Origin of the sequence: Caballeronia sp. SBC1, assembly GCF_011493005.1 — a bacterium.
Lineage (GTDB): Bacteria > Pseudomonadota > Gammaproteobacteria > Burkholderiales > Burkholderiaceae > Caballeronia.
In genome coordinates this window covers 1547841-1605511 of the sequence record NZ_CP049157.1, presented here as the reverse complement: position 1 = coordinate 1605511, position 57671 = coordinate 1547841, and the positions used below count along the sequence as shown (strand labels likewise).

Genomic DNA, 57671 nt, shown 5'->3' with positions numbered 1-57671 from the left:
CTACGGTGTCCGCACGCGCGGCCTGGGCCGTTACCTCGCTACCTTCGCCGAACCCACCTGGATCATGATCCCGCTCAATGTGATCGAGCAGATCACGCGGACTTTCTCGCTGGTCGTGCGTCTGTTCGGCAACGTGATGAGCGGCGTTTTCGTCGTCGGCATCGTGCTGTCGCTCGCGGGACTGCTGGTGCCTATTCCGCTGATGGCGCTGGACCTCCTGACCGGCGCGGTGCAGGCGTACATCTTCACGGTTCTCGCGATGGTATTCATTGGCGCCGCGCTAGCCGAAAACTCCACAAAAACTTCCAGCAAAGAGGCAGGCCAGCAATGAACAATCTGATCCAGGTAGTGAGCATTCTCGCAGCAGCGCTTGCGGTCTCGTTCGGCGCAATCGGACCCGCGCTCGGCGAAGGCCGCGCGGTTGCCGCCGCCATGGACGCGCTCGCGCGACAGCCGGAATCGGCGGGCACAATTTCGCGCACGCTGTTCGTCGGCTTGGCAATGATCGAGACCATGGCGATCTACTGCCTGGTGATCGCCCTGCTCGTGCTGTTCGCCAATCCGTTCGTGAAGTGAGCGCGCACTGATCATGCATATCGACTGGTGGACTCTCCTGCTGCAGACCGTCAACGCGCTGGTGCTCGTCTGGTTGCTGGCGCGCTTTCTGTTCCGGCCGGTGGCGAAGATCGTGGCGGAGCGCCAGCATGCAGCCGCGGCGCTGATGGCCGATGCCGCCGCAGCCAAAGCCGCAGCGCTCGACGAACAGCAAAAGGCCGCCGCGAACAGTGCTGAACTTGCCGCGCAACGCGCGCATCTGCTTGAAGCGGCAACGGCCGAAGCTGCGCAGCTCAAGACGTCGCTTGAGAACGCGGCACGCATCGAGACGGAACAGATGCACACGGCGGCGCAAACCGCGATCGACGCCAGCCGCCGCGAGGCCGCCGCGGCCGACTCCGATCGCGCGTCGCAATTCGCACTCGATATCACCGCGCGGCTGCTCGATCGCCTGCCCGCCGAGGCGCGGATCGCGGGCTTCATCGATGGACTGGCACGTGAGCTTGGCGCGCTGCCCGAGGCTACCCGGGCACAACTGACCGGCGACGGCGAAGAGGTCCACCTGATCGTGCCTCGCGCCCTCACCGACGATGAATTGGCAGCATGTCAAACCGCGTTTACGCACGCGCTCGGCCACCCGTTGAAGATTGAGGTCACAGTCGATCCCACCGTGATCGCGGGACTTGAACTGGAGGCGCCGCATGCACTCGTGCGCAACAGTTTTCGCCACGATCTCGCCGGCCTGAAAACGGAGCTCCTTAGCTCATGACACTCATCCGGTCCGAACTCGCTGCAGGAGACAACGACTGGCTCGCCAGCAGCCGCGCCGCTCTCGCCCGCGCTCAGTTTTCCTCGCAGGCTGAAACCGTCGGGCGCGTTGAACATGTGGCCGACGGCATCGCCTCCGTCTCGGGACTGCCCGATGTGCGCTTGAACGAACTGCTGCGCTTCGAGGGCGGCCGGCTCGGCTTTGCACTTACGCTGGACGCCGATGCTATCGGCGCGGTTCTGCTCGACGACGGCGATGCGATTTCCGCTGGTTCCCGCGTCACCGGAACGGGCCAAGTGGTGGAAGTGCCGGTCGGTCCCGGACTGCTCGGGCGCGTGGTCGATCCGCTCGGCAGGCCACTCGATAACGACGAGCCCGTGTCCGCCGAGATGCACTTGCCGATCGAGCGGCCGGCTCCCTCCATCATCGACCGGGATCTGGTCGCGCAGCCGGTTGCCACCGGTATCCTGCTGATCGACGCGTTGTTTGCCATCGGGCGCGGCCAGCGCGAGTTGATCATTGGCGACCGGGCGACCGGCAAGACCTCGATCGCCATCGACACGGTCGTGAATCAGAAGCACTCCGACATGATCTGCGTGTATGTGGCGATCGGTCAGCGTGCTACCGCCGTGCAGCGTGTAATCGACGCCGTGCGCCGCCACGGCGCCCCCGAGCGATGCGTATTCGTGGTCGCATCGGCGGCAGCTTCCCCGGGTTTGCAATGGATCGCGCCGTTCAGCGGTTTCTCCATCGCCGAGTATTTTCGTGACCGCGGGCAACATGCGCTCATCGTGATCGACGACCTGAGCAAGCATGCCGCGACGCATCGCGAACTTGCCCTGCTCACGCGCGAACCGCCCGGCCGCGAAGCGTATCCCGGCGATATCTTCTACCTGCATGCGCGGCTGCTGGAGCGCGCGGCGAAACTGTCCAAGGAATTGGGCGGCGGATCGCTCACCGCGTTGCCGGTCGCGGAGACAGACGCCGGCAATTTATCCGCTTACATTCCCACCAACCTGATCTCGATTACCGATGGGCAGATCATGCTCGACGCCGCGCTTTTCGCCGCCAATCAGCGCCCGGCCGTGGACGTCGGCCTGAGTGTGAGCCGGGTCGGCGGCAAAGCGCAATTGCCCGCGTTGCGCAAGGTATCAGGGCGTTTGCGGCTCGATTATTCGCAATTCCTTGAGCTTGAAATGTTCACGCGTTTTGGCGGCGCGATGGAGCCGAGAGTGAAGGCGCAAGTGGTACGCGGTGAGCGCATTCGCGCATTGATCACGCAGCCGCGTTTTATGCCACTGCGCCCCGTCGATGAAATCGCGCTCCTGGCCGCGCTCGCCGACGGCGTGTTTGACTCGCTGCCAGTCGGCTGCATCGCGACGGTTCGCACCCGTCTTGCAGCGCATCTGGATGCTCACGGCGGCCCTGCGGCGAGCGCTACGCTCGTTGTCACAGGGACGCTAGATGAAGCCACGCTGAGTGGACTAGTCACGGCCGTACGCGATCTCGCAGTACAAGTAAGCGCGGCACCTGAGGCTGAGGCCAAGCAGGAAACCAAACCCGAGGCCACTTCAACATGAGCAATAAACTCAGCGAAGTTCAGGCACGCATGAACGGCGTACACGGGCTTGAATCCGTGGTCGGTGCAATGCGTGGTATCGCTGCAGCACGCTCGCGTGAAGCGCGCAGCCGGCTGGACGGCATTCGGGCCTGCGCGCGGATAGTCAGCGCGGCGATTGGCGACGCGCTGCTGCTGATCGACGATCCGGCGTCGCAAGAAACCGCAAGCGCGGGCGGCAAGCGCGATATGGCCATGGTGATCGTCCTGTGCGCGCAACAGGGTTTTGTCGGCACGTTCAACGAGCATGTGATCGATACGGCGCTTGCATCGAGTACCGGGGCTGCGCGCGCTTCGTCAACGGAATACCTGCTGCTCGGCGACCGCGGGATCGTAGCGGCGACGGAACGCGGGCTGAACGTCGGCTGGTCCGCGCCCATGATCACCCATGCCGGCGAGGTGCCTGCACTCGCCGATCGCCTCACCGGTGTTTTGTTCCAGCGCCTGGTCGCCGGGCGGACGACCAGCGTGAGCGTGATCCACGCAACGCCGAACCCGACGGCCACCGTCCAGACCGTGGAGCAGACCCTGTTGCCGTTCGACTACGGGCGCTTCTCAGCTACGTCATTGGCTACGTCGTCGGCTGCGTCATCGGCGAATGCGCGTCGCAACCCGCCGCTCATTAACCTCGCGCCGCAGCGGCTGTTATCGCAGCTTGCGCAGGAATACATCTTCGCGCAGCTTTGCGAGGCCATCATGTTGTCGTTCGCCGCAGAAAACGAAGCACGCATGAGGGCGATGATCGCTGCACGCACGAACGTGCACGACAAGCTCGAAGCATTGACCGGCGACTTTCGCCGGCTGAGGCAAGAGGAGATTACGTCGGAGATCGTGGAGCTTTCCGCAGGAAGCATCGCCGCCGGCAGACCTTCACAAAAACCGCGTTCACGCAGCCGGCCCGGCTCCGCCCCCTCCTTCTGACAGCACTCAGCCATCATGGACGAACCATCCCAGGAATACGATGCAGAGGGCCGCGATCCGGTGATCGGCCCGACCAAACCCCATTTGCTCGGCGTGCTGGGGCCAGGCCTCATCACAGGCGCCTCCGACGACGACCCTAGCGGCATCGCTACCTACAGTCAGGTGGGCGCGGCCTTCGGCTATGGACTGTCGTGGACGCTGTTGTTCAGCTACCCGCTGATGGTCGCCATCCAGATGATCAGCGCCCGCATCGGGCGCACGACAGGACACGGCATAGCAGGTGTGCTGCGTCTGCACTACTCCACGTGGCTGCTGCAGTGGATCGTCGTGCTTCTGCTGATTGCGAATATCGTCAATCTGGGTGCGGACCTGGGTGCCATGGCCGATGCCCTTGCACTATTGCTGCCCGGTCCCAAGTGGCTCTACGTGCTGCTGTTCTCGGTGATCTGCGTCGCGATGCAGCTCTTGCTGCAATACTCCCGCTATGTGGCGGTGCTGAAGTGGTTCACGCTGTCGTTGTTTGCGTATTTCGCCGTGCTGGCGGTGGCCCACGTAAATTGGGGCCAACTCGCCAGCAACTTGTTCGTGCCGCGTCCGGTGTGGACATCGGCCTATCTCACTGCCGTCGTGGCAGTGTTCGGCACGACCATCAGCCCCTACCTTTTCTTCTGGCAATCCGGTGAGGAAGTCGAGGACATGCGCGTGCATCCGCGGCGACTCGATCTATTCGACTCACCCGAACAAGGTCCCAAGGCGCTGCGTCGTATTGAGGTCGACACGCTTGCCGGCATGGGATTGTCGAACCTGGTAGCGCTTGCCATCCTGGCGACCACGGCGGCGACCCTCCACGCGGGTGGTATTGTCGATATTGAAACGTCGGCGCAGGCGGCCCAGGCTCTGAGGCCCATAGCCGGCCCGTTCGCCGCGCTGTTTTTCACGGTCGGGCTGATCGGAACCGGCTTGCTGGCCGTGCCTGTTCTTGCCGGGTCGGCGGCGTATGCGATTGGTGAAGCGCGGGACTGGCCGGTGGGCTTCACCCGCAAAATGCAGGAAGCGAAGGCCTTTTACGCGACCATCGCAGTGGCTACGCTGATCGGCATGGTCATTAACTTCACATCGATCAACCCGATCAAGGCACTCTACTGGAGCGCGGTGCTCAACGGCGTAGTCGCCGTGCCGGTGATGTTCGTGATGATGAAAATAGTGTGCCGTCCGGACATCATGGGAAAGTTTGCGGCCAAGGGCTGGCTGCGGGGGCTGGGCTGGATGGCGACGGCGGTCATGCTGGTGATCTCGGTGGGCATGGTGGTTACCTCGATCTGACGTTGCGCCGCCGTGTCGCCGTGGGCGCGCGGATTGCTCATAGCCGCGAGCTGCTGGCTCGCGGTTAGCCCGTCGTTGGCCCCTTGTTAGCCACTTCCCGTCCCCCGCCGCATTGTCCTAAACTCATACAGCGACGCCCCTGAGCGACGCGACCAGGCAAACGCGATACCCGCCGTCGCGACGCCTCAGCTCAGACGAAAACCCGTTCCACTTTTCTTTTAGGGCTCACATGAAATTCAAGGACTATTACGAAGCCTTGGGAGTCGAGCGCACCGCGACACTGGCGGACATCAAGAAGGCGTACCGCAAGCTCGCTCACAAATATCATCCCGATGTCTCCGCCGAACCGGACAGCGAAGCGAAGTTCAAGGACGTCGCCGAAGCGTATGCCACGCTGAAAGACCCGGAAAAACGCGAAGCCTACGACAACCTCGGCAAACATCCGGCCGGCGAATCGTTCACGCCGCCCCCCGACTGGCAGCAACACTTCCATACGGGCGATGCCGGTCTCGAAGACGTCGACCTCGCGGATCTTTTTGCAGCCTTTGGCCGTGGTGGCAGCGGGGGTGGTCATCGCAGACAAAGCTTTCCGGTTCCCGGGCAGGACTATGAGATCGCCGCGCCGGTAACGCTTGAGCAGATCCATCGCGGAGACGAGATCGAACTGAGCGCCGAGCTTCCCGAGTACGACGCCAATGGCCTCGCACATCGCGTGCCGCGAACCTTTCGAATCACCATTCCCAAATCGGCGGCGAACGGCCAGCGGCTTCGGCTGGCCGGCAAGGGTGGCCCGGGCTTTAATGGTGGGCGGGCCGGCGACCTGTATGTGTCGCTCGTCTTGCAGCCGCATCCGCTCTACAGGCCCGATGGCCGCGACCTGTATATCGACCTGCCCCTCGCGCCTTGGGAGGCCGTGCTGGGGGCCAGCGTACACGTGCCCACCCTCGCCGGCACGGTGGAACTCAGCGTCAAACCGGGCACGACCGCCGGGCAAAAATTGCGGCTCGCCAAACGCGGACTGGCATCGGCCGATGGCAACATTGGGGCGCTGTATGCCGTGGTCAGGATAGAAGTGCCGAAGACGGTAGGCGCTCGTGAACACGAGTTGCTGCAACAACTGGCGGCGGCATCGAACTTCAACCCGCGCAAGCACTTCGCGTAAGGAGCAAAAGCCATGAGCACACCATTGAGCGAGTCGGTCTGGCTTAACGACGTGGACGTTTGCCAGGTTGAATATCTGGCGGAGGTGTCGGGGTTATCGATTGAGGAAATTGAAGACCTCATTGATACCGACGTGATCAAGCCGGTGGACACAGCCGCGCCCACGCGCGTGTTTCAGTTGCGTTATGTCGTGACCGTGAAGACTGCACGGCGGTTGCGCGATGACTTCGAACTCGACCGGCGAGGTCTTGCGCTGGCGTTGTCGCTACTGCAACGAATAGACGAACTGCAAGCGGAAATACACGCGACGAAGGCGCGGCTCGGACACCCTAGGGGAATCGCGTAGAGACGGCTCGTTATGGGGGTGAGTCCGGATCATGGCGGATAGCAAACGCTATCGGCCATGAATCAGGGGGAGCTCTCATGCCCCTTCTGCTAGGAGAAGTTCTTCGGATTCCCTGCCGTCGTCACTCGATTGGCTTGCGTAGTGTCAACAACGGCTATGGGCGCAGGTTCGCTCATCCACGCTTCGAGGAGCGTCGACGCCACCGCCAGAATCACCGGCCCAACGAACAAACCGACTATCCCGAACGCGAACATGCCGCCCAACACGCCGGCCAGGATCAATAGCATCGAGAGGTTCACCCCGCGCCTGATCAGAACCGGCCGCAGCAGACTATCGAGCATGGCAACCGCAACCGACCAGATCAGCAGCAGGATAGCGGCCACGGTTGCGTCATGCATGAAGAGCCACGCGACACCGCCGAGCAATGGCAGTAGCGGGCCGATCTGCGCCAGGCACAACATCAGCATTACCGCGGTGAGGATTCCGGCAGCAGGAACGCCAGCGATCCACAGACCGATCCCGCCCAGCGCGGACTGTGCCACCGCTGTTACGACAATCCCCAGCGCGACCGCGCGAATCGCCAGTCCCGCCAGCTTGACAGCTTCCGCCCCACGCTGAGCGGCAAGCCGGGTTGCGAAACGCGTGACGAAGCGGCCCGCTGCTTCACCCTGGCTGTAGAGAATGCCCGCGATAATGATTGTGACAAACATGTGAATCACGAACACGCCCACGGCTGCGGCGTGACCGAGCATCCAGCGCGCGACGATCGTCAAATACGGTTCAAGCTTCGCCAGCAAACCGCCCGGTCCGGCGTCGGACAAGGTCTGCCATTCATGCGCGACGCGCTGCCCGGCAAGCGGAATCTCGCCGACCCAGCTTGGCGGCGGCGGCAGTGCATAGCTGGGCAGGACCTTGATGGTTCCCATGATGTCGCCCGCGTGCAAGGCCAGCGTCGAAATTGCCTCGTAGAGCGGCAGCGCGATCACAAACAGCAGAATGATCAGCATCACCATGGTTGCTATCCATCGGCGATTGCCGACTCGGCGCTGCACCGCGAGCATCACGGGCCAGGTGGCAACCACGATAGTCGTCGCCCAAATAAGGCCCGGGATGAAAGGCCGCAGGATATAGAGGCTGCCGATTGTCAACGCGGACAGGATGACAATAACGAACAGAATGCGGGCAATATCGACTGGTTGACGCGGGGTCATTTCATTCATTTCGTGCTCCTGACAAGAATATCCTGGCTGTGCTTGAACGCGCGGGCCGAACACTCGAAAATCGGCTTCGGCCGCACGAGCCGCACAGCGAGCCCGATGCCTGACTTAGTTTACCGGTTATTGGTTTCCAGCAGTGTGTCTGGCCTGGACGCATGATGTTGGCGGCTTCCGCAAGAAGTCACCCCACATGCGCGGCGAAGCGACTTTGACAGGCTTTGCCCCGGAAGTCGATATGTCTCAGGAGGCGAATGCGGTCATGTTGTCAACTTCATTGCATGGGCCGCGACGTACGACGCGTTCGCATCACGTTATACAGGAAATGAGCAGGAAATGAGCACGCCACTCAGCGGTATCGTGAGCGTGTCGGTCGGGCCGATGCGTGCGGCTGACCCGCCGCCGCTGACTTCAGGCGTTATTGACCAGCGTTTCGAAGGATTCGCCGCCCGCCGTTTCTTGGTAGCTTGTTTCTCGGTTGCTTCTCGATAACGAGCCACAGTCGCTAATGGCCGGCATGCATCCTGGTGCGCGGCCACACCATTGGGTGGCCTTCTGCTTGTCCCACGCCTACGACTCAGCCTGGACCTGCGTGGCGCCCTTCACGTAGCCGTCAAATGGTCCAAAAACTTAAATATTTATTTCTATTGCCCTTCAAAGCCTCATTGTTCCGGTCGCGGCGAACCGCGTGTGCAGGCCGAACGCTGTCGCCAGGTTATGCGGCGTGTGGCCGCCGAACCTCAGCGCGTCGCGGTAATAGTCGCGCAGCAGATCGCGATAAGACGGGTGCGCACAGTGCTCGATAATCTGCAGCGCTCGCTCGCGCGGCGCGAGGCCCGTCAGATCGGCCAGCCCCATTTCTGTGACGATCACATCAACGTCATGCTCGTTGTGATCGCAATGCGGCACCATCGGCACGATGCTGGAGATCGCGCCGTTCTTCGCCACGGACTTGGTCGCGAAAATGGCATAGGCGGCATTGCGCGCGAAGTCTCCCGACCCGCCAATACCGTTCATCATGTGCGTGCCGCCCACATGGGTGGAATTCACGTTGCCGTAGATATCGACTTCGAGCGCCGTGTTGATCGCGATCAGGCCAAGCCGTCGGATTACTTCCGGATGATTGCTCACCTCCTGAGGGCGCAACACCAGCTTGTCCCGGTAGCGCGAGAGGTTATCGAAGACCTGCTGTTGACGGTCTTGAGACAACGTGATCGATGCGCCGGAGGCAAACGTCACCTTGCCCGAATCCATCAGTTCGAAGGTCGAATCCTGCAGCACCTCGGAATAGATCGTCAGCGCCTCGAAGGGGGAGCTTGCGAAGCCGGACAGTACCGCGTTGGCGATCGTCCCAATGCCGGCTTGCAACGGCGGCAGCGTTCGAGGCAGCCTCCCGCGCGACACTTCATGCTGGAAGAACTCGATCAGATGGCCCGCAATGCGCGCGGTGTCCTCGTCGGGTTTCTCGACCGTGGAGGGACTGTCCGGGGAGTTAGTCACAACGATCGCGGCAATCTTTCCGGGCGGCACATGAATAGACTGCGTGCCCACGCGGTCGTCAGGACGCACAATGGGCAGAGGCTCGCGCAGCGGCCTGTCAGCCGGCAGCCAGATGTCGTGCAAGCCCTCAAGCGCAGCGGGCTGCGCCAGATTGATTTCGACGATCACCTTCTGCGCGCAAGCGGCGAACGTCGCTGAATTGCCGATGGACGTAGTCGGGACAATGCCACCGGTTTCCGTGATTGCGACGGCCTCGATGATTGCGATGTCCATTGACCCGAGGCGATTCGTGCGAAGCAGTTCCACCGTCTCGGACAGATGCTGGTCGACGTACATCACTCGGCCCTCGTTGATCGCGCGGCGCAGTGTACTGTCGACCTGAAACGGCAGTCTTCGTGCAAGCACCCCGGCGTCGGTCAGGATCTTGTCGGTGTTGTGTCCGAGCGAAGCGCCGGTGACCAGCGTAATGCGCAACGGCTGACCCTCGCGTTGCGCGCGCCCGGCAAGTGCCGCAGGCACCGCCTTGGCGTCCCCGGCGCGCGTGAAACCGCTCATGCCGACCACCATGCCGTCATGAATCAACTTAGCCGCGTCGGCACTCGACATGGTTTTATTTAGCAGTGCTTTGCAACGAATGCGGTCTTCCACCATTTGAATGCTCCTCAGGACCGACGATCGCGGGCTGCGCTCGTTATGGTCAGATGTGCGGCGACGCGGGCACGTGCCAGGCCGCCGCCGCGCAGATCAGCTTCCGCCGAAGAAGAGTGAGCAGTAGCTGGCAGGTCCCACGCATTCGTCCGGCTTGCGCATTGCGTGAGGTACCTGAGGCGCTTCGCGAACTGCGGCACTAGCTGTATCGATTGCAACCGCTCGCTGATCCTGCTGCGCCGCTTGGCGGTTCGTCGCGCTCACCGGAGCCGGCTGTGCATACACCGTTGACAGGACAAACCACGAACCAGCCACCAGCGCACTCTTCAATAATTTCATTTCACTTTCCTCGTTTTATTACTTGCATGCAGCGATCAACTCGCCGCCGAGGGAAATATATGACTGCGTGATGGGTTGATTAAGGGGCCGTAGTGTAAGGCATCCTTCCTCATCCGCGGACAATCGACGCGCGGCTGTTCGCCACGGTGCGCGGACCACGCCGGTCAGCGGCGGTTGAACGGTGCATCGCGATCGAGCAACGCCGTGCGAATCGAATGCAACGACGCCACCATGCGCCGCACCTCGCGCTCGTGGCCATGCGCAACACATGACCCAAGGCTTTGTTGCGCCGCTTCGAGCGCGGATACCACGGCCCCAAGAGCCCGGATCCGATGTTGATCGGTTGGCGCGGTGAAGAGGAGTGAAACGGCCTGCCGGAAGGACTGCATGGCCAAGTGCCCGTGCCTGTGTTCACCAATCGAGATGCCTGATGCCGCGCTTGAAGCCACACTTGACGCCGCCTCACGCAGATCGATAACCGCCTGCCCTACTTCGAGTGTCACCAGCATCCATCTCAACGCGCGCCGATGTTCTCGCGACCTATCTGCAAGTAAGCCACGCAACTGGTACATCAAGTCGTGCGTGCTTGCGTGAAAGCGATGATTCAATCCAACGAGCCTTGCTTCGCATGCGCGCGCCACGTGCGCCCGCAGCTCGCGTTGAGTTCTTTCAACCAGCCATGCGGCATTGGGCGGACATACCAGCGCAAAGCAGAGCGACGCGGCCAGCAACGCGAGGACCACTGCAACGCCGTTATTCATCAGCGTCTCAGGGGCATAACTCATGACATTGTCCGGTCCGGCGAGCAAGCAAAAGAACACGAGAAAACCAGTCCCGAAGCCGCCAGCTTGCCGATGCGACGCCACGTAAGTGCCGAGTACGACGACCGGCGCGAGGACTGCGCATAGCAACGCGAAACCGTCGATGGCGGGATATGCATAACGTGTCAGCCCGCAGCCGACGACCACGGCGAGCGCCGCACCGGCAGCCATCTGCAGCGCGAGCCGGGAGGGCCGTGCAGAGGTCGCGCACAAACCGCAGGCCAGCGTGGCCGCAATCACGGCCATGCCGCCGCTGGGCCATGCTGTCGCAATCCAGAAACCGCCGATCAGCGCGACCGTCGTTGCAGTCCGCGCGAGGGAGGCGAGCACGACACTCACGTGGGTGCGCGCCATGTGCGGATAAGTTACACGGTCAGGCAGCGCGAGCGACTCGTTGTGTTTCCACGCAGCATGCGTGCGAGTGTATCGAGCGAAGTCATCGACGAAACGAAATAGTAGTTCGACGGCGGTATCGAAATCGGGCAGCAGCGTGGGAGCGTCTGATTCCATCCGTGCTCGTCCGAGGCGAAAGGTCTCCTGCGTACCCGCCTGAAAGCGCTGCAAGGCCCCGGCGAACTCGGCTTCGTGGTTAAAGCTGTCGTGCGTCCGCAAGAGAATCGCGAGTGCGTCGAGCGGCGTAGAGATGACGGTGACCAGCATGGCGCCGTCGCTCGCGAGCACACGCCTGAGCAACTGATGCAACGCATGCAGGCGCGCACAGGCATCGAGGAATTCGCTGTTGAGCCGCGCAAGACGACGGCTTTGCGCGCGCATGGCCGGCGTCTCATACGCGGCGTAGCGGAGCTGGGCATCGAGGGCAATCGTTTCATCCACCCACGCGCCAAAGCGCTGTTCGAACGCGCCTCGCCCAACGCCGCGGCCAAGCACGTTTGCCGCGAAAGCTTTAAAATCTTCATCCCGGCGACGCAAACCCGCCGCGAATACAGTACTCGCGCGCAAAGGCATGATGAGCGCGCTGATCGCGCCCGAACAGAGTATGCCGAGCGTGACTTCGGCTGCGCGGTTCAACGAGGCGAGCAACAAGCCGTTCGGATCGGTCACGGCCGGTATGCCGATCAGCGCCGCCGTGTACCCTGCCAGCACGAAGCCGTACCACCGAAAGTGACGAACCCTCACAGCCAGCGCCGTACAGACGGCAACCCATCCAGTCAGCCCGGCCATGTAGGCCTCTGGCTGCTGCACAAACACACTTCCGAGCACCAGCGCGGCGACCGCGCCCAGCAGCGTGCCGAACAACCGGTACACGCTTTTTGCGAGCACCATGCCCGCCAGCGGTTGCATGAGCACGACGGCGGTAGTCATCGCAACACGGGGCTGCGGCAACTGAAGCAGCATGGCGAGGCCCATCGCGCTCGCTACGGCCATGAATGTTTTCAGCAGATGCAGCCAGGTGGGCGCAGCGGTTGCAAGCCAGTCACGGGCGGCATCTTTCACCCGATCCAACGCGCTCTCGGGCACCTCTTCATCGTTCATGAACCAGCAACTTTCCTCAGGCCAGCGTTTGGCGCGTGCAACTCGGGCGTTCTTCATGCAATCACGCGAACCGCCATGCGAAGGCGCCGATTGTATGGAGCTAACGTCGCCGGATTAAGCCGCCTTGCCACAACCCGCTTCTCTGGATTTCGCAACAATGCCTGCGTGCCGCGGGCAGACAATTCGGCCTTCTTTGCTAACACAAGGTTCTGATGGATACGCTACAAAACATGCGCGTCTTTGCGCGCGTGGTTGAATCGGGCAGCTTCACGGCAGCCGCGATCAGCATGAATTCAAGCACCGGCGCGATGTCACGCGCCGTCTCCGAACTTGAAGAACATCTGCGCACGCGCCTCATGACGCGTTCCACCCGCAAGCTTTCGCTCACGACAGCGGGCGAGCGTTATCTGAAACGATGCCTGCAGATCCTCGCAGACATAGACGGTGCCGAAGAAGAGGCAAGCTGCGCGCACGAACATCCGTCAGGGACGTTGCGCATGTTCAGCTTCGCAAGCATTGGACAGCATTACGTGCTGCCCGCGATTGCGCAGTACCGGCAGCAGTATCCGGATGTCTCGGTCGACCTGACGCTGTCGCAACGCATGCCTGATTTGTTCGAGGGAACCAGCGACGTGGCGATTATCTCGGCGGCGTCGCTGCCGGACTCCGAGATGGTCTCGCAGCCGCTTGGCGCCACCTTCAGCATCCTGTGCGCATCGCCCGAGTATGTGCGTTTGCAGGGGATGCCCGAGCGTCCTGCTGATCTCGCGCGGCATCAGTGCCTGACGCTGAATACGCCCGCGTTTCCGGCCAATGAGTGGACACTCGACGGTCCCGACGGCGTTCAGACCATGAACATCAGCGGCCCGGTGCAGGTCAATATTGCGGAGTCGCTTGCGGTCGCGATCCGTGAAGGACTGGGCATCGGCATGCTGCCGCTATACGCGGCGGTCGACGGCTTGCGCAATGGCTCGCTGGTCCGCATCCTGGACCAGCATATTTTGCAGAAGACGAATATCTATGCGCTTTACGCATCACGCCGTTTTGTCGATGCAAAGACGCGGACCTGGATTGATTTCCTGCGCACTTACCTGCCCGCGATGATCGCCCGTGACGAGGTGGTGCTCGCCGATGTCGCTCATGGCACGCCGCTTCAGGTCAACAAGACTTTCCCACTCGTTTCATAACAATGCCTTCCAGGCAGAGGTCTTAATCTTAAAGGTGTGCTTACCTAGACTAGCGTCACCGGTTGCGAACAAGACTGCTCGCACCGGACCAAGACCTAAACGAGAGGTAAGTCATCATGAAGTCCCTGATTCAAGCCGTTATTGCTGTTGCCGTGCTTTCCGCTCCTATTGCATCGTTCGCTCAGTCGAACGCGCCGGTCACCCGTGCGCAGGTTCGCGCGGAGCTGGCCCAGCTCGCACAAGTCGGGTATCACCCGGGTGATGGCGATAACGCGCGTTATCCCGCGGACATCCAGGCTGCGGAAGCACGCGTTGCTGCTCAAGACAGCGCGGCGACCGGCTACGGCGGCAGCACAAACGGGACGTCGGCTTCGGGCCGCCCCGACGTATCGGCGGCTGACTGGAACGCGATGTACACCCGTTAATCAAGTCAGCCAGTCTGTCAATGGTTTGCGATGGGCGCCCAAACTCATCGCCCAAACTCACACAAGCGGTTCCCGCGCCCCAATGCGCTGGAACCGCGGCTGAATGAACCGTGGTCGTGATCGGACGCATCAAGCCTCAGCGGTCGACACCTTGTTCCGGCCCGTCGCCTTGGCGTTGTACAGGGCCTCGTCGGCAGCTTTGATCACCGTCGTCAGATCGTCGTCCATCTGCGGTTCACGGCTCACCGCGCCAATACTGGCCGTCACGCATCCATACTCGCTGCCCGCATGCTCAATATGGCACGCGCAAATAGCGGAGCGGATCTTCTCCGCGATCAGCGAAGCGCCATGCGCCGAGGTATCGGGCAGCACGACGATAAACTCCTCTCCCCCATAGCGTGCAGCGCTGTCCGCCGGACGCCGGATGTTGTCGGCGATGCATCGTGCGACCGCCGCCAGGGTATCGTCGCCGGCCTGATGGCCGTAGGTATCGTTATAAGCCTTGAATCGATCAATATCGACGAACAGCAGCGACAGCACACTCTGCGAGCGTTTCGCGCGCCGCCACTCAAGCTCAAGTATCTCGCCAAGACTGCGGCGGTTGTTCAGTCCGGTCAGTCCGTCCGTGCGCGCCAGCAATTCCAGCGCCGACTCGGCCCGCATGCGCCGCCGCAACTGCATTCCAAGCAAAACCGAGAGCCCGATGAACGCCGCGCCGAACGCGGCCATCAGCGATCCGATCGTGAGCGCCCGGTGCCGCCATGATGCGTAGATATCCTCCTCGGACGCCGCCGCCATGATGATGAGGGGCGCATGCGGAAAATTGGCAAACCAATACAACCGGCGATTGCCATCGATTGACGATTTTTCGATAAAGCTGCCTTCCGGCGCTAATAAAAACTGCTTGAAAGTGGCCGCATCCTTGATGTTGCGCCCAATGACCTTGGAGTCGTAAGGCTGCCGCATAAGCATGGCGCCGTCTCGTCCGATCAGCGAAACCGATCCATGCGGGCCTAGCGCCAAGCCGGCGAACAGGTCGTGGAAGTACGCAATATTCACCGCCAGAAGCACGATCCCCGCAAAGGATCCGTCCGGGTTGGAAAGCCGTCTGCTCAAGCCGATGCTTGGCGTGCCGTTGCGCAAGCGAGACAGGTATGGATCGCTTATATAGAGACCCGCATTGGGGTTGTCGCGTTGAACCGTGAAATACGGCCTGTCGCTGAAATTGCCGGTTCTTGGCGTATCGCCACCGGAGTCGATGACAACGTTGCCGAGCGCATCCATCACCAGCATGGAACCCAGATATTTCGCGCTGGCGGCGCGGTCGAAGAGCACCTCGCGGCGCAGGCGCGGCGGCAAGGCCATCACGTCCGCTTGCTGAAGCCCGTCGACCACTGCTTGCAGCGACAATTGATAAAGTTCGAGATTGCGTTCTATATCGCGCTGTGCGATGACGGCAATATCGCGCAAAGTGTCACGCGTATGGTCCAGCGCATCCTGGCGACTCTGATAGAGGACCACACCGCACAGGCTCATCATGACAATTGCAATAAAAACGCCACACGTAGCGACTGCAACGGACGTTGACAGCCCGCCCTTGATGCGGCTCCCGATGCCGGCGCAGCTGGATTGCTCTGCTTTTGTCATTGTGGTTGCGGTCTTTCCTACTTGATAGAGGAAGCGGTTCTCGTCCCTGGTCCCGCCGGATCAGCCTCAATGCATCCGCGGATCTCGCGTTCAGCTAATGTCCGACCGACATCCCGCCGCTGAACCTCCATTCAAAAGGCATCGAAAGGAATCATTACCCAGTTCCCACCTCGCGTCACTATCAGTATTACCACTAGCTAGTGGCACGGCGGTCATTTGCCATGCCGTTATGCACACGCCATTATTGGCGGGCGGGTTTCCAACGGAGAATATGCCACCACCACCCGCCGCAGTTTCCCGCGTTACGAATCATATTCCATCAATCCCGTACCCGGTGTTTTCGTGGAAAACCAGGCTCATAAGGAGGCGTCGATGTTTCAACCGCTATATCAAGTCCATGAAGTGACGCAAGAAACGAAAGAACTGGCAACGGCGCGCAAGATTGCGGCGATTGTCGGGGCGCTCACTTTTCCCACCATTGCACGTTCAGAACTCGCTTACCGCGCCCTGCCCGCTGACCTGGAAGCGAAGCTGATTGGCTATCTCCAGGGATTTTGCCAGCCGATCTGCGCGGCATGGCAAATTGACGATTCGGATGTTCCGGCGGCCGCCACCGGCCTCGTCATCAATTTGATTTTTCCCGACAGCCGGGCATCGCTCAACCATACGGTCGACAGCGCGATCCTGAGCTCGGAGGCTTTCAGCAAAGGCGTGGAGGCGGGCCGCCGTGACGGCGAGCTTTATCGCACCACCGGACGGAAAGGCACCGCGCTATTGCAGATTTTAGCCAGCGATTTCCGGGAGTTTTGCGATTATTCAAAAGTTGCGGCGGACGTACCCGCGTAAGACGGCGTAGTCCTTCGCGTTTATCGGATTGGCAATCGGGGAAGCGAAGCTGAAAAACGCTTCGAAGGACGAGTGCTGCCCGCCGTTTCGACATTAGCCAGTGGCTACTAACCACCACTTATTCGCCAGTCAACCGGTTAATACATCGCGCCTCCTGTAAAGGCGCGATGCGGCCCTGCATCCAGCATTTTTTCATCCAACAACGCGTCGATGAATGAACGTACTCTGGGCGGCATCATTCGCGCGCTGGGCGTCAATACGCTGACCGGTAGCGGCGCGGGACGGCACTCGCCCAGCAACTCAACCAGCGTTCCCTGCCTGATGTGATGCGCCACCATGTGTTCAGGCACCTGCGCAATGCCGGCGCCCTGCAATACCGCTTCCACCATGGCGTCTCCATGACTTAACGTAAAGCGTGATCGTGGCCGCACTTGAATCTTTTCTCCTCCATCCACGAACTCCAGCGGACGCTCCCGGCCGGACGTAGGCATCCGAAACAAAATGACCGATCGCCCTTCGACGTCCTCAACAGCGTTCAACGCGCCATGGACTTTTATATAGGCGGGACTCGCGCAAAGCACGAGATGCTGATAGTCAAACCGGCGCGCAACCAGACCAGAGTCATCTAGTGAGCCTATGCGTATCACCGCATCCAGGCCTTCACTCACCGGGTTGACTCGCTCGTCCGTCAAACGCAAGTCGACGTTGAGCGCAGAATGAACCGCAAGCAAGCGGTTCAATACCGGGACAATCTTGCGTGTTCCGTAGCCTATTGGCGCGCCCACGCGCAATGTCCCTGTCGGCGCTTCGAGCGCATTTGTTGTCGATAACTCCAGCGAGTCAATCTCTTCCAGGACCCGCGCGCACTTCGCAAAAAGGGCGTCGCCTTCCGCCGTGAGCCGGACTGCGCGAGTGGTTCGATGAAACAACCTCACGCCAAGGTCGCTCTCCAGGCGCGCCACGCTCTTGGCGACCGATGAGGGCGCGAGACCCAGTTCGCGGGCGGCTGCGGCGAAGCTGGTATTTCTCGCCACGGCGGCGAAACTCATAAATTGCTTGAGATTTTTCATGATCGATTCACGGTATGTTGCCGTGAATGTTACGGCATCGACGCATGTTTTTCTCGAAAGATCCGCGACTTATAGTGAATGCCCACGCTCAATGATCTTGTCGAGGAATGCCATGTTTGTATTGAATACCCAGCCGCCTGAATACAATTTTGCCGGTACGCGCGTACGTTTGCTGATGTCGGGAAAGGAGACGGCCGGCGCTTTCTGCATGATGGAGTTTTTCGGACCGCCGAATCGGGCCACCCCGCTGCATGTGCATGAGCGCGAAGAGGAAACCATCGTCGTGCTTGAGGGTGTTGTCGACGTAACGGTCGACGGAAAACTCGTCAGCGTGCGCGCGGGCGAAACCGCGTTATTGCCACGCAACGTCCCGCATCGGCTGGCCAATAATACCGAGCTGCCCTCAAGGTATTTGATCATCTGCACGCCCGCCGGATTTGATGACTTCCTCGATACTTGCGCCGACGCCCAAGCGGGCCCCGTCACGCCTGTTCCGCCGCAGCCGGAGGATATTGGACGCATGCGGGAAGCTGCGCCGCGCTTCGGGATTACCTTGCTGGCAGGCTAGGGTCGCGAAGTGGCCGCCTTTTCGTTGTTGGGAATATTGGGGCTCAGAGCCTTATCCGCACAGGATGCCCTCCTGCCCGCGAGGCATTTGCCGCAGCGCGCTTATAATCTTGCGCGGTACCGGGCATGCCGGATCAAAGGAAAAGATCCGGCCGATCGTATCGCTTCGGTACAGCAATATCGGGCGGGCCGCCTGGAGCAAGCTGCTCTGGCAGTCACGTGACTAGCCAGTTCAATCACCTGTGCGGAACTGCCCCGAGATTAAACAAGATAAACAAACCGGCGCGGTCTTGTTCGCGCCGGCAACCCCATCGACTGAAAGAGTGATCATGACCATCTCCATGTACAGCACGTCCGTCCCGGTTTTCAAGCAGATGCTGACCGCCCTCTCCGACGTGCTCAAGAAAGCGGAAACGCACGCCACCGAAAAGAACATCGACCCGAACGCGCTGCTGCAAGCACGTCTGTTCCCGGACATGTTCCCGCTGGTGCGTCAGGTACAGATCGCCGCTGATTTCAGCAAAGGCGTGACCTCGCGCCTGGCCGGCGTTGATGTGCCGTCGTGGGCCGATACCGAAGTCACGTTCGCCGATCTGCAAGCGCTGGTGGCCAAGGCACTGGCTTACATTGGCACGTTCGAGGCCGCGCAATTCGAAGGCAGCGAAAACAAGGAAATCGTGCTGCGTCCGGGCACGCCGAAAGAGAAGAAGCTGGCCGGCAGCGCCTACCTGCAACACTACGGCCTGCCCCAGTTCTTCTTCCACGTGACGACCGCATATGCAATCCTGCGCCACAACGGCGTCGAGATCGGCAAGCGCGACTACATGGGCGCTTATTGATCGAACTGCGGATCGAACCGCGGATCGAGTTATTGGTCACAAGCTGCGGATCAAGCTATTGCTTGAGCGCATACGCATCAAGCCGGCTGCAAAGGACGCGACACAGTCCATTGCAGCCGGCTTGATTTCAAACTTCAAAAGCTCAAACGTTCAGAAGGTCTGCCATTCCGGATCTTTGCCCACGACCGGCGCGATCCTCGCAGCAGCGGCCGGCCGTTTCGCGGGTTTGATCTTGCTTGCCGGACGGCTCATTGCCGGCGTTGCACGGACAGCCGTGACCGCTTGTACAACCGGATCGGAAGCACTGATCTGGAACACCGACACGAGTTCGCGCAAGGTGCCCGACTGAGCTGCCATTGACTGCGCGGCGGCGGACGCTTCTTCAACCAGCGCCGCGTTCTGCTGCGTCACCTCATCCATCTGCATGACCGCCTGATTGACCTGCTCAATGCCGGTGTGCTGCTCACCCGACGCCGCGCTGATCTCACCCATCAGGTCTGTTACGCGCTTGACCGACTGAACCACTTCGCCCATGGTGCGTCCGGCTTCGTCAACCAGCTGCGAGCCGGCATGCACCCGCTGCACTGACGCGCTGATCAGGTCCTTGATCTCCTTCGCCGCCGACGCACTGCGCTGAGCCAGTGTGCGCACTTCGCCTGCCACCACCGCAAACCCGCGGCCCTGCTCACCCGCCCGCGCTGCTTCAACTGCCGCGTTCAGCGCAAGAATATTCGTCTGGAACGCAATGCCTTCGATCACCGTGATGATCTGGGCCACCTGTTCCGAGCTGCTGGAAATTTCGCTCATGGTCTGGACCACGCGATTGACGACCTCGCCTCCGCGCACGGCCGTCTCCGACGCGTTGGCAGCCAGCGAATTGCCTTGCAGCGCATTCTCCGCATTCTGCTTCACGGTCGCGGTCAGTTGCTCCATGCTCGCAGCGGTTTCTTCCAGCGAAGCCGCCTGCTCTTCCGTGCGCTGGCTGAGATCCGTATTGCCTGCTGCAATCTCCGCGGAGCCGGTGGCAATGCTGTCGCTGCTGTTGCGTACCCGGCCCACCACGTCGACCAGCCGCTCGTTCATGTGACGCATCGCAGCCAGCAGCTGACTAGCTTCATCCTTGCCCGATACCTCGATATTCGCCGTCAGATCACCCCGGGCGACAGTCTCGGCAATCACGACAGCGCGTCCGATCGGAGTGGTAATGGAGCGTGTGATCAGCCAGCCGATCGCGATCCCCGCGAACACCGCGACAGCAATCAGCAAGCCTGTACTCACTACGGCGCTGTCATAAGTCGATGCTGCGCGCGCGACCTCCTTTTCCGCACCGCTGCGGTTGAGCTCGACATCCGCTGCAATCAGCTTGAGCGTGTCGGTGAACGCGGCGCCAGCGTCGCCGCTTGAGAGCGCTCGGGCGTCGTTGAATCCGGCGTCGCCCTTGTCGGACAGGTCGAGCAGTTTCGCGTCAATAGCCGCATAACGCGCCCACGCGCTTTTGATGTTGTCGAAGAGTTGTTGCTCTTCAGGCGACGACACAAGCTTCTCGTAGTTCGTAAAAACTTCCTGAAGCTTGACGACAGAAGCGTCGTGCTCCGTGCGCTGTTCCTGCTTTTCCTTCGGGTCGGACGCCAGGATCGAGCGCAATGTCGTGCGCCGTGCATTGTTGGCATACGCCTGCATTCTGCCGGCAGCCTGGACGCTTGGCAGCCAGTCGTTGCCCAGTTCCACCGTGCCGGCATAGATGTGCGACGCCTGCCAAAGCGTCAATCCGCCAACCGTACATAACAACAGCAGAATTGTCGCGAAACCCACGCCAAGCCGGGTGCCTATCTTGAAGTTATTCAAATTCATCTCATGCTCCAGTGTGATCAACGATGCACACGATTACGGAGCATTCGCGACTTCCTGAAACAACCTTTCAGTTTTCGGCGTTACCTCAAAAACATATGAAGAATAAGGCGGATTTGTAAGCTATTGAATTTAATCAGTAATTTTCGGAACGATTGGAGCGATGTGTCTCACGGAGACTTGAGGTTTCGGTAAAAATAACATCATTGAGATGAGGAATCGGTAAAGCGCGATAATTTTTACCCGCAAATACCAATTTTTGAGTACTTTTTCCTTAATAGACTGACGCACAAAATAATTCGATGTTCCTTACAACGGCTTATCATTTACGTCGTAGGAAACGCAATAACTCGCGTGATATTGCAATCGATCGTCAATTATCAGCCAATAGCAGTCGTGTAGACGCACGATCGTTCAGGATTGGTCGATCTCCGGGGGCGCTTGGGCGAATAATTGCGCGCATAGCTCGCGGCCCGCTTCGCTCAGCGCTGCCGTGGGTGTATTCGCGGCGTTTTCGCGGGACTCGTCCGCATTACCCGAGTTGGCCGGATCCAGCAACGCAGCGTCGGACAGCGCGGTCAGGTGACGTCTCAGGCTGCTCATCGGCACGCCCGATTGCTTCGATAACTTCGCGAGCGACCACGCGCGCCCGGGTGTCTCCTGCGCCGCCCGCCATAACTGCGCGAGGATCGCGATCAGCGCCGGGTCGATCTCATCGTCCATATTTTTGTCCCTGTCATTAGTCTCTGATTTTCCCGCGCGCCATGCCGGCTACGAGTTCGCCGAGCGTCTTCACCGCGGCTTCCGTCTGCGCGTTCCAGGGATAACTGTAGTTGAGCCGGATGAAATGACGGAAGGCATCGCGCGATGAAAACATGGTGCCCGGCCCGATCGTGATACCGAGCGCGAGCGCGGTTTCATAGAGCTGCATCGAGTCGACATTGCCAGGCAACTGGACCCACAGCACATAGCCGCCCATGGGCGTGGACGTCTGTGTGCCGGCGGGAAAGAAGCGCGTGACCATCGCGATCATGAGCCGCGCCTGCTGCCGGTACACCTTGCGCACGTGTCGCAGATGACGGTCGTAACCGCCCTGCCGCAAATAGTCCGCCACGGCGACCTGCGGCACCGAAGGGGTGGTCAGCGTGTTCAGGAACTTGAGCTTTTCCACCTCGCGGCGGTATCGCCCGGGCATCGCCCAGCCTATCCGGTACGACGCCGTCAGGCTCTTCGAAAACGATGCACAGTGCAGCACCAAGCCCTTTTTATCGAAGTTCTTGAGCGCCGACGGTCGGGCATCGCCGTAGTACAACTCCTGGTACACATCGTTTTCGATCACCGGGATTTCATGGGCAGCGAGCAGGCCGACAAGCCGCTCCTTGTTCGCGTCGGACATCACGAAGCCCAGCGGATTCTGGAAGTTCGGCATGACCATGCATGCCGCGATCCGATGTTCGCGCACGATGACCGTGAGTGCGTCGATGTCGATCCCTTCGGACGGATGCGTCGGCACTTCGATTGCCCGCATGCCGAGACGCTCGATTGCGTGGAGCATCGCGTAATACGTTGGCGATTCGACCGCGACAGTGTCTCCCGGTTTCGCCACGGCCTGCAAGCTCAGGTTGATCGCCTCGGTGGCGCCAACGGTGATGATGATCTCGTCGGGGTCGACGGGCACGCCGTTCTCCGCGTAACGCCGCGCGATCTGGCGGATGAGTTCGGGGTTGCCGGGCGGTAAATCGTCCATCAGGTTCCAGCTTGAATGCCGTCGCGCGATGCCGTTCGCCAACTGGTTGATGCGGCGCCACGGAAACAGCGACGGGTCCGGATAAGGCGACCCCAGCGGCGTGGCGTCCTGCGAGCGGATGGAGCGAAGCGTGGACAAGACAAGGCGGCTGACATCGACTTTCGAAGCAACGGGCGGTGGCTGCGAGGCGACCTGACTGACCGCTTGCGGCGCAGGCAATTCGCGCACGAAGTAGCCGGACTGCGGCCGGGTTTCCAGTACACCCCGGCTCTCCAGCAGCGCGTACGCATGCAGGACCGTCTTGATGCTGACGCCATGCTGCGCGCTTGCCTGACGGACCGACGGCACACGCTCACCCACGGCGAACACCCCGCGTCGCACAGCTTCCTCTATCTCGGCCGCGAGTTTTTCGTAGAGCGTCACGGTGGGCGAATGAGTAAAAAAGTCGAGGGAACAGGCACGAGGCCTGGGAAGGCATCAACTGTACTCCTCGTCTATCTATTTTTCTGTATGCCGCATTAATTTCGGAACACAGTAGCCTTGAATCATTGGTGAAAACCCTCATGAATCCGCGGCAGGCATTGTGAAAAAACCCGAACCTCGCATTGAACCGTACACGCACCCCGCAGCCGGCTGGGGCGCACTCAAGTACGTCGCCCTCAATCTCCTCAAGGAGAAGGTATCCGGCGGGAATTACCGCACGCTGTTCGGCCAGAACCAGCCGGATGGTTTCGATTGCCCCGGCTGCGCGTGGCCGGACCGCGAGCATGCGTCCACGTTCGAATTTTGCGAGAACGGCGTCAAAGCCGTGGCCGCCGAGTCCACCAGCAAGCGCGTCACGCCCGCATTTTTCGAAGAACATACCGTCGAACAGTTAATGGCGCAGTCGGACTACGAGCTTGAACAGCATGGCCGCCTGACTGACCCGCTTGTCTACGATGCAGAGCGTGATCGCTACGTGCCCATTGCGTGGGACGACGCGTTTGCGCTGATCGCGGACCACCTGAATCGCCTCGATGACCCCGATCGCGCCGCGTTTTATACCTCGGGCCGCGCGAGCAACGAAGCCGCGTTCCTGTACCAGCTATTCGTGCGCATGTACGGCACCAACAACTTCCCCGACTGCTCGAACATGTGCCACGAAGCCACGAGCCGGGGTCTGCCGGGAACCGTGGGCGTGGGCAAGGGAACCGTGACGCTCGAGGATTTCGAGCACGCGGATACCCTGCTTCTCTTCGGCCAGAATCCTGCGACGAACCATCCACGGATGCTGGGAGAACTGCGCGAGTGCGCGAAGCGCGGAGCCACAATCGTCTCTATCAATCCGCTGCGTGAACGCGGTCTCGAACGCTTCGCGAGTCCGCAGCATCCGGTCGAGATGCTCACCGGCGGCAGCACGAAAATCAGTTCGGTGTTTATCCGCCCGAAGATTGGCGGGGATTTTGCGTTGATCAAAGGCGTAGCGAAACGCGTAGTCGAACTGGACGACGCAGCGCTCGCGCAACGCTTGCCGCGCGTGCTCGATCTTGCGTTCATCGCTGAGCATACGGTTGGTTTCGATGCCTTCGCCGAGGACCTGCGCGCCGAAAGCTGGGATGCGATCGTCGCGGAATCGGGCGTGCCGAAAGATGAAGTCCTGCAACTCGCCGATATCTACGCACGCGGCCGTGCCGTGATCTCGACGTGGGGCATGGGCCTTACGCAGCACAAGAACTCCGTGCCAACCGTACAGATTCTCTCGAACCTGATGATGATGCGCGGGAACATCGGCCGGCTGGGTGCCGGGCTGTGCCCGGTGCGCGGACATTCGAATGTGCAGGGAGATCGCACCGTTGGTATTGAAGAGCAGCCGACGCAAGCGTTCCTCGACCGGCTCGGCGCCGCGTACGACTTCGAGCCGCCGCGCGAACATGGCTACGACGTTGTGCGTTCGATTGAAGCGATGCTCGCCGGCAAGCTGAAAGTGTTTATCGGGCTGGGTGGCAATTTTTCGATTGCGACGCCTGATACGCCGCGCGTATGGGAAGCGATGCGCTCATGCGACCTGACCGTACACATTACGACCAAGCTGAACCGCAGTCACCTGATTCATGGCCGCGACGCGTTGATCCTGCCCACGCTCGGCCGCACTGAAATCGACATGCAGAACGGCGTGGCGCAAGGCGTGAGCGTGGAAGACTCCATGAGCATGGTGCACATTTCGTACGGAATGAACCGGCCGGCTTCGGCGAACCTGTTGTCGGAGATTGCTATTGTCGCGCGCATGGCGCTGGCCACGCTCGGCAGTGCCAAGGTTGACTGGCTCGCGCACGCGAATGACTATGCGCTGATTCGCGATGGTATCGAGAAAGTGATTCCGGGGTTCGAGAACTATAACGAGCGGCTCAAGCACCCTGGCGGCTTTCATCTGGGCGTGGCATCCCGCGACCGTGTGTGGATTACGCCCAGCGGCAAGGCGCAGTTCCTCGTGCACGGCATCGAATTCGATACTCCGATTCATCGGGCCCGGACGGTTCATGGCGAGCGGTTGATGACGCTCATGACCACTCGTTCACACGATCAGTACAACACCACAATTTATGGTCTCGACGATCGTTATCGTGGGGTGTACGGACAGCGGCGCGTGTTGTTCGCCAATCAGTTGGACATTGAGATGCTGGGTTTCGAAGCAGGACAACGGGTGGATATCACGAGCGTATGGGACGACGGCGTTGAACGGCGCGCGGACAGTTTTCTTCTTGTGCCCTACGACATTCCGCGCGGCTGTCTGGGCGCGTATTACCCCGAGACGAATCCGCTTGTGCCGCTGTCGAGCGTTGCCGATGGCGCGGGGACGCCTACGTCGAAGTCTATTCCGGTGTTGTTGTGTGCATCCTCCAAGACCCAGCTCGAAGCGGCTTGATACCAGAGGGAATCAGCCCTTCGGCGCCACGGCCCGCACCTTGATCATGTCATAAAGCGCTTGCGCGGCAGGCGACAGCCGGGCAGTCTTTCGAACCACCAGCACCAGCGCACGCGACACCACCGGATCGACCAGTTCAATCGTGCGGATATTCGGATACGCGCCCTTCTGCACAGCAAGCCGCGGCACCACCGCCGCCGCAATACGCTCGGCCACCAGCCCGACCGCTGTCGAACTGCGCTGCACTTCGTAGAACGACTGCAACCCCAGCCCATTCGCGCCCAGCGCCGTATCAAGCAAAGCACGATTGCCACTGACCTGCCCGGCGAATATCAGCGGGTACGGAAGCAATTGCTTCCACGCCACTCGCCTGCGCCTGGCAAGCGGATGGTCCTCGTGACAGATCAGCACGTATTGATCTTCAAGCAACGGCATCGTCATGAGTTCAGGATGATGCGCACCGGCGATATTGATCCCGAACTCCGCTTCGCGGCGCAGCACCGCGTCGGCCACGGCCGACGACGCGTGATCGAGAATCTTGATCCGGTTGTTCGGATAGCGCGCCGAATACTCCTGCATGATGCGGGGCAAATACTGCACGCCGACCGTAGGCACGCATGCAATCGATACATCCCCTCGTTCCGCCTTGCCCGTCTCGCGGATCTCAAGCAACGCGTCTCCCAACTCCTCGAGCAAACGCCGCGCTTGCGGCAGGAAATCCCGGCCGATCAGACTGAGCGCGATAGAACGCGTGGTTCGCTCAACCAGCGTCACGCCAAGAAAGTCTTCGAGCTTGCGCAAGCGTTGCGTGATCGCCGTTTGCGTGACATGCAATGTGTCGGCAGCGTTCTGAAAGCTGCCTTTATCGGCGATGGCAACAAACGCCTGAACGCCAAGGATGTCGATTTTCATAAGAAATATTGATCAATCTGAAGAATAAATTCATTTTACTCGGACATCGGCTGTGCGCAAACTGGCGGCACCCCACACCCCTTCCCGCAGAGGAATCCACCATGTCAGCTCTTGACGAATCCCCCGTTGCAATGGCTGCGCGCCTCTATCCCGAGATGGCGCGCAAACTCGAGATCGTGCGCCGCCGCCTCGACAAGCCGCTAACACTCGCCGATAAAGTGCTGCTCGGCCACCTCGACAATCCCGCCGATCAGGAACTCATTCCGGGTAAGAGCTACCTGTTGCTGCGCCCGGACCGTGTCGTGTTCCAGGACGTACTCGGTCAGACCGGCATGCTGCAGTTCATGCAAACACTGCGTGAACGCGTTGCCGTCCCGACCAGCATCCACTGCGATCACTTGATCCAGGCGCGTGTTGACGGCGCTTCGGACCTGCGGGTATCGGTGTTGGAAAACAGCGAGGTCTACGACTTCCTGCGCAGCGCCGCAGCCAAATATGGCGCGGGTTTCTGGGAGCCGGGTGCGGGCATCATCCACCAGGTTGTTCTGGAAAACTATGCATTCCCGGGCGCGTTGATCATCGGCACTGATTCGCACACGCCGAATGCCGGTGGACTGGGCGCGTGCGCGGTGGGTGTCGGCGGCGCGGATGCCGTAGAGACCATTGCCGGCTTGCCGTGGGAAGTGCTTTATCCAAAGCATATTGCTGTGTACCTGACCGGTTCATTGAACGGCTGGACGGCGCCCAAGGACGTGATCCTAAATGTCGCGGGCCAGCTCACCGTGTCCGGCGCGACCAATGCAATTGTTGAATACATCGGCCCTGGCGCGCGCACCATCAGCGCTACCGGCAAGGCGACCATCACGAACATGGGTGCGGAACTCGGTGCAACAACGTCCATGTTCCCCGCCGATGAACACATGCTCACGTACCTGGATGCCACCGGCCGTGGTGATCTGGCGCCATTGGTCCGGCAATACACGTCTGCTTTGTTCGAACCGGATGCAGCGGTAGAAGCGGACCCGGAGCGCTATTACGACCGCGTGATCCGCATCGACTTGTCCGCACTGGAACCCTATATTGTCGGGCCACATTCGCCCGACCGTGCACGACCGCTCTCGCAGCTCGCGGCCGAACTCAAAAGCGCTGGCAACACCATTCCCGAAGCTATTTCCGCCGCGCTGATCGGCAGTTGCACGAACTCTTCCTACGAGGACATGAGCCGCGCCGCAGATGTCGCCGCACAAGCTCGCGCGCATGGGCTGAAGGCAGTCGTCCCGTTCCTCGTGACCCCGGGTTCGGAACAGGTGCGCGCGACGATCGCACGCGATGGTCAGCTCGATGAACTCGAAGCGCTCGGCGGTACGGTGCTCGCGAACGCGTGTGGTCCTTGCATTGGCCAGTGGCATCGGGACCCGCGTGCGACGGCTACGCCGAATGCCATCGTCACGTCATACAACCGTAACTTTCCGCGCCGCAACGACGGGTCGCCCGCGACCATGAACCTGATCGCCAGTCCGGAAATTGTGACAGCGCTCGCGCTGGCAGGCCGGCTGTCGTTCAACCCGGCCACGGATTCGCTCACCGGCGCGGATGGCAAGCCTTTTATGCTCACGCCGCCGAAGCCCGCGCCCGAAGTGCCGCCGACCCGCTTCGCGCCCGGTCGCACAACCTATGTTGCGCCGCCCGCGGACGGCCGCGATATCACGCTGAGCGTCGACCCGGCCAGCGAGCGCATCCAGTTGATGCAACCATGGGCAGCATGGGATGGCCGTGACTTCACCGGCATGCCGGTCGTGCTGAAAACCCGCGGCAAGACTACGACCGACCATATCTCGCCCGCCGGGCCGTGGTTGCGCTTTCGTGGGCATCTGGATAAATTCAGCGACAACCTGCTCAACGGCGCGACCAATGCTTATACAGGCGAGATCGGCGTGACGACGAACATATTGACAGGCGAAGGCGGTCTCACGCCTGCGCGAGCGGCTCGTCAATACCGGGCGGCGGGGCAGCCTTGGGTGGTCATCGGCGATTCGAATTACGGAGAAGGCAGCAGCCGCGAGCATGCTGCGTTGTCGCCAAGGCTTCTGGGCGGCGCGGCGGTGATTGCCCGCAGCTTCGCGCGCATTCATGAGTCGAACCTGAAGAAGCAAGGCCTGCTTGCACTGACATTTGTCGATCCGGAAGACTACGACCGGATCCTCGCCGATGACCGGCTCGATCTGCGTGGGCTTGACCGTCTGGCGCCGGGAGAACCGGTCGAGTGCCGTATCAACCATTCAGACGGCCACGGCGAAACGGTATGGCTCAAGCACTCATATAGCGACGCTCAGTTGCAGTGGTTCCGCGCAGGGTCCGCACTGAACGTGCTGCATAAATCGGCAGTGTAGTACGGAGTGCTGGCTTTCTGACTGTAATTCGCCCGCATGAAGTGCTGCTTCATTTGCCGTGTGCGACAACGGACGAGACCTTGGTGGCTTGCAATCCTTACGCTTGTCGCCGGAGGTCTTATATCTGGTAACGCATGTTCATCTGCGTTAGAACCTGCGCCCGGTTGGCCTCATGCGGTACCTTAGTCAAATCTAGTAGAAGCTTGAACATTGACGCTTGCGGTTTCCGGTTTATAACCCCACCAAAACCGCGCTGCACCGTCATTCATCTATTGAGGAAATACACAATGAGCTGGTCTGCCAAGCAATATGTAACCTTTGAAAACGAGCGTAATCGTCCCATCCGCGATCTGCTCGCGGCCGTTCCGGACATCGACGCGCGCAAGGTCGTGGACATAGGATGCGGTCCCGGCAATTCAACCGAAGCGCTCATGGCGCGCTTCCCCAACGCGGCGGCAAATGGATTCGACAGTTCACCGGACATGATCGAAGCGGCGCGCAAGCGCTTACCGCAAGTTCACTTCGAGATCGCCGATATCAAGGCATGGAATGCCCCGGGCCCGTTCGATGTGATCCTCGCCAACGCGGTGCTCCAATGGTTGCCCGATCACACAAGCTTGTTTCCTGCACTCGTGGCAAAGCTTTCACCGGGCGGCAGCCTCGCGGTTCAGATGCCGGATAATCTCGAGGAGCCGGCACATCGGCTGATGCGTGAGGTTGCGGCCGACGGCCCTTGGGCGAGCAAGCTCTCGGAGGTCACTAAAGCCCGGACGCCGATGGCTAGTCCAGCGTGGTATTTCGAACTGCTTCGTTCTTGCGGCGCGAAACCCGATGTCTGGCGGACTACTTACCATCATGCGCTCGCGGGTGGTGCGGACGCGGTCGTCGAGTGGTTCAAGGGAAGTGGTCTGCGGCCGTTTCTGGAACCGCTTACTGAAGATGAACGGCTGGCGTTTCTGGAGCGTTACAAGACAGCGGTTGGGCTGGCGTATCCGGCATTGCCGGACGGGACCGTGCTGCTGCCGTTTCCACGATTGTTCGTGATCGCCGTGCGCTAGGGCCGGGCTAACGCTTCAGCTGACGGTTGTTGCTCGCGCCGGTAAACCAGGGGTTCCGCCGGTGCGAACCAGGCAAACTGCTTATAGAATCGCCCCTCGAAACCCTCGCGCAAGTTATCTCAAAAAGCGTATATACTGTTTATACCTTTACTCAACTGGAGATTCCATGCCCGGACCCGCTACGAAGGCCCCTAGCAAGAAGGCTTTTCATTTCCCCAAGACTGCGGAAGCGACTGCTGCCGAACCGGCTGTAAGCAAACGCAAGTCAACCGCCAAGGCAGCGGTCGAGGCAACGAAGGATTCCCAGGGCAAGGCAGCGCAAGCGCCCGCTAAATCGAAGGCCAAAGCCGCGCCCGTCAAGTCGGCCGCCCCCGAAGACAAAGTCAAACGGGCGAAAAAAGAAAAGGTCGTGCGTGACAGCTTTACGATGCCCAAATCCGATTACGAAAAAATCGGCCTGCTGAAGCAAAAATGCCTCGCCAACGGCGTGCACGTCAAAAAAGGCGAGCTCTTGCGGGCGGGTTTGCTCATACTTGAGCGCGCTAACATCGAGCAACTCACTGCGGCTGTCGCCGCTGTCGAGACAGTCAAAACAGGAAGGCCAGGCAAGTCCTGAGCGTACCCAGGCGTCCTGAGGCGGCCACTATGTTTCCGGCCGCCTCAGAACGCATCGAAAAACAGGCCGTAGGCATGAGACCATTAAGCGTAGCCTCTGCAAGCTTTGCGGAGTTCGATGACCTCAATGCCATCCTGGCGGCCGGCTGCGCGCGCTTCGAGTCCCGCACGGTGGGCGAAGTACGCGTTGGCGCACACTCCTTCCCAATCCTTACCGCGGCGATCGGATCAAATGATCCCAAAGCGCCCGCTATTGGCTTTTTTGGCGGCGTGCACGGCCTGGAGCGCATTGGTACGCAGTTGATCCTCGACTACATGCGCGCGCTCCTACGGCGTCTCGAGTGGGACGAACTGCTGCACGAACAATTGCGCTCGGTACGGCTCGTTTTCATGCCCATCGTGAATCCGGGTGGCATGTGGGCGCAAACCCGCTCGAATCCAAATGGCGTCGACCTGATGCGCAATGCCCCTCAAAGCGCTGAGGGACGCGTGCCCTTCCTTGCTGGCGGTCAGCGTATTGGTGCGTGGTTGCCGTGGTATCGCGGTCCCGCCCAAGGTTCTCTGGAACTCGAGAGCGCTGCCTTGCTCAATGTAGTGAAGCAGGAGCTCATGAGCCGCCCGCTGAGCCTTGCACTCGACTGTCATTCAGGTTACGGCTGGGACGACAGCATCTGGTTCCCTTATGCGCGAACCAAGCAGCAAATGCCTCATCTCCCCGAGATGTACCAGCTCAAGACCATGTTCGAACAGGCTTATCCGCACCACGGTTATGCGTTCGAACCGCAAAGCCATCAATACCTGCTTCACGGCGACCTGTGGGACTGCGCCTATGACCAGACGCCCGCTCCCAACGTGTTCCTGCCGATGACCCTGGAGCTGGGCTCATGGCGCTGGATCAGGAAAAATCCCAGCCAGATCTTTTCCCGACTCGGCATGTTCAACCCGGTCAAGGCGCACCGGGTCGAACGGGTCTTGCGCCGTCACGTCAACTTCCTGGACTTCCTGACCCGCGCGGCGTTTGCATCGAATAGATGGCTTCCCAAGGGTGACGCGAGAAAACAGATTCTCGAACGTGCCATGGAACACTGGCAGCGAACATCCTCGCGATGAGCACGTGGATCTTGTTGCGCGGGCTCACGCGCGAGGGTCGTCACTGGGGATCGTTTCCCGAGGCACTGCGCATTGAAGCGGGTTTTAGTGGCGATGCAAACAGCATCGCGTTGCTTGACCTTCCGGGGAACGGCCGTGAGAACGCGCTAAGCGCCCCGCTCGATGTAGCGGACATGGTGAAGTTCGTGCGATTGCGTGCGGCCGAGGCGGGGTTGTTGCCTCCTTACCGGATAGTCGCGATGTCGCTTGGCGGCATGGTCGCGACCGGCTGGGCACAACGCTATCCGGAAGAGATTGAGCGGCTGGTGCTGATCAATACCAGCATGCGGCCGTTCAGCGCCATGAGCGAGCGCCTTCGGCCCAAGGTTTGGCCTGCGCTCATGCGCATCGCGGCTTCGTGGGCGGATCCTATGAAGTGCGAAACAATCATCCACGACCTGACATGCAATCGGCTGGACACCCAGTCCTCCGACATCGCGGCATGGGCCGCCATCAGGCGGAGCGCAGGAGTAAGCGCGGCGAACGGCCTGCGCCAACTGTGGGCGGCGGCGCGCTTTCGCGCTGATAACCACGCGCCCGCTTGCCCTACGCTGCTGCTTTCATCGAAGGGGGACAGGCTGGTCAATCCGGTCTGCTCCACGCGCATAGCGGCTCGCTGGGGAACAGCTCACGCTGTGCATGCGTGGGCCGGCCACGACCTGCCCCACGACGATCCCGTCTGGACCAGCAAGGCGATTGCCGACTGGCTGCGCACCGTGCAAAGTCACACGGATGAACCGCCGGTTGTGTCCGATAGGCGCGCGGTTCTGTAGCGGAACTTGGCCGGGTTAGGGCCGGGTGTCGTTAGGCGATCATGGATCGCCCTCTTCCAATACCCGGTGCGAATGCGCTCCTCCACCCAGACCGAGCCGATTAATAAGCATACCTATAAAATATTGAGAACATCCGATCCCACCTTCGTCTCGCTCTTGACCTTAGGCTATCCGCCATCCTCACGCCCAATCCATACCAGAACACGGCCATGACTGCGATAAGCACCAGACTGATGTTGGTCGACCGCTACCGCTGCCGGTCTTCATTTTTTTTAAGCACCGGCAGCTCAACTGCGCTACCGTTTATTCATCGCCCTGCGCCGCGATCAGTTTCGCCAGGATCTTACCGAGCGTATCCCGCTCTGCCTGACCCAGCGTCGCGAGGATATCGTCATTGCGCGCCTTCGCAATGGCCGCGGCGCGCGTGTACGTTTTCTTACCCTTGGCTGTCAGCGTAACGACCACACCCCGCCCATCCGTTACGCTCGACGTCTTCTCGACCAGACCCTTTCGCTCGAGAATGTCCGTGGCACGGCTTGCCTGACTGCGGTCGAGATTCGACACCGTGCCGAGATCCGAGACCGAAAGCGCGCCGACCGAACCTACGCTTAGCAGGACACGCGCTTCCGTTAGCGTCAGCGCTATTTCGTCGGTGAACGCGTCGTTCATCGTCCGGTCAGTCTGCTTCTTCAGGACGTGCAGCCGGTAGGTAAACAGGCTTTCGATCACGTTCTTGTTTTTCATTCTCTCCCTCAACTGTCTGTTCCCGGGCAGCATATCACCCTGAATAGGGCTTACGGTAAGCGCTTTCTTAATTATTATATGCTTGCGCACGCATCAATTAATCGCTAGCATCAGGATAGCATTTAATGGCTTAAACGTTCGTCGCGTTCGTCGGGTTGCAAGCCATATTGTCCGCTTCGGGCTTGACGATCAATCAGCGCATACGCTCTTCAGTCAGCCCACAGGCGCAGAATAAGCCATTCCTGAACTTGACTGCTCGCGCCACGGCAATCTGAGGAGACACACTGTGACTGGTTCCGAACTTGGCACGCAGCCCGCACCCGCATGGTGTTCGCCTGACGAATGGGAGGCCCGCCTCAGGCTGGCCGCAACGTATCGCGTGTTCCATATGCTCGGCTGGACCGAGCTGATTTTCAATCACATCACATTGCGCGTACCCGGACCGGACAAGCACTTCCTGATCAACCCTTTTGGACTGGCTTACGACGAAGTCACCGCATCCAATCTGGTTAAAATCGACCTGAAAGGCAAAATCCTGAGTCCATCGGATTACCCGGTCAATCCCGCGGGTTTCGTCATTCACAGCGCGATTCATGAGCATGTGGAAGACGCACATTGCGTCATGCATACTCATACAACGGCCGGACTCGCCGTCGCGTGCATGGAGGACGGTTTGTCGTACACGAACTTCTACTCCGCCCAGCTGCACAACATGGTTGCCTACCATCCGTTCGAGGGCATTACCGTCCACGACGAAGAGAAGTCCAGGCTGCTAAGCTCAATGGGCAATAAACGCCTGCTGATCCTTCGGAACCACGGGCTGCTCTCGCATGGAACCACGCTTGGCTCAGCGTTCGCGTTGCTCTGGACCCTGAACCGCGCGTGCGAGATTCAGGTCGTCACGCATTCCATGCGTGGAAATACGCTGCCCATCAGCGATGAAATCGTGAAAGGCACCACGCGGGATTCGCTACAGTTTTCGCCTGCGCACGGCGCTGGGGAGAATGTACTTGCCGCACTTATTCGACGCGTCGATCGCATCGACACGTCGTACAGGGGATAGATTTGAATCAACAAGCCATCAAAATTACCGTGGTTGGCGGAGGTGCCATTGGCGGTATCGTCGCGGCTCGCCTGGCGCGTGCCGGCGTTGCAGTGAACTTGCTGGCGCGCGGGCCACATCTTGACGCCATACAACGTAATGGCCTGACCGTCGTGGAGGGCGACGGCCAGTATGTAGTCGATGTCAACGCGACCGATCAACCCGGCACGCTAGGCGCGCAGGATCTGTTGTTCATCTGCCTGAAAGGACCAGCGCTGATACAGGCAGCCAACTCATTGGCGCCGCTCGTGAACGCGGGCACACATATTGTCTCGGCAATGAACGGGGTGCCCTGGTGGTTCCTGAACTCATTCGGTGGCCGTCTTGAAGGACAGCGGCTCGAATCGGTCGATCCGGCAGGCGTGGTGTCCTCCGCCCTGCCACCATCGCAAGTCTCGGGCTGTGTCGTGCATCTCTCCTCTTCAATAGCCGGTCCTGGCGTGATCAAGAAGGGCAACGGCAACCAGCTTATTGTCGGACCAGCCGCTGCGGGCGTCACCGATCAGGCAGCCCGCGCTATCGAATTGCTCCGCCTCGCTCAATTCGACGTAACGGCGTCAAGCCAGATTCGCAGCGATATCTGGGCCAAGCTGTGGGGCAACATGACCATGAACCCGATCAGCGCGATCACGCGGTCGACTGCCGACGTAATTCTCGATGACCCGTTGACGGCGCAGCTTGTCGTCTCGATCATGGAGGAGGCACGGCGGATTGGCGAAGAGATCGGGATCGAGCTGAACATGACGACGCAGGCGCGTAACGCGCAAACCCGCAAGCTCGGCGCGTTCAAGACGTCGATGCTCCAGGACGTGGAAGCGGGCCGTCAACTGGAGATAGAAGCCATCCTGGGTGCACCTCATGAACTCGCCGCGAAGGCTGGAATCCCGGTGCCGTTTCTTAGCGTGCTGTATGGGCTCGCCGGCCAGTTGAATGCCAATCTGGCAGGCCATGCCAACGCGCCGACGCACTAGGCAAAGGCCCTTCAGGTTAGCGCGAGACTGAGGTCGGCGGTCATGCCGGCTTTTGCGAAGCCGACGTTCAGGTTGTCGAGGAACGAGACGATGCACAGCACCAGCAAGAACGGCGCCAAGCGTGCGGCGTTGAATACCGGGCGGCCGCCGCAGCGATTATCCCCGGTTAAAAAATCTTGCCCGGATTCATGATGCCGTGGGGATCGAAGACCTTGCGAATCTCGCGCATCAGTCGGATTTCCAGCGGGTCTTTATAGCGGCTGAAATATTCGCGCTTGAGTTGTCCAATGCCATGTTCCGCGCTGATGCTACCGCCATAACGTGCGACTTCGTCCAGCACTTGCGCCGTCAGCCCTTCTCCATGAAGCTTAAAGAAATCGCGCGGCGCCCCCACCGGACGCGAGAAATTGTAATGCAGATTGCCATCGCCGAAATGACCGAACACGATCAGGCGCACGCCGGCGTGATGCTTGTCGATGCGCTCGCCCGCCGAAGCAAGGAACGCGGGAATGGAAGCAATCGGCAACGAGACGTCGTGCTTCACGTGCGGACCATCGGCACGCTGCGCTTCAGAGATTTCCTCGCGAAGCCGCCACATGCTGTTCACCTGTGCAATTGATTCGGATACCGCAGCATCTGCACATAACTCACGCTCAAGCGCCTCGCCAATCACCGTCTCCACGAGTTCGCGCAACGCGGCTTCATCGACGGTATCCGCAAGTTCGATCAGCACGTACGCGGGATGACGTTCGGCAAACGGTGCACGCATTCCTTCCACTTGTTCGATCACCATATCCAGGCATTCGGCGGTAAAGAATTCGAACGCCTGCATGCGCGGGCCGCCGCGTTCGAACAGGAGTTCGAAAAGATCGAGCGCCTGCTGCGAGGAATTCACGGCCGTCAGCACGACCACGCGCACGTCGTTGCGCGGATAAAGCCGCAGCGCCGCGGCGGTGATGATGCCGAGCGTTCCTTCCGCGCCGATCAGCAACTGCTTCAGGTCGTAACCGGTGTTGTCCTTGCGCAGCGTGCGCAGGCCGTGAAAGATCTCGCCGTTCGGCAGGACGGCTTCAAGTCCGAGCACCAGTTCCCGCGTCATGCCATAGCGCACCACGTTCACACCGCCCGCGTTCGTCGACAAATTGCCGCCCAACTGGCACGAGTCCTCGGCGGCAAGGCTGAGCGGCAGCAGGCGATGTTTGTCGGCGGCTGCCCGCCGCAGGTTGCCGAGAATGCAGCCGGCTTCGGCGACCAACGTGTTGCCGATCGTATCGATACTGCGAATTGTGTGCATCCGGTCCAGGCTCAGGATCACGTTCGCGGGGCTTGCGTCGGGTGTAGCGCCGCCGCACAGGCCCGTGTTGCCGCCGCGTGGCACGACCGGCACACGAGCCTCCGAGCAGAGCGCGAGGGCTGCTGCAACGTCTTCGGTGCTCGACGGCCGCACCACCGCTTGAGCGTGGCCGGTGTACATGCCGCGCCAGTCCGACAACCATGGAGCGATTTCGTCGGGAGCCGTGATGACGGCGTCGGGTCCGAGCTGGTCGATCAGACGTTGGGGGAAAGAGGAGTCGGTCATTATTCGTTCATTCGTTCGTCAGGGAGCTGAGGATGGCGGCGCCTGTGAGCGCGTCGCGGCCGGGAATCGCGAGGTTCAAGCGGGCGGCCGCGTTCTGCAGATGCGAGGTCGCAGCAATCCGCGCTGCCACGGGATCGCCAGCGCGGATTGCTTCGAACACGCGGACGTGTTCGCGGTGCACTTCGTCAGGCAGCCGCTGGCGCGCAAGCGAATGCGTGCGAGCCGTCTGCACGGCCTGGCGGATCTGGAGGTTGAGGTACTGGAGCAGATCGACGTAGTAGCGGTTGTGGGTGGCATCGGCGATCGCTACATGGAACGCAATGTCCAGCTCCACCGCGTGATCTGGAGTGTAGAGATTGTCGGCGAGCGATTTAAGAATCGCCGCCAGTGCGTCGATGTCGGCTTCAGTCCGGCGCACGGCCGCCAGCGCCGCTGCTGCGCCCTCCAGATCAAGCCGCAGCTCGTAGACGTCGGCGAGGTCCGCCCGGTCCGCGCCGACCGCGCGGGGGACGCGGAAACCGCCTGTTTCCGTGCGAGCCTTCACGGTACAACCCGCGCCCTGGCGGCTGTCGATCAGGCCATTCGAGCGCAAGCGCTCCGTGACTTCACGGATAACCGACTGGCTCACGCCAAAGCGCGTCGCCAGATCCTTGCCGGAGGGGAGCTTGGTGCCCACCGGGTAAACCCCATCGCGAATATCGCCGGTCATTTGCTGGGCGACCTGCTGGGTCAGGGTTAGCGCTTTTGTCACGGGGCTCCGGGGGGTCAGTCAGTCAATTCAGGTTATCCGGTTTGCATGTTATATGAAAACTTTTGACGAGTGAATGGGGAGTCGCAATTTGGTCAGACCCAACGTGAGTACGACCAATAAGCTAGCGGCCTTATCTCGCCGCAACGCGACGTCACGCGATCGGCTGAACCCATTGACTCCGCCAACCCGGTGCCTCAAAGGAATCCGAAAAATACTGGGTCTCGTGAATGACCTTGCCGTTGCAGAACTCCATGATGCTTACCGTGTAGGTCGCTCGCCCCTGATAGGTGATGGTGTATTCCGTGACCCAGAGACCGCCTTCTCCTTGAATTCGCCTGACATCGAAACCTGATGGCTTATCTGGATGATGACTCCGCAACGCCTGCAAATTACTTCGCCCAATGATTCGTTCACCTGATTGGGGATAGTCACAGATGGCATCGTCATCGTAAATATCGTGTTCCGCATCGAGATCGCCGTCCGCCGACGCGCGCCAGTGCGCATTCAGGGCTTCACGTGTTGTTTCTTCCTGCATGGAAAGCCTCCAGATATCGTTCTTTCACGTCTAGCTATTGCGTACTTGGCGGAATGAACCCGGGGCTGCCCGTCTTGACGACTTCGTTGAACCTCTGCCTCGTTTCAATCCGGTTGATCTCGTCGAACGCATCTGCCGGAAGTGCGGAGATATCGAAATTCTCACGCGCTCGCGCCGCAGTTTTGGGGGTGGTGAGCAAAGCCCCGCCACGCTGGATCGCCCACGCAAGCAATACCTGTGCTGGCGCCTTTCCAATTCGCGCGGCAATCTGCGAGATGACTGGATCCTCAAGCGGCCCCGGCCTGATTCCGTGACCCAATGGCGCAAAGGCCAAAAACACTATCCCTTTCTCCTGGCAGAACTCGAGAAGTTCCGTTTCTGGAAGATACGGATGTGCCTCGACCTGCACCGCCGCCGGCTTGATTCGTGCCGATTCATAGAGAGGCCGCAACTCGTTCAAGCCGATGTCAGACAGTCCGATGGCCCGGCATCTTCCATGGTCGACGAGAGCTTCCATCGCCCTCCACGTGTCTAGCAGAGTCACGCCTTTATCGTAGATGACATCGCCATTTTCATTGCGCGGATCCTGCTCGTCTCCTGGTTGAAATGCAAACGGCGTGTGTATCAGATAGAGATCAAGATAGTCGAGCCCAAGCCTTTCAAGACTCGCCTCGAAAGCCGGTTCCACACGCTCGGGCCGATGATTGGAGTTCCACAATTTTGTGGTCACGAAGATGTCTTCGCGCGCGATCCCTTCGGCAGCAAGCCCTGTCCGCAGAGCTTCGCCCACCTCGCGCTCGTTTCGATATCGCTCGGCACAATCGAAGTGTCGATAGCCGGCTTCCAGCGCGTCTCTGGTGGCGCTGATAGTTGTAGCTGCATCAGGAATGAGCGTGCCAAATCCGAGCGCGGGCATACGGCCGCCTCCGTGACTAAGCACTATCTTTTTGCTCCGGAAATCGGAAGACTCAATCATGGTGAAACCTCCGCACTATCCGTGTACTGCGAGGAAGGACCGACGCTTGGGGCCTGCAGTTGTGGCGCCAGGTCCATGAGCAGAAAAACCGTCAACTTACTCTGGTCGTCGAGTCGTCGAGTCGGTCAAAGCAATTCACGTGCTGGGTGCCTTGAGCGAAAAAGACGTATCCGCTCGCGCCCATCGCGTATTCGTCATATTGGAAGGCCGCACCTGTCGCGGCGGTCAGATCATGGTAATTCCAGGCACCGCCTCCCCACCAAAGCTCGATGATATGACGGACTTTCGATGCGCGCGAGCGCTTGCCGTTTCCGAGTTTCGCAAAATGCTTCACGTCGCGAGATTCAGCCTTGATCGATCCGCATTCCGACCCCATAACTGTTGCCTGAGCGCATCTGCGAACTGGCGTCTGCCGTCAGTGGTAAAGATCCGCTTGCGCATAGCGGTGCAGGTGAAAGCACCGGTGTGTAGTTCTTCCGGCTGGACAAAACCGCCCTCAGGTGCTCTCCCTCACAACCACCTGAAACTCTACTCGCCGCTTCTCCGAAAGCCCTTCCAACCCGCTCTTACGAGCCGCGGCCGCCGCCAATAACATCTCGCCGGCAATCCGGCCGATCGCATGCGGATCGACCGCCACCGTCGAGATGCTCGGATAGCAATACCGCGACACTTCAAAGTCCCCGAACCCGGCGACAGCCATTTGCCTGGGCACCGAAATCCCCCGCCGATGACACTCCATCAGCGCGCCGAACGCCGACATATCGCTCACGCACATCACGGCGTCGGTATCCGGCCATGCATCGAGCAAGTGCGAAAACGCCTCGCCGCCATGGCTCATGGTCACGGGTGAACCGCCATGCTCAATCACTCGCGGCTCACCCAGCTCGAACAATCGCAAGCCTTGGCGATAGCCCATTTGCCGGTCCAACCCACGACGGTCAAGCTTGGTCGCGCCGCCGATAAACGCGATCCGCCGATACCCGCGCTCATGAAGATGGCGCATCATTTCGCAAGCGGCATCGACGTTGGAAAACCCCACCGCCTGCTGGATCGGAGTGCGTGGTACGTCCCATGTTTCGACGACCGGGACATTCGAACGCTTAAGCATCGCCCGCGTGGCAACGGTATGAAACGAGCCGGTCAACATCACGCCTTCCGGCCGATGTGCAAGCATCACACGCAGAAGCTGTTCTTCCTGCTTCGGGTCGTAGTCGGTATCGCCGAGCAGAAGTTGCAGGCCATGCGCCGTCACCGCCGCGTTCAAGCTATGGACAGTGTCTGAGAAATTCGAACTCGACATGGACGGCACCAGCGCCACGATGAACGGCGAGCGCCCGGACGACAGCGTTCCCGCCGATGCGTCCGGCACATACCCCAATTGTTCGATCACCGCGAGCACGCGCTCGCGCATGGCTACGGATACATCGCGGTCGGCCAGCACGCGCGACACGGTCATTTTCGACACACCGGCCACGCGCGCGACGTCCGCCATCGTCGGCATGAACTCTGACATTGACTCGCCTGATCTCGTTGAATAACGCTAGACATGATACCGCGCGAGGAGGCACGGATTGGGCCGCACAAGAGGGCCCGGATGCTTTAGCTGCCCTTGCCCACGGCGTCGTTAAGCAAAGTCAGCGCGTTCACGCGTCTCGCCCTTCTGTCGTGTCTCTTTTGTTCTGGACATCCCCGAACGCGTTTGATACTGTTACCGGTAACAATTTTGCAACCATCGCCGCGAAGGCGTCGCACTCGATGTATTCTGGAACGAGCCATCGATCGGCTCGGGCTTCGCAGCACTCGACAACGTCGTGCTGCAACCGCACAGATCCAGTGCGACCGTAGAAACCCGTACGGCAATGGCCGGCCTCGCACCGGACAATCTATAAGTGTTCTTCAACGGCGAACCGCTGCTAACCGAATACACACTACACGCGCTAATCCGCGCGGCCGTTGCGCCGCAGTTGCCCTGCAGTTGCCTATATAACAAACCTGAGACATTCACACTCATGAACCCATCCAACTCCACCCATACAAACGACACCGACGACACCGCAACACCGCGTCTGCGCAGCCGCCGCTGGTTCGACGATCCCTCCAACCCCGGCATGACCGCGCTCTATCTTGAGCGCTACATGAACTACGGCATCACGCGCGAAGAACTGCAGTCGGGCAAGCCGATCATCGGCATTGCGCAGACGGGGTCGGATCTCGCTCCCTGCAACCGCCATCATCTCGAGCTTGCGAGCCGCGTACGCGACGGCATCCGCGACGCAGGCGGCATTCCGCTAGAGTTCCCCGTTCACCCGATCCAGGAAACAGGCAAGCGCCCCACCGCCGCGCTCGATCGCAACCTCGCCTATCTCGGTCTCGTTGAAATCCTGCATGGCTATCCGATCGACGGCGTGGTCCTCACCACCGGCTGCGACAAGACCACGCCCGCGTGCCTGATGGCCGCCGCTACGGTCAACATTCCCGCCATCGTGCTGTCCGGCGGACCGATGCTCGACGGCTGGTATCACGGCAAGCTTGCCGGCTCCGGCACGGTGATCTGGGACGCTCGGAAACGCTTGTCCGCTGGCGAGATCGACTACCCCGGCTTCATGGACATGGTGGCTGCTTCCGCGCCCTCGGTCGGGCATTGCAACACGATGGGCACAGCGCTCTCCATGAACTCGCTTGCGGAAGCGCTCGGCATGTCGCTGCCCGGTTGCGCGGCGATTCCCGGGCCGCATCGCGAGCGTGGATGGATGGCGTATGCGACCGGCAAGCGTATCGTCGGCATGGTGGCGGAGAATCTGCGTCCATCGGACATCATGACCAAGGGCGCATTCGAGAACGCCGTGGTCGCGGCGGCCGCGCTGGGTGCTTCATCGAATTGTCCGATTCACATGATCGCCATCGCGCGCCACATGGGTGTCGATCACACGCTGGAAGACTGGCAGCGGCTGGGTCCCGAGGTCCCGTTACTGGTGGACTGCCAGCCGGCCGGACGTTTCCTTGGCGAAGCGTTTCATCGGGCAGGCGGTGTGCCCGCCGTGATGAAGGAACTGTTCGACGCAGGCAGGCTCAACGGCGCCGTACGCACGGTCACCGGCCGCACGTTGGGCGAAGACCTCGCCACCGTTCCCGTACCCGATCGCGAAGTGATTCGCGCGTATGCGAACCCGTTGAAAGAGTCGGCCGGATACGTCGTGCTCTCGGGCAACCTCTTCGACAGCGCCGTCATGAAGGTCAGCGTGATCGACGAGGCGTTCCGCAAGCGCTTCCTCGCCGACCCGGATCATCCCGATGTGTTCGAGGGCAAGGTCGTCGTGTTCGAAGGCCCGGAGGACTATCACGCGCGTATTGAAGACCCGGAAACCGGCGTCGACGAACGTTCGATTCTCGTGATCCGCAATTGCGGCCCGGTCGGCTTTCCGGGCGGCGCCGAAGTGGTCAACATGCAGCCGCCAGCGGCGCTGCTCAAGCGCGGTATCGACACCTTGCCAACGCTCGGCGACGGCCGTCAGAGCGGCACGTCGGCGAGCCCGTCCATTCTCAACGTATCACCGGAAGCGGCCGTTGGCGGCGGGATTGCGTTGCTCGTATCGGGCGACAAGATCCGCATTGACCTGAAGACGCGCAAGGTCGACCTGATGATCCCGGAAGCTGAACTCGCCGAACGCCGCGCGGCCTGGAAGCCGGCTGTACTGAAGAACTCGACACCGTGGGAACAGATCTACCGGAGCATGGTCGGCCAGCACGGCAGCGGCGCATGCCTGGAACCGGCGACGCTGTATCTGAACATCGTCGAGACGCGCGGCGAATCGCGCCACAACCACTAAGACGCGCCGACGCCTGGCCATCATTCTTCTGGAAACCTTCTGGAGACGCACAATATGCCTCACGCTTACCTCCCCTCCGACCTTGACGACGCGCTGCTGATCGGCCGCGTCTGGCGTCCCACGCCTATAGACGGGCCGTCGGTGGTCGTCGTTCGGCGCGGCGAAGTCATCGACATCACATCAACGGTCGCCACCACCGCCGATCTTTTCGATCGCGACGATGCCGTAGAGATCGCGCGCCATGCACCAGGCGAGTCGCTTGGATCCGTGGAGGCGCTGATCAGCGCGTCGCTCGATTCATCCGCCCATGTAATGCATTTGCTCGCGCCGTGTGACGTGCAAGCGATCAAGGCGTGCGGCGTGACGTTCGCGGTAAGCCTGCTCGAACGCGTGATCGAAGAACACGCGGGCGGAGACGCAAGCAAGGCGCAGGAAACGCGCTCGATGATCAACGAGTTGATCGGTGCGGATTTATCGAAGATAAAACCCGGTTGCGAAGCGGCGGAAAAATTGAAAGCCGAACTCGAGCGGCGCGGCGCGTGGTCGCAATACATGGAAGTCGGAATTGGTCCGGATGCCGAAGTATTTTCGAAATCGCAACCTATGTCATCGGTTGGATTCGGTGCGGACGTGGGTTTGTATCCGACTTCGAAGTGGAACAACCCCGAACCGGAAATCGTGCTGGCCGTGAACAGCGCGGGCACGATCGTGGGTGCGGCGCTCGGCAACGACGTCAACCTGCGCGATATTGAAGGCCGCTCCGCTTTGCTGCTCGGCCGAGCGAAAGACAACAACGGCTCATGCTCGATCGGTCCGTTCGTGCGGCTGTTTGACGGAACGTTCACGCTCGACACCGTGCGCGAGGCGAGCGTGTCCCTGCGCATTGAAGGCGCGGACGATGGATTTGTGCTGGACGGCATCAGCCACATGCGCGAGATCAGCCGCGATCCGGCCGACCTGGTTGCGCAGACGCATGGCGCGCATCATCAGTATCCGGACGGCTTCATGTTGTTTCTCGGCACCATGTTCTCGCCGATCAAGGATCGCGACACGCCCGGTGGCGGTTTCACGCATCATCTGGGCGACGTGGTGACAATCTCTACGCCGTCGCTGGGCGCGATCGTGAACACCGTGCGTTTATCGACGGAAATTGCGCCCTGGACGTTCGGGGTACGTGCGCTTTATAGCAACCTGGCGGCGCGCGGCATGCTGGACAGCACACGCGCTTCCTAAAGCTGAATCAATGATTGAATCGATACGGCGAATTCGTCTGATAAAACTAACCGCCGTTCGACTGCGTCCTTGCCCGAAAACGCTGCAAGGACGCGTCCGTCATTCTTACTGATTGACGAGATCTTTGAACGCTTTACCGGCGGTGAACTTGACCGTCTTTGCAGCAGCGATCTGGATGGTGTCGCCGGTCTTCGGATTGCGGCCCGTACGCGCGGCACGTGCACCGGTGCTGAAGGTGCCGAAACCGACGAACTGAACGCTGTCGCCGCTGACAACGGCTTGCGTGACAGTAGAGATAAATGCATCGATAGCTTCCGCGGCTGCGGCTTTGCTCGTGCCGGTGGCGGACGCCACGGCGTCAACGAGTTCTTGCTTGTTCATTTCTGTTTTCTCAAAGATGGGTACAACGCACTGCCCATGCGGTTTGCATGGCGGAAGCGTCACCTTACCGGACACGCACGCTAGAGGCAAATCCGTTTTCTTCCCAATTTGTCGCGGGTTTATACCCGGTTTGGTTCTCCTGGCGTCTGCGATTTCGCTCAACAGGCCGCAACGCAGCGCGATAAATCGCAGTGTCATGGAATGCAAATTCGAATTCAATAGTTTGCAACGCACTGAAGCTGTGTAAGCATTCTTGCTGCCTTTATCGTTGAAACGCAGCTAAAACGGCTTCATGTAGGCGGTTTTCGTGGCCTTCGTTCGCTCCCCTTCTTCCGCCCCGCCCTTCGCGTGCCACTCCCATGAGCAAGAAAAAGATCCTCCTGAACGCGTTCAATATGAACTGTGTCGGCCATATCAATCATGGTCTATGGACGCATCCGCGTGACCAGTCGCAAGATTACCGAAAGCTTTCATACTGGACAGATCTTGCAAAATTACTTGAACGCGGGCTGTTCGATGGACTTTTTATCGCAGATATCGTGGGAACGTATGACGTTTATCAGGCGTCGGTCGACCTGACGCTGAAGGAATCCATACAGTTACCAGTCAACGATCCCCTGATGCTGGTTTCAGCCATGGCGGCCGTCACGCAACATCTTGGGTTCGGCGTGACCGTGAACCTGACTTACGAAGCGCCCTATCTTCTGGCACGGCGTTTCTCCACACTCGACCATCTGACCGAGGGCCGGATCGGCTGGAATATCGTGACCGGCTACCTCGACAGCGCCGCGCGCGCGATGGGTCTCACCGGGCAGATTGCCCACGACGAACGCTACGACCGCGCCGACGAATACCTCGACATCACCTACAAGCTTTGGGAAGGCAGTTGGGAAGACGACGCCGTTGTGCGCGACCGCAGCGCGCGCGTGTTCGCGGATCCGCAGAAGATCCACAAGGTCAACCATCACGGCCGCTATTACGATGTAGAGGGTTACCACTTGTCCGAACCCTCGCCGCAACGTACGCCTGTGTTGTTCCAGGCGGGTTCGTCGGGACGGGGGCAGGCATTTGCGATCCGTCATGCAGAGTGCGTATTCGTATCGAGCCAGAGCAAGGAAGGTACGCGCAAACTCGTCGATGCATTGCGCAAGCAAGCGGCCGAGGCAGGCCGGGATCCTGCCAGTCTCAAGGTGTTCATGGGCGTCACCGTCGTGGTGGGCCGCACCACGGCCGAAGCCGAGGAGAAGTTCGCCGAGTACGCCAGTTATGCGAATGCCGAAGCGGGGTTGGCGCACTTTGCGGCGGGCAGTGGTATCGATTATTCGAAGAACGGTCTGGATGACGAACTCGAACCGCCGGGCGGTCACAAGAGCCGCGGCATAGAGTCGTCGGTGCAGCGCGTGACAGATGGGCAATCCGGTTGGACCGTGCGGCGCCTGCTCGATCAGTTGAAACTCGGCGGCCGGTTTACCACTATTGTCGGCGATCCGGTGCAAGTGGCTGACGCGCTGGAATCGTGGATGGATGAAACGGGTATCGACGGCTTTAATCTGACGCGTACCGTGACGCCCGAAAGTTACGAGGACTTCATCGACCTGGTGATTCCCGAGTTGCAGGCGCGCGGTGTTTACAAGACTGGTTACGCCGACGGAACCCTGCGCGAGAAGTTGTTCAACCGCGGCGCGAGGTTGCCCGACGAGCATACGGGCGCGTCGTTTCGTCAAGTTCATGCGAAGTAAGGTACGTCGGCGTTGTCATGCCAGCGTGGCCTTGCACCCAGCCTTACTCTTCTTATCCAATCATTAGTGATCCGATACAAACCATCAAGCCGCCTTCCGTTGATATGAAAGTGCCGCCAATCCGCACAAGCTTAGCGAATTTCATGCTTTACAGAGCATTCACCTGGCGTTTTGGCTGAGCTATCCTCGACGCTTCAGCACCATGAGCACTCTCTTGAACACTCCCGACCACATCCCGTTGAACATCGTCGTGATCGGTGGCGGCTTCACCGGCGTCGCATTCGTAATTCATGCCATTCGTGCGTGCCCGACTGGCGTCGATCTCGACTTCACTATTGTGGAACCGTCGGCGGAACTCGGCCGGGGTATCGCCTATGGAACGTCGGACCCGCTGCACAGGATCAACGTACCGAGCGACCGGATGAGCCTGTTCGCCGGCGACTCCACCCATGCCACACGCTGGCTCCAGGCGCATGACGCAATCGATTCCGGCAGCAGCGACGGCCAGGGCAGCTACTACGTGTCGCGTGCACGATACGGAGAGTATGTCGCCGCGACGTTGAACAGCGTCGTGGCCGAGGCCGCCTCGCATGTGCGCGTGAGGCATCGGCGAGCAACCGCCACTGGGGTTCGAAAGACCGATTCAGGTGATTCAGGTTATACGGTCACGCTCGACGACGGTTCGCATCTGGATGCACATCGCGTTGCGCTATGTTTCGGTCATACACCTTCGCAACCACCTGGGGTCATCGACGAGCAGGCGTTACATGATCCGCGACTGATCACGCAGCCGTGGGCATCAGACGCGTTGCGCGCGATTCAAAAAGATGCGTCCGTGCTGCTGGTGGGCACTGGCCTGACGATGGCGGACGTGGCTGTCACGCTGATCCAGCGCGGGCATACCGGACGCATCATGGCGATTTCTCGACGGGGTTTGCGCGCCCAGCCGCATGGAATTTTCTCCGATGCCGCCGATTTCCTCGACAACGCCGCGCCGCCCGCGAGCGCCCGTGCACTCGTGCGCAAGCTCAGGCAGAGGATCGCGCGCGACGGGGCTCGCATTGGCTGGCAACCCGCCGCCGACGCCCTGCGTTTCGATCTCCCCCGGATCTGGAACGCGTTGCCGCCACGCGAACAAGGTCGAGTGGTGAAGAGGCTGCTGGCGTTCTGGGACGTGCATCGTTTTCGGATCGCGCCGCAAATTCATACTGCTATAGAGCAAGCCATCGAGAGTGGTCAGATGAGCGTCACCACGGCGGGTATTGCAGGCATCCGTCGCGTGTCGGAGCACTTCAGCGTCAGCCTGCGACGTGCGGGCGGCACGCATGAAGAGCACGCTTTCGACGCAGTGGTTTTCTGCACGGGACCAGCACGCGATATCGACCGGAATCCGCTCGTGAAGTCGCTTCTGGAGGGCGGGCTCGCGCGGCTGGATGCGGTGCGGATCGGACTCGACACCGACCTTCGGAGCCAGCTCAGGAATGCGGACGGCGAGGTGTCGACGGGCTTGCTGGCCTTTGGCCCGATGACACGCGGAAGCTTCGGCGAAATGACCGGCGCACCCGACATCGCACGTCATCTCGAACGTGTGCTCAAGGATGGCAGCCTGCTCGCGGACACATCGCGTTGACGCGTGCTCGTAGCTGCATGCATCAACCCAACGCCGACGAAGAAAACCAGACATGTTCGTAAGCAACCACCGCGGTCTTGTCGGGTACACGATCTGACGTCAGCCACGCTGACCTGACGGACCGTGCCGCGTGGGCGTCGGGCGGCCTCACAAATGTATCCGCAGTCGACGCCCCGCCAACGCAAGGAATGAACCACGAGCTCATGAGCGGTTTCGCTTCAAAGCCCGCGTCGGTTCGTGTGATCAACAGGGTCAGTCCGACTGCATCGGACGGGCGCCACGGAAAAATCAAGCGGCCATGCGGACGCAGCGCCTGAAGCCAGGAGCGCGGCGGCGCCAGGACGCCAGCGTTCACATAAATCAGATCCGACGCGGGCAAAGGCAGCTTGGTCGCGTCGCCTTGCGTGACGGTTACGCCCTCGAACGCTTGCAGGTTCTTGCGCGCCTTCTCAGCCAGACCCGGTTCGATTTCAAACGCCTCCACCCGACCGCCAGGGAGCGTGAGCACGGAAAGAATAGCGGTGTAATAACCCAAACCCGCACCGATATGACACACCACGTTGCCCTGTTGCGGCGCGGCCGAGCCTAGCCACGCGGCGTGAAGAAACGGCTCGCCGTTATTGATTCCCTTAGTGGCATCGAGCGCAATCAGGGCGTTCTGGTAAAGATAGGCAGGGTCGGCGCTGGGGGTCTCGAAGTACTCGTAGTCCACCAGGATCTTCCACGGGCCCGGCGGCAGGAACGCCTCGCGGGACACGAGTTCGAACACGCGCTCAAGCCTCGGATCGTCGGACTTGCTCGCGGCAGCCATGAGCCTGGCGTAGCGCTTCCTGACTTCTGCGATGTTCGCCTTTTCCTTGCGCATGACACTATGCTAAATCAACGAGTTGGCAGCGGTTCGCTCTAGTCCGATAAATTGCCTGTATTCTTTTCGTGAACTGCGATTCCGCACAAATGATCGTCCGCCGAAAATCTGCGGGAAACGGTCTCCAGCCTGGTAAAAACGGGGTATCAAGTTAAGATTAAGCCTTCTATGTCCGGTTGTCTTCTGTGCCGCTCATCGACGTCAAGATGCGCCAGGCCAAGGCTTCTACCAAGCCGATCGCAATCACCCATGCCAATGGACTCTATGTTTAAGGAAACGCATTTTTTGTGCAGAGCAACCACGAGGTGATGTTCGCTCCCACCAGTGCGTCTTTGCGCTTCTACCAACCTTGCGCTTGAACTGGATTTCACGCGACGTTGTTTCTGTTTGTGCCATTCATGTATTGCCCGGTCCATCATCGCTCCCTGCGCGACACCTCTGATTTCGCTTAAGACCAGCCTTGGAAACCGCGTTTCGAGGCCCCGTTCGGTGGCTTTTTCAGGCCGATGATCTCCGGCACGATTCCGCCAATGCGCCGTCAACGGACCGGCGAATCGTGCTAGATTGCTCTCACCGCGGTTTCAACGGAGGTTCGCATGGATACCCGTTCCATACTGGGGATGATTCACGCTGAAGAGGCTCTGTTGGTCTCCATCGTGCGATCGTTGCCACCGGACATAAGGAGCAAGGTCGCCAACGACTTCCATGAGCAGGCCGAAATCGCCGAGACGTCACACTTGAGTTCCACAGGCGACCGCGAAACAACCGACGCGTTCAGGGCTCATGTCAGAAGACTGTCGATCCTGCTTGCCTCACTGTCTTAACTAAAATTCGCCAATTGATGCGGCGTCTGCTGTCTCGCACCGCAAGGACACGAGGCACGCATTTCTAGTGCTTGAGCCGGCTTCGGCACCCTGCGTTACCGCGCATAGTGGCTTGCTGCTCCCGAGCGCGGGCTGCTTCACCGCCCGATGTCCGCATTCTTGGGGCAAGACCCACACAGCATTCCGCAAGCTCCGATAGTTCGATGGTAATTCCCGTGTCTTTCACTTTTACTTGCGACTTGCAGTCCCGTTCAATTTTCTCCATAGCGTCGTCTTGCTGATTCCGAGCGCCTTGCAGACTGCCTCGCGGTCGCCGTTACAGGAAGCGAGTGCCGCGCGGACCTCGTCGGCCTCAATGTGGCGGCTGCGCTCGCGCAGCGTCAGCGCTTCCTCGCGGGCGCCTGAACGGGCGCCTGAACGTGCCTCGAAGAGTTCTGGTGCGATCGAGTGCAGATCCTCACTGGTGAGCGCGCTTGCGCCGGTGCCATCCGCATCGGCCAGTTCAACGGCAATCCGTTCGATCACATTTTGCAACTCGCGTACGTTGCCCGGCCACGCATAGCTCGACATCGAGTCACCAATACCCGCGAGCACGCGCACAGCAACATCCGCATTGCGGATCCGCGCACGAAGCTGCGGCTCCCGCTTCGCTGCCTGCATCAAGAGTTCGACAGCGAGCGGCATTAGGTCAGTCGGTCGTTCGCGCAATGGCGGTAAAGCGATATTCAGGATGTTGAGCCGATAATAAAGATCCGCGCGAAACGTGCCCGCCTCGATGCCATCGGTCAGCGCTCGATGCGTCGCGGCAATCACCCGTATATCGACGCGAGTTGGTTCCGTCGAGCCGAGCCGTACGACCTCGCGCTCCTGCAATACACGCAGCAGGCGGCTTTGCAGCGGCAAGGGCATCTCGCCAATTTCATCGAGAAACAGCGTGCCTCGATGCGCCACCTCGATCAACCCGGCCTTGCCCCCCTTGCGCGCACCGGTGAACGCTCCCTCCTCATAGCCGAACAATTCGCTTTCGAGCAACGCTTCCGGAAACGCACCACAGTTGATCGCGACAAACGCGAAGTCACGCCGCGGGCTTAAGTGATGCATGCTCTGCGCGACCATCTCCTTGCCGGTCCCGCTTTCGCCGAGGATCAGCAATGTCGCGTTCGATTTCGCGTAGCGCTGAACGAGCGTGCGAACCCGCTGCATGGAAGCACATTCGCCGACCAGATCGTCGAGCCGGTAGCGCGCGGTGAATTGCTGGGTCCGCTGCGTCGAGCGCAGCGTGCGGTCAAGGCGCTCGACGGCACGCGACTCCTGAAACGTCAGAACCGTTCCGGCAGCTGCCCCGTTTGTCGCGAGCGGGCCGCGATGCACGACATAGCTCACACCGCGTACCGAGCCGAGCGCATCGCCGTCGGCGTCCGGCAATGCTGCCGCGATATCGGGCGCGAGCTCCAGCAGCGAGTGGCCGACGGCATTAGCCGCATCAATGCCGAGCACCTCCGCCAAGCGCCGGTTGATCGCCTCGACCCTGCCCTGAGCATCGAGCGCAACAACGCCGTCGCGCATGTGCTGCAACAGGTTGTCGAGCCGTTGACGACGCAGCGCTTCGCTGCGCGTTGCCTGCGCGACTTCCAGCGCTGTGTCGAAGGCTGAACGCACGGATGCGCGCGAATAAAGGAACACCGCCTCCATGCCGGCGCGCGCGGCCAGGTCGGTGACCAGCCCGGGACCAACGACAGCGCCCACGCCCCGATCGCGAAGATCGAGCACGCAATTTTCCGCATCCTCCGTGGATTGATACGAGGCAAATACGACCTTGATATCGTAAGCGGCGACGAACCGTCGAACCTCGTCGGGCGTGTCGCCATGTGTGACAAGAGCGACTGACGCCGCTTTGCGCCTTGCTCGTGCAAGCGCGTGCATTACGTCGAAACCTGTCGGGCTGATCAGCACGACAGGTACGGCGACCCGAGACTTCAGAAAAGCCCCGTTCGCGCCGCCCGCGACGACAACATCAGGCCGCGCGTCGCCCGCCGCGCTGATCTCCTTCACCGCGTCCTCGAAGCCACGCGAGACGATGCGCAAATCAGCGCGTTCGCCGTACTCGTGCGCGATGTCGAAAAACAGGTCTTGTAACCGGCTTATTCCCATTGCCCAGAGGCGCGGGCGTTCAACGGAATCGGAGATTTGGGGCGTCATAAGAAACAGGCGGAACTAAGATTGAGGGGCGTGCTTATTATGCATCGACATTTCGAATGTGAAATCGATATTTCATATTCGAAATAGAATGCAAATTGCGCCTACTGAAATAGCCATGCAAATCATGGGCTTACCTTGCTCGCCATGCTTGGCCCGTCTTTTGCGTCTAGAACTGCACCTTTACCGGAGCGAACAATTGAATTCAGCTAAACAGGAACCCACCAGCGCCGGCGCGCGATTTCGCGCGGCGGTGTCTGAAGGACAACCCTTGCAGGTAGTCGGGGCGATCACCGCTTACGCAGCAAAAATGGCGGAAGCGGTCGGCTTCAAGGCGCTCTATCTCTCGGGCGGGGGCGTGGCGGCAAATTCGCTCGGCATCCCCGATCTCGGCATCAGCACAATGGACGACGTGCTGATCGACGCGCGCCGTATCACCGACGCGTCGAACCTGCCGCTGCTCGTCGATATCGACACGGGCTGGGGTGGCGCCTTCAACATCGCGCGCACGGTGCGCTCGTTCATCAAGGCGGGCGTGGCTGCCGTGCACCTGGAAGACCAGGTCGGCCAGAAGCGATGTGGTCACCGCCCAGGCAAGGAAGTCGTGCCAAAGGAAGAAATGGTCGATCGCGTGAAAGCCGCAGTCGATGCACGCACCGACGACCAGTTCGTCATCATGGCCCGCACCGATGCGGCGGCGACGGAAGGCCTCGATGCGGCGATCGAACGCGCGGTGGCTTATGTGGAAGCCGGCGCTGACATGATTTTTCCTGAAGCAATGCAGTCGCTCGACGACTATCGCCGCTTCAAGGCCGCCGTGAAGGTGCCGATCCTCGCGAACCTGACCGAATTCGGCTCGACGCCTTTCTTCACGACTGACGAGCTGCGCGATGCCAATGTCGACATCGCGCTCTACTGCTGCGGCGCGTATCGTGCGATGAACGCGGCGGCGCTCAACTTCTACCAGACGGTGCTGCGCGACGGCACGCAGAAAGCTGCCGTTGAAACCATGCAATCGCGCGCCGATCTGTATCAATATCTCGGTTATCACGCGTACGAAGACAAGCTCGACGCGCTGTTCGCCACGAAGAAATAACGCTTGCACTGGAGACGACACACACATGAGCGATGTAACCACCACCACGCCGGCTGCCGGCGCATTCAAACCCAAGAAATCGGTCGCGCTTTCGGGCGTGACGGCCGGCAACACCGCGTTGTGCACCGTCGGACGCACGGGTAACGACCTGCACTACCGCGGCTATGACATTCTCGACCTCGCGGGCGCGTGCGAGTTCGAGGAAATTGCTCATCTGCTGGTCCACGAAAAGCTGCCCACGCAAGCCGAACTGACCGCGTACAAGGCCAAGCTCAAGGCGTTGCGCGGACTGCCCGTCAACGTAAAGGCTGCACTGGAATTCGTGCCGGCGTCCGCCCATCCTATGGACGTGATGCGCACCGGCGTGTCGGTGCTCGGCACGGTGCTGCCCGAAAAGGACGACCACAACATCGCCGGCGCGAAGGATATTGCCGATCGTCTGATGGCGTCGCTCGGTTCGATGCTGCTCTACTGGTATCACTATTCGCATAACGGCAAGCGCATCGAAGTCGAAACCGATGACGACTCCATCGGCGGCCACTTCCTGCATTTGCTGCACGGCAAAGAGCCGTCGAAGTCGTGGGTCGACGCCATGCACGTATCGCTGAACCTGTACGCGGAACACGAATTCAACGCATCGACGTTCACCGGCCGCGTGATCGCGGGCACGGGCTCGGACATCTATTCGGCGATCACCGGCGCAATCGGCGCATTGCGCGGCCCAAAGCATGGCGGTGCCAACGAAGCGGCATTCGACATTCAAACGCGCTATCAGACGGCGGACGAAGCAGAAGCCGATATCCGTCGACGCGTGGAAGCGAAGGAAGTCGTGATCGGCTTCGGCCATCCGGTGTACACAATCTCCGATCCGCGCAATGTCGTGATCAAGGAAGTGGCGAAGAAGCTGTCGAAGGAAGCGGGCAACACGAAGCTCTTCGACATCGCCGAGCGGCTTGAATCAGTCATGTGGGAAGCGAAGAAGATGTTCCCGAACCTCGACTGGTTCAGCGCGGTGTCGTATCACATGATGGGCGTGCCGACCGCGATGTTCACGCCGCTCTTCGTGATCTCGCGCACATCGGGCTGGGCTGCGCATATCATTGAGCAACGCATCGACAACAAGATCATTCGCCCGAGCGCAAACTATACGGGGCCGGACGATCTGCCCTTCGTGCCGCTCGCGAAGCGCTGACCGTGACACGGGATGGTTGACAAGCACACCGGCAACTATCCCGACCATTACTATTTTTCCCCCACGGTATGAATACTGCAAACCGCAAACCCCTGCCCGGCACGAAGCTGGATTATTTCGACACCCGCGCCGCAGTCGAGGAAATCCAGCCCGGCGCCTATGACAAGCTGCCGTACACGTCGCGCGTGCTCGCCGAAAACCTCGTGCGGCGATGCCCGCCCGCCTCGCTCACCGCATCGCTCAGACAAATCATCGAACGCCAACGTGAGCTGGACTTTCCATGGTTTCCAGCGCGCGTCGTGTGCCACGACATTCTTGGCCAGACCGCCCTCGTCGACCTGGCAGGCCTGCGCGATGCAATTGCTGCTCAGGGAGGCGATCCGGCGCTGGTGAATCCGGTGGTGCCGACGCAGCTCGTGGTCGACCACTCGCTCGCCGTCGAATGCGGTGGTTTCGATCCTGACGCCTTCGAGAAAAACCGCGCCATCGAAGACCGTCGCAATGAGGACCGCTTCCACTTCATCGACTGGACCAAGAGGGCTTTCAAGAACATCGTTGTGATTCCGCCGGGCAACGGCATCCTTCATCAGATCAACCTCGAACGCATGAGCCCGGTCGTGCAGGTGAAGGACGGCGTGGCATTTCCGGACACGCTCGTTGGTACCGACTCACACACGCCGATGGTCGACGCGCTCGGTGTGCTCGCGATCGGCGTGGGCGGACTGGAGGCCGAAAGCGTGATGCTGGGCCGGGCTTCCTACATGCGCCTGCCCGACATTGTTGGCGTCGAACTGAGCGGCAAGCCGTCAGAGGGCATCACGGCCACCGACGTGGTGCTCTCGCTGACCGAATTCCTGCGCAAAGAGAAAGTCGTCGGTGCGTACCTGGAGTTCTGCGGTGAAGGCACGGCGAACCTGACGCTTGGCGATCGCGCGACCATCGCGAACATGGCACCCGAATTCGGCGCCACGGCCGCGATGTTTTATATCGACGAGCAGACCATCAAGTATCTCAAGCTCACCGGCCGTGATGACGATCTGGTGAAGCTAGTGGAAACGTATGCGAAAGAAACCGGCCTCTGGGGCGAGAGCCTGAAGAACGCCGACTACGAGCGTGTATTGAAGTTCGACCTGTCCACGGTGGTTCGTACGCTGGCCGGCCCGTCCAACCCGCACCGCCGGCTGCCCGTGTCCGAGCTGGCCGCGCGCGGCATCAGCGGCAAGGTCGAGAACGAGCCCGGTCTGATGCCAGACGGCGCCGTGATCATTGCCGCGATCACGAGTTGCACCAACACCAACAACCCACGCAACATGATCGCGGCCGGGCTGCTGGCTCGCAACGCCAACCAGCGAGGCCTCACCCGCAAGCCGTGGGCAAAGACGTCGCTCGCGCCGGGTTCGAAGGCCGTCACGCTGTATCTCGAGGAAGCCGGCCTGATGCCGGAACTGGAACAACTGGGTTTCGGCGTCGTGGCTTATGCCTGCACGTCGTGCAACGGCATGTCAGGCGCGCTGGATCCGGTGCTCCAGAAGGAAATCGTCGATCGTGATTTGTACGCGACCGCCGTCCTGTCCGGAAACCGCAACTTCGACGGCCGTATCCACCCGTATGCGAAGCAGGCGTTCCTCGCCTCGCCGCCGCTGGTGGTTGCTTACGCCATTGCCGGCACGATCCGCTTCGACATCGAGAAGGACGTGTTGGGCACTGACGCCAATGGCAACCCGGTGAGGCTCGCGGACATCTGGCCGTCGGACGAAGAAATCGATGCGATAGTGGCGTCCAGCGTGAAGCCTGAGCAATTCCGCAAGGTGTACGAACCAATGTTCGCAGTAGCCGCCGATGCTGGCGAGCGTGCCGCCCCGCTTTACGACTGGCGACCGCCGAGCACTTATATCCGTCGCCCCCCCTATTGGGAGGGTGCGCTTGCCGGCGAGCGCACGTTGCAGGGAATGCGAGCGCTCGCCGTGCTGGGCGACAACATCACCACCGATCACCTGTCGCCGTCGAACGCAATCCTCGCTAACAGCGCCGCGGGCGAATACCTCACGAAGATGGGCCTGCCGGAAGAGGACTTCAACTCGTACGCAACGCATCGCGGCGATCACCTGACGGCCCAGCGCGCCACCTTCGCGAACCCGACGCTCCTCAACGAAATGGTGCTCGAAGACGGCAAGGTGAAGGCGGGTTCGTTCGCTCGCATCGAACCCGAGGGCAAAGTCACGCGCATGTGGGAAGCCATCGAAACCTACATGGAGCGCAAACAGCCGCTGATCGTGATCGCCGGCGCGGACTACGGACAAGGCTCATCGCGCGACTGGGCCGCCAAGGGCGTGCGTCTCGCGGGCGCGGAAGCGATCGTCGCCGAAGGCTTCGAGCGCATTCATCGCACGAACCTTGTTGGCATGGGTGTGCTGCCGCTGGAGTTCAAGCCCGGCGTGAATCGCACGACGCTCGGTATCGACGGTACCGAAACGTTCGATGTGACCGGCGAACGCAAGCCGCGCGCCGACCTGACGCTCGTGATACATCGTCGCGACGGCGAGCGTGTTGAAGTGCCAGTGACCTGCCGGCTCGACACCGCGGAAGAAGTGTCGATCTACGAAGCGGGCGGCGTGCTGCAGCGTTTCGCGCAGGACTTCCTGGAATCGTCACAGGCGGCTGCATAGCAAGGCAATCCGGGCGGTGCGTGCGAAGGAGCAGTGGAAGCGTACCGCCCGGCTTCACCAGACAAACAAGGACAACATCATCATGGCCCACGCACCCCAGATCAGGATTCCCGCGACCTACATGCGTGGCGGCACGAGCAAAGGCGTGTTCTTCCGCCTGCAGGATTTGCCCGAAGCCGCCCGCGTGCCAGGTGCCGCACGCGACGCGCTCCTCTTGCGCGTGATCGGCAGCCCGGACCCGTACGGCAAGCAGATCGACGGCATGGGTGGCGCGACATCGAGCACCAGCAAGACCGTGATCGTTGCGAAGAGCGGCAAGGACGATCACGACGTCGATTATCTGTTCGGTCAGGTTGCCATCGACCGCGCATTTGTCGATTGGAGCGGCAACTGTGGCAATCTCTCCGCCGCCGTGGGGCCGTTTGCGATCAGCAACGGACTGATCGATCCCGACCGCGTGCCGGATAACGGCGTGGCCACCGTGCGCATCTGGCAGGCGAACATCGGCAAGACGATCATCGCGCACGTACCGGTCACGAAAGGCGCCGTGCAGGAAACTGGCGACTTCGAACTCGACGGCGTCACCTTCCCCGCCGCCGAAGTGCAGCTCGAATTCATGGACCCTGCCGCCGAGGAAGATGGCGCTGGCGGCGCGATGTTTCCCACGGGCAATCTCATCG

General features: G+C 60.6%; 51 protein-coding genes (2 of these 51 cut by a window edge). 30 read left to right on the top strand and 21 right to left on the bottom strand.

The window, feature by feature from the left end; all coding sequences use genetic code 11:
- The 8 genes from SBC1_RS25180 to SBC1_RS25145 form a co-directional block, all read left to right on the top strand.
- A protein-coding gene (locus SBC1_RS25180; protein ID WP_165093911.1) for a F0F1 ATP synthase subunit A crosses the window boundary here: on the top strand, positions 1 to 331 show its 3' portion. Its footprint begins 368 nt before the window's first position; 331 of the gene's 699 nt are visible here — the last part of the coding sequence; its start codon lies off the left edge, out of view; it ends in the stop codon at positions 329 to 331.
- The gene (locus SBC1_RS25175; protein ID WP_031359402.1) at positions 328 to 576 is read left to right on the top strand and encodes a F0F1 ATP synthase subunit C; all 249 of its coding nucleotides are present in this window, start codon (positions 328 to 330) and stop codon (positions 574 to 576) included. Before SBC1_RS25180 ends, SBC1_RS25175 begins: the two co-directional genes overlap by 4 nt.
- 13 nt (positions 577 to 589) lie before the next feature.
- Entirely contained in the window at positions 590 to 1324 is a 735-nt protein-coding gene (locus tag SBC1_RS25170) for a F0F1 ATP synthase subunit delta (protein ID WP_165093916.1), read from the top strand.
- The gene (locus SBC1_RS25165; protein WP_165093921.1) at positions 1321 to 2904 is read left to right on the top strand and encodes a F0F1 ATP synthase subunit alpha; all 1584 of its coding nucleotides are present in this window, start codon (positions 1321 to 1323) and stop codon (positions 2902 to 2904) included. Before SBC1_RS25170 ends, SBC1_RS25165 begins: the two co-directional genes overlap by 4 nt.
- Positions 2901 to 3863, top strand: coding sequence for a F0F1 ATP synthase subunit gamma (locus SBC1_RS25160; RefSeq protein ID WP_165093926.1), 963 nt, complete (start codon positions 2901 to 2903; stop codon positions 3861 to 3863). The genes SBC1_RS25165 and SBC1_RS25160 overlap by 4 nt, the downstream gene beginning before the upstream one ends.
- 15 nt (positions 3864 to 3878) lie before the next feature.
- Positions 3879 to 5186, top strand: a complete 1308-nt coding sequence (locus SBC1_RS25155; RefSeq protein ID WP_165093929.1) for an NRAMP family divalent metal transporter — start codon at positions 3879 to 3881, stop codon at positions 5184 to 5186.
- A gap of 229 nt (positions 5187 to 5415) precedes the next feature.
- A complete protein-coding gene (locus SBC1_RS25150) occupies positions 5416 to 6348 on the top strand; it encodes a DnaJ C-terminal domain-containing protein (protein WP_165093934.1) in 933 nt (310 codons plus the stop codon).
- Between the two features lie 12 nt (positions 6349 to 6360).
- Positions 6361 to 6693 carry a chaperone modulator CbpM gene (locus SBC1_RS25145; RefSeq protein WP_165093939.1) on the top strand — a complete coding sequence of 111 codons (333 nt, stop codon included), beginning with the start codon at positions 6361 to 6363 and terminating at the stop codon, positions 6691 to 6693.
- Between the two features lie 89 nt (positions 6694 to 6782).
- Here SBC1_RS25145 and ydiK read toward each other — a convergent pair whose 3' ends face one another.
- The 4 genes from ydiK to SBC1_RS25125 form a co-directional block, all read right to left on the bottom strand.
- The gene (gene ydiK / locus SBC1_RS25140) at positions 6783 to 7904 is read right to left on the bottom strand and encodes an AI-2E family transporter YdiK (RefSeq protein ID WP_370469666.1); all 1122 of its coding nucleotides are present in this window, start codon (positions 7902 to 7904) and stop codon (positions 6783 to 6785) included.
- Positions 7905 to 8561: 657 nt separating this feature from the next.
- Entirely contained in the window at positions 8562 to 10058 is a 1497-nt protein-coding gene (locus tag SBC1_RS25135) for an acetyl-CoA hydrolase/transferase family protein (protein ID WP_165093947.1), read from the bottom strand.
- 93 nt (positions 10059 to 10151) lie between these two features.
- A complete protein-coding gene (locus SBC1_RS25130) occupies positions 10152 to 10394 on the bottom strand; it encodes a head-tail adaptor protein (RefSeq protein ID WP_165093950.1) in 243 nt (80 codons plus the stop codon).
- Between the two features lie 164 nt (positions 10395 to 10558).
- On the bottom strand, positions 10559 to 12709 hold the full coding sequence (locus SBC1_RS25125; protein WP_165093954.1) for an FUSC family protein: 2151 nt from the start codon (positions 12707 to 12709) through the stop codon (positions 10559 to 10561).
- Positions 12710 to 12921: 212 nt separating this feature from the next.
- On the opposite strand from SBC1_RS25125, the gene SBC1_RS25120 reads away from it, so the two are divergent.
- Together SBC1_RS25120 and SBC1_RS25115 are read left to right on the top strand one after the other, a co-directional pair.
- A complete protein-coding gene (locus SBC1_RS25120; protein ID WP_165093958.1) occupies positions 12922 to 13896 on the top strand; it encodes a LysR family transcriptional regulator in 975 nt (324 codons plus the stop codon).
- Positions 13897 to 14012: 116 nt separating this feature from the next.
- Positions 14013 to 14321 (top strand): DUF4148 domain-containing protein, encoded by a 309-nt coding sequence (locus SBC1_RS25115; protein WP_165093961.1) that lies wholly within the window; start codon positions 14013 to 14015, stop codon positions 14319 to 14321.
- Positions 14322 to 14450: 129 nt separating this feature from the next.
- On the opposite strand, the gene SBC1_RS25110 is transcribed toward SBC1_RS25115, so the two are convergent.
- Positions 14451 to 15968: a sensor domain-containing diguanylate cyclase gene (locus SBC1_RS25110; protein WP_165093964.1), complete on the bottom strand. Its 1518-nt coding sequence runs from the start codon at positions 15966 to 15968 to the stop codon at positions 14451 to 14453.
- Positions 15969 to 16310: 342 nt separating this feature from the next.
- On the opposite strand from SBC1_RS25110, the gene SBC1_RS25105 reads away from it, so the two are divergent.
- Positions 16311 to 16814 carry a hypothetical protein gene (locus SBC1_RS25105; RefSeq protein WP_165093969.1) on the top strand — a complete coding sequence of 168 codons (504 nt, stop codon included), beginning with the start codon at positions 16311 to 16313 and terminating at the stop codon, positions 16812 to 16814.
- Between the two features lie 137 nt (positions 16815 to 16951).
- Here the strand turns inward: SBC1_RS25105 and SBC1_RS25100 are convergent, their stop codons facing one another.
- Positions 16952 to 17884 (bottom strand): LysR family transcriptional regulator, encoded by a 933-nt coding sequence (locus SBC1_RS25100; RefSeq protein ID WP_165093972.1) that lies wholly within the window; start codon positions 17882 to 17884, stop codon positions 16952 to 16954.
- Between the two features lie 112 nt (positions 17885 to 17996).
- Between SBC1_RS25100 and SBC1_RS25095 the strand changes: the two genes are divergently transcribed.
- Positions 17997 to 18452 carry a cupin domain-containing protein gene (locus tag SBC1_RS25095; protein ID WP_165093977.1) on the top strand — a complete coding sequence of 152 codons (456 nt, stop codon included), beginning with the start codon at positions 17997 to 17999 and terminating at the stop codon, positions 18450 to 18452.
- Between the two features lie 328 nt (positions 18453 to 18780).
- Entirely contained in the window at positions 18781 to 19290 is a 510-nt protein-coding gene (locus tag SBC1_RS25090; RefSeq protein ID WP_165093980.1) for a DUF1993 family protein, read from the top strand.
- Positions 19291 to 19440: 150 nt separating this feature from the next.
- Here the strand turns inward: SBC1_RS25090 and SBC1_RS25085 are convergent, their stop codons facing one another.
- From SBC1_RS25085 to SBC1_RS25075, 3 genes are all read right to left on the bottom strand, one after another.
- Entirely contained in the window at positions 19441 to 21141 is a 1701-nt protein-coding gene (locus tag SBC1_RS25085) for a methyl-accepting chemotaxis protein (protein ID WP_165093983.1), read from the bottom strand.
- 411 nt (positions 21142 to 21552) lie between these two features.
- On the bottom strand, positions 21553 to 21861 hold the full coding sequence (locus SBC1_RS25080; protein WP_165093986.1) for a helix-turn-helix domain-containing protein: 309 nt from the start codon (positions 21859 to 21861) through the stop codon (positions 21553 to 21555).
- A gap of 16 nt (positions 21862 to 21877) precedes the next feature.
- On the bottom strand, positions 21878 to 23308 hold the full coding sequence (locus SBC1_RS25075) for a PLP-dependent aminotransferase family protein (protein ID WP_165093989.1): 1431 nt from the start codon (positions 23306 to 23308) through the stop codon (positions 21878 to 21880).
- A gap of 160 nt (positions 23309 to 23468) precedes the next feature.
- Here SBC1_RS25075 and SBC1_RS25070 point away from each other — a divergent pair, with 160 nt between their 5' ends.
- Positions 23469 to 25787 (top strand): FdhF/YdeP family oxidoreductase, encoded by a 2319-nt coding sequence (locus tag SBC1_RS25070; protein ID WP_165093994.1) that lies wholly within the window; start codon positions 23469 to 23471, stop codon positions 25785 to 25787.
- Positions 25788 to 25799: 12 nt separating this feature from the next.
- Here the strand turns inward: SBC1_RS25070 and SBC1_RS25065 are convergent, their stop codons facing one another.
- Positions 25800 to 26699: a LysR family transcriptional regulator gene (locus SBC1_RS25065; protein ID WP_165093998.1), complete on the bottom strand. Its 900-nt coding sequence runs from the start codon at positions 26697 to 26699 to the stop codon at positions 25800 to 25802.
- Positions 26700 to 26800: 101 nt separating this feature from the next.
- On the opposite strand from SBC1_RS25065, the gene SBC1_RS25060 reads away from it, so the two are divergent.
- The 5 genes from SBC1_RS25060 (at position 26801) to SBC1_RS25040 (ending at position 32684) form a co-directional block, all read left to right on the top strand.
- Positions 26801 to 29089, top strand: coding sequence for an aconitate hydratase (locus SBC1_RS25060; RefSeq protein ID WP_165094001.1), 2289 nt, complete (start codon positions 26801 to 26803; stop codon positions 29087 to 29089).
- Between the two features lie 287 nt (positions 29090 to 29376).
- Positions 29377 to 30147 carry a trans-aconitate 2-methyltransferase gene (gene tam / locus SBC1_RS25055; protein ID WP_165094004.1) on the top strand — a complete coding sequence of 257 codons (771 nt, stop codon included), beginning with the start codon at positions 29377 to 29379 and terminating at the stop codon, positions 30145 to 30147.
- Positions 30148 to 30313: 166 nt separating this feature from the next.
- A complete protein-coding gene (locus SBC1_RS25050; protein ID WP_165094007.1) occupies positions 30314 to 30763 on the top strand; it encodes a hypothetical protein in 450 nt (149 codons plus the stop codon).
- 74 nt (positions 30764 to 30837) lie between these two features.
- Positions 30838 to 31872 (top strand): M14 family zinc carboxypeptidase, encoded by a 1035-nt coding sequence (locus SBC1_RS25045; protein WP_165094010.1) that lies wholly within the window; start codon positions 30838 to 30840, stop codon positions 31870 to 31872.
- Positions 31869 to 32684 (top strand): alpha/beta fold hydrolase, encoded by an 816-nt coding sequence (locus SBC1_RS25040; protein ID WP_165094013.1) that lies wholly within the window; start codon positions 31869 to 31871, stop codon positions 32682 to 32684. The genes SBC1_RS25045 and SBC1_RS25040 overlap by 4 nt, the downstream gene beginning before the upstream one ends.
- Before the next feature lie 303 nt (positions 32685 to 32987).
- Here the strand turns inward: SBC1_RS25040 and SBC1_RS25035 are convergent, their stop codons facing one another.
- Entirely contained in the window at positions 32988 to 33428 is a 441-nt protein-coding gene (locus SBC1_RS25035) for a MarR family winged helix-turn-helix transcriptional regulator (RefSeq protein WP_241202198.1), read from the bottom strand.
- A 286-nt stretch (positions 33429 to 33714) separates the two neighbouring features.
- Between SBC1_RS25035 and SBC1_RS25030 the strand changes: the two genes are divergently transcribed.
- Together SBC1_RS25030 and SBC1_RS25025 are read left to right on the top strand one after the other, a co-directional pair.
- Entirely contained in the window at positions 33715 to 34491 is a 777-nt protein-coding gene (locus SBC1_RS25030; RefSeq protein WP_165094019.1) for a class II aldolase/adducin family protein, read from the top strand.
- A 2-nt stretch (positions 34492 to 34493) separates the two neighbouring features.
- Positions 34494 to 35501, top strand: a complete 1008-nt coding sequence (locus SBC1_RS25025; protein ID WP_165094022.1) for a ketopantoate reductase family protein — start codon at positions 34494 to 34496, stop codon at positions 35499 to 35501.
- Positions 35502 to 35667: 166 nt separating this feature from the next.
- On the opposite strand, the gene SBC1_RS25020 is transcribed toward SBC1_RS25025, so the two are convergent.
- From SBC1_RS25020 to SBC1_RS40660, 7 genes are all read right to left on the bottom strand, one after another.
- Entirely contained in the window at positions 35668 to 37080 is a 1413-nt protein-coding gene (locus tag SBC1_RS25020) for an FAD-binding oxidoreductase (protein ID WP_165094025.1), read from the bottom strand.
- Between the two features lie 7 nt (positions 37081 to 37087).
- Positions 37088 to 37789 (bottom strand): FadR/GntR family transcriptional regulator, encoded by a 702-nt coding sequence (locus tag SBC1_RS25015; protein WP_165101189.1) that lies wholly within the window; start codon positions 37787 to 37789, stop codon positions 37088 to 37090.
- 193 nt (positions 37790 to 37982) lie between these two features.
- The gene (locus SBC1_RS25010; RefSeq protein WP_165094028.1) at positions 37983 to 38366 is read right to left on the bottom strand and encodes a nuclear transport factor 2 family protein; all 384 of its coding nucleotides are present in this window, start codon (positions 38364 to 38366) and stop codon (positions 37983 to 37985) included.
- A gap of 34 nt (positions 38367 to 38400) precedes the next feature.
- The gene (locus SBC1_RS25005) at positions 38401 to 39342 is read right to left on the bottom strand and encodes an aldo/keto reductase (protein ID WP_165094031.1); all 942 of its coding nucleotides are present in this window, start codon (positions 39340 to 39342) and stop codon (positions 38401 to 38403) included.
- 91 nt (positions 39343 to 39433) lie between these two features.
- Positions 39434 to 39676 (bottom strand): hypothetical protein, encoded by a 243-nt coding sequence (locus SBC1_RS25000; protein WP_165094035.1) that lies wholly within the window; start codon positions 39674 to 39676, stop codon positions 39434 to 39436.
- Between the two features lie 162 nt (positions 39677 to 39838).
- Complete coding sequence (locus SBC1_RS24995; RefSeq protein WP_165101192.1) at positions 39839 to 40834, bottom strand: LacI family DNA-binding transcriptional regulator; 996 nt, start codon at positions 40832 to 40834, stop codon at positions 39839 to 39841.
- 216 nt (positions 40835 to 41050) lie between these two features.
- Positions 41051 to 41353, bottom strand: a complete 303-nt coding sequence (locus tag SBC1_RS40660) for a hypothetical protein (protein WP_165989038.1) — start codon at positions 41351 to 41353, stop codon at positions 41051 to 41053.
- Here SBC1_RS40660 and SBC1_RS24985 point away from each other — a divergent pair.
- Positions 41352 to 43169: an IlvD/Edd family dehydratase gene (locus SBC1_RS24985; protein ID WP_165094038.1), complete on the top strand. Its 1818-nt coding sequence runs from the start codon at positions 41352 to 41354 to the stop codon at positions 43167 to 43169. The two genes, SBC1_RS40660 and SBC1_RS24985, sit on opposite strands and share 2 nt — an antisense overlap.
- Positions 43170 to 43223: 54 nt before the next feature.
- Positions 43224 to 44402, top strand: coding sequence for a fumarylacetoacetate hydrolase family protein (locus SBC1_RS24980; RefSeq protein ID WP_165094043.1), 1179 nt, complete (start codon positions 43224 to 43226; stop codon positions 44400 to 44402).
- Between the two features lie 105 nt (positions 44403 to 44507).
- Here SBC1_RS24980 and SBC1_RS24975 read toward each other — a convergent pair whose 3' ends face one another.
- Positions 44508 to 44783, bottom strand: a complete 276-nt coding sequence (locus tag SBC1_RS24975) for an HU family DNA-binding protein (RefSeq protein ID WP_031356592.1) — start codon at positions 44781 to 44783, stop codon at positions 44508 to 44510.
- 359 nt (positions 44784 to 45142) lie between these two features.
- Here SBC1_RS24975 and SBC1_RS24970 point away from each other — a divergent pair, with 359 nt between their 5' ends.
- Both SBC1_RS24970 and SBC1_RS24965 read left to right on the top strand, forming a co-directional pair.
- Positions 45143 to 46522 carry an LLM class flavin-dependent oxidoreductase gene (locus tag SBC1_RS24970; protein WP_165094047.1) on the top strand — a complete coding sequence of 460 codons (1380 nt, stop codon included), beginning with the start codon at positions 45143 to 45145 and terminating at the stop codon, positions 46520 to 46522.
- 214 nt (positions 46523 to 46736) lie between these two features.
- Positions 46737 to 48152: an FAD/NAD(P)-binding protein gene (locus SBC1_RS24965; protein WP_165094050.1), complete on the top strand. Its 1416-nt coding sequence runs from the start codon at positions 46737 to 46739 to the stop codon at positions 48150 to 48152.
- 22 nt (positions 48153 to 48174) lie between these two features.
- Here SBC1_RS24965 and SBC1_RS24960 read toward each other — a convergent pair whose 3' ends face one another.
- A complete protein-coding gene (locus tag SBC1_RS24960) occupies positions 48175 to 49017 on the bottom strand; it encodes a protein-L-isoaspartate O-methyltransferase (protein WP_165094055.1) in 843 nt (280 codons plus the stop codon).
- Positions 49018 to 49613: 596 nt separating this feature from the next.
- Between SBC1_RS24960 and SBC1_RS24955 the strand changes: the two genes are divergently transcribed.
- Complete coding sequence (locus tag SBC1_RS24955) at positions 49614 to 49841, top strand: hypothetical protein (RefSeq protein WP_165094058.1); 228 nt, start codon at positions 49614 to 49616, stop codon at positions 49839 to 49841.
- A 228-nt stretch (positions 49842 to 50069) separates the two neighbouring features.
- On the opposite strand, the gene prpR is transcribed toward SBC1_RS24955, so the two are convergent.
- Positions 50070 to 52040, bottom strand: a complete 1971-nt coding sequence (gene prpR, locus SBC1_RS24950; RefSeq protein WP_165094063.1) for a propionate catabolism operon regulatory protein PrpR — start codon at positions 52038 to 52040, stop codon at positions 50070 to 50072.
- 196 nt (positions 52041 to 52236) lie between these two features.
- On the opposite strand from prpR, the gene prpB reads away from it, so the two are divergent.
- The 4 genes from prpB to prpF form a co-directional block, all read left to right on the top strand.
- On the top strand, positions 52237 to 53133 hold the full coding sequence (gene prpB / locus SBC1_RS24945) for a methylisocitrate lyase (RefSeq protein ID WP_165094067.1): 897 nt from the start codon (positions 52237 to 52239) through the stop codon (positions 53131 to 53133).
- 25 nt (positions 53134 to 53158) lie between these two features.
- A complete protein-coding gene (prpC, locus tag SBC1_RS24940; RefSeq protein ID WP_165094070.1) occupies positions 53159 to 54325 on the top strand; it encodes a 2-methylcitrate synthase in 1167 nt (388 codons plus the stop codon).
- 68 nt (positions 54326 to 54393) lie between these two features.
- Positions 54394 to 56991 carry a Fe/S-dependent 2-methylisocitrate dehydratase AcnD gene (gene acnD / locus SBC1_RS24935; protein ID WP_165094073.1) on the top strand — a complete coding sequence of 866 codons (2598 nt, stop codon included), beginning with the start codon at positions 54394 to 54396 and terminating at the stop codon, positions 56989 to 56991.
- A gap of 82 nt (positions 56992 to 57073) precedes the next feature.
- A protein-coding gene (prpF, locus tag SBC1_RS24930) for a 2-methylaconitate cis-trans isomerase PrpF (protein ID WP_165094078.1) crosses the window boundary here: on the top strand, positions 57074 to 57671 show its 5' portion. It continues 593 nt past the right edge of the window; only the first 598 of its 1191 coding nucleotides appear in the window; its start codon is at positions 57074 to 57076; its stop codon lies off the right edge, out of view.

Coding starts and splice junctions, on each gene's coding strand:
- SBC1_RS25060 (WP_165094001.1), top strand. CDS start 26,801: ATGTCAGCTCTTGACGAATCCCCCGTTGCAATGGCTGCGCGCCTCTAT.
- SBC1_RS25135 (WP_165093947.1), bottom strand. CDS start 10,058: ATGGTGGAAGACCGCATTCGTTGCAAAGCACTGCTAAATAAAACCATG.
- SBC1_RS25120 (WP_165093958.1), top strand. CDS start 12,922: ATGGATACGCTACAAAACATGCGCGTCTTTGCGCGCGTGGTTGAATCG.
- SBC1_RS25040 (WP_165094013.1), top strand. CDS start 31,869: ATGAGCACGTGGATCTTGTTGCGCGGGCTCACGCGCGAGGGTCGTCAC.
- SBC1_RS24995 (WP_165101192.1), bottom strand. CDS start 40,834: ATGGCGGACGTCGCGCGCGTGGCCGGTGTGTCGAAAATGACCGTGTCG.
- SBC1_RS25005 (WP_165094031.1), bottom strand. CDS start 39,342: ATGATTGAGTCTTCCGATTTCCGGAGCAAAAAGATAGTGCTTAGTCAC.
- SBC1_RS24960 (WP_165094055.1), bottom strand. CDS start 49,017: ATGCGCAAGGAAAAGGCGAACATCGCAGAAGTCAGGAAGCGCTACGCC.
- SBC1_RS25045 (WP_165094010.1), top strand. CDS start 30,838: ATGAGACCATTAAGCGTAGCCTCTGCAAGCTTTGCGGAGTTCGATGAC.
- SBC1_RS25110 (WP_165093964.1), bottom strand. CDS start 15,968: ATGACAAAAGCAGAGCAATCCAGCTGCGCCGGCATCGGGAGCCGCATC.
- ydiK (WP_370469666.1), bottom strand. CDS start 7,904: ATGACCCCGCGTCAACCAGTCGATATTGCCCGCATTCTGTTCGTTATT.
- SBC1_RS25165 (WP_165093921.1), top strand. CDS start 1,321: ATGACACTCATCCGGTCCGAACTCGCTGCAGGAGACAACGACTGGCTC.
- SBC1_RS25155 (WP_165093929.1), top strand. CDS start 3,879: ATGGACGAACCATCCCAGGAATACGATGCAGAGGGCCGCGATCCGGTG.
- SBC1_RS24955 (WP_165094058.1), top strand. CDS start 49,614: ATGGATACCCGTTCCATACTGGGGATGATTCACGCTGAAGAGGCTCTG.
- SBC1_RS24980 (WP_165094043.1), top strand. CDS start 43,224: ATGCCTCACGCTTACCTCCCCTCCGACCTTGACGACGCGCTGCTGATC.
- SBC1_RS25090 (WP_165093980.1), top strand. CDS start 18,781: ATGACCATCTCCATGTACAGCACGTCCGTCCCGGTTTTCAAGCAGATG.
- SBC1_RS25015 (WP_165101189.1), bottom strand. CDS start 37,789: ATGACCGGCGATATTCGCGATGGGGTTTACCCGGTGGGCACCAAGCTC.
- SBC1_RS25115 (WP_165093961.1), top strand. CDS start 14,013: ATGAAGTCCCTGATTCAAGCCGTTATTGCTGTTGCCGTGCTTTCCGCT.
- SBC1_RS25170 (WP_165093916.1), top strand. CDS start 590: ATGCATATCGACTGGTGGACTCTCCTGCTGCAGACCGTCAACGCGCTG.
- SBC1_RS25150 (WP_165093934.1), top strand. CDS start 5,416: ATGAAATTCAAGGACTATTACGAAGCCTTGGGAGTCGAGCGCACCGCG.
- SBC1_RS25160 (WP_165093926.1), top strand. CDS start 2,901: ATGAGCAATAAACTCAGCGAAGTTCAGGCACGCATGAACGGCGTACAC.
- SBC1_RS25020 (WP_165094025.1), bottom strand. CDS start 37,080: ATGACCGACTCCTCTTTCCCCCAACGTCTGATCGACCAGCTCGGACCC.
- SBC1_RS25125 (WP_165093954.1), bottom strand. CDS start 12,709: ATGAACGATGAAGAGGTGCCCGAGAGCGCGTTGGATCGGGTGAAAGAT.
- SBC1_RS25050 (WP_165094007.1), top strand. CDS start 30,314: ATGCCCGGACCCGCTACGAAGGCCCCTAGCAAGAAGGCTTTTCATTTC.
- SBC1_RS25085 (WP_165093983.1), bottom strand. CDS start 21,141: ATGAATTTGAATAACTTCAAGATAGGCACCCGGCTTGGCGTGGGTTTC.
- SBC1_RS24985 (WP_165094038.1), top strand. CDS start 41,352: ATGAACCCATCCAACTCCACCCATACAAACGACACCGACGACACCGCA.
- SBC1_RS25035 (WP_241202198.1), bottom strand. CDS start 33,428: ATGAAAAACAAGAACGTGATCGAAAGCCTGTTTACCTACCGGCTGCAC.
- SBC1_RS25065 (WP_165093998.1), bottom strand. CDS start 26,699: ATGAAAATCGACATCCTTGGCGTTCAGGCGTTTGTTGCCATCGCCGAT.
- tam (WP_165094004.1), top strand. CDS start 29,377: ATGAGCTGGTCTGCCAAGCAATATGTAACCTTTGAAAACGAGCGTAAT.
- SBC1_RS25100 (WP_165093972.1), bottom strand. CDS start 17,884: ATGAAAAATCTCAAGCAATTTATGAGTTTCGCCGCCGTGGCGAGAAAT.
- prpR (WP_165094063.1), bottom strand. CDS start 52,040: ATGACGCCCCAAATCTCCGATTCCGTTGAACGCCCGCGCCTCTGGGCA.
- SBC1_RS25145 (WP_165093939.1), top strand. CDS start 6,361: ATGAGCACACCATTGAGCGAGTCGGTCTGGCTTAACGACGTGGACGTT.
- SBC1_RS25080 (WP_165093986.1), bottom strand. CDS start 21,861: ATGGACGATGAGATCGACCCGGCGCTGATCGCGATCCTCGCGCAGTTA.
- SBC1_RS25010 (WP_165094028.1), bottom strand. CDS start 38,366: ATGCAGGAAGAAACAACACGTGAAGCCCTGAATGCGCACTGGCGCGCG.
- SBC1_RS24975 (WP_031356592.1), bottom strand. CDS start 44,783: ATGAACAAGCAAGAACTCGTTGACGCCGTGGCGTCCGCCACCGGCACG.
- prpC (WP_165094070.1), top strand. CDS start 53,159: ATGAGCGATGTAACCACCACCACGCCGGCTGCCGGCGCATTCAAACCC.
- SBC1_RS40660 (WP_165989038.1), bottom strand. CDS start 41,353: ATGAGTGTGAATGTCTCAGGTTTGTTATATAGGCAACTGCAGGGCAAC.
- SBC1_RS25095 (WP_165093977.1), top strand. CDS start 17,997: ATGTTTGTATTGAATACCCAGCCGCCTGAATACAATTTTGCCGGTACG.
- acnD (WP_165094073.1), top strand. CDS start 54,394: ATGAATACTGCAAACCGCAAACCCCTGCCCGGCACGAAGCTGGATTAT.
- SBC1_RS25130 (WP_165093950.1), bottom strand. CDS start 10,394: ATGAAATTATTGAAGAGTGCGCTGGTGGCTGGTTCGTGGTTTGTCCTG.
- SBC1_RS25175 (WP_031359402.1), top strand. CDS start 328: ATGAACAATCTGATCCAGGTAGTGAGCATTCTCGCAGCAGCGCTTGCG.
- SBC1_RS24970 (WP_165094047.1), top strand. CDS start 45,143: ATGAGCAAGAAAAAGATCCTCCTGAACGCGTTCAATATGAACTGTGTC.